This is a genomic window from Frankia sp. Allo2, assembly GCF_000733325.1.
Taxonomy (GTDB): domain Bacteria; phylum Actinomycetota; class Actinomycetes; order Frankiales; family Frankiaceae; genus Frankia; species Frankia casuarinae.
This window is the reverse complement of sequence record NZ_JPHT01000012.1, coordinates 57,672-115,342: the sequence shown is the minus strand read 5'-3', so window position 1 is coordinate 115,342 and position 57,671 is coordinate 57,672. Positions and strand designations below refer to the sequence as shown.

The window sequence follows — 57,671 nt, the reverse complement described above, 5'->3', positions numbered from 1 at the left end:
TGGTCCGTGCTCGCGGCGGCGCTGGCCCGGACCGGCGATGGACCGGGGTGACAGCGCCGCCGGCACCGCCGGCCGGGTGACTGATCAGTAGCTGTGCTCGATCGTCGGGTACCTGCCGTCCCGGACGTCCGCGCGGTAGGCTCGGGCGGCGTCCGCGAGAATCGTGCGCAGATCCGCGTACCGCTTGACGAACCGTGGCGTGCGGCCGCCGCTCAGCCCGGCCATGTCCTGCCAGACCAGCACCTGGGCATNGCATCCCGAGCCGGCTCCGATACCCACGGTGGCGATGCGCAACTCCTTCGTCACCCGGGTGGCCAGATCGGCGGGAACCACCTCGAGCACGACCGCGAACGCGCCGGCCGCCTCGAGCGCCAGCGCGTCGGCCAGCAGGATCTCGCCGGCCTCGTCGCGGCCCTGGACCCGGTAGCCCCCGATGGTGTGGATGCTCTGCGGGGTCAGCCCCAGATGCCCGATAACGGGGATGCCGGCGCCGACCAGGGCGTCCACCGCCCGGACCACCCGGGAACCGCCCTCGAGTTTCACCGCGTGCGCCCCGCCCTCCTTGAGGAAGCGGGTAGCGCTCGCCAGTGCCTCGGCAGGCCCCCCCTGGTACGACCCGAAGGGCAGATCGGCGACGACCATCGCGTGCGGTGCTCCGCGGACCACCGCCCGGACCAGCGGCAGCAGCTCATCGACGGTGATCGGCACGGTCGTGTCGTAGCCGTAGACGACGTTGGCGGCCGAGTCCCCGACCAGCAGGACGGGGATCTCCGCCTCGTCGAAGACGGCGGCGGTGGTGGCGTCGTACGCGGTCAGCATCGACCACTTCTCGCCCCGGTTCTTCGCCGCGGCGACGTCGCGCACTGTGAAACGGGACCGGAGTGGCCGCGGCGGCGTGGTCGGCGCGCCGTAGGGCGTCGCCGCCGGGTCCGCCGGGTGGGGCGCCGGGTGGGTGGGTGTGTCTGAAGCATCCATGAGCGCTCCTGTACGTCCGTCCGGGCGCTGGGCGTCCCGGCGTCCCCCTCATGCTGCCACCAACGGCCGCCACGCGGAGAGCCCGTGGTGGAGCAGATCCACCCAGCCCCGAGGTGGCTGTTCGGGCTGGGGCGTTCGGGCGGTGGTTTCGTGGTGGACCGTGGCCCGATCGGGGTGGAACGCGACGCACGCCACGCCGCTGCCATGGCAAACGGATGCGTCTTGACCGGCTGGGACGTATGCTGATCTTGAAGTGCGGCGAGAACGTGCGGCGCGATCAAGGTGGCGGGTGGCCTTTCCATGCGGATGCATCGGCACGGCGGCGACGGAGCGGGCGGGGGATCAGGCCGGTGTCCCGCCTGATGGCCACCCGGGACGTGCGCGCTGCGCATCCTCGGCGACCGTCCGACCGGGTGCCCTCCGGGGTCCGCGTCTCCCGCGCTCCCGGTCGTCCGAGGGACACCCGCTGCGATGAGGCGATCATCGATGCCGCGCTGCACGAGCTCGCGACGGTCGGCTTCGCGAGCCTGTCGATGGAGGCGGTGGCGACCAGCGCCGGGGTCGGCAAGGCGACGGTCTATCGCCGGTGGCCAACGAAGGACGCCCTGATCGGGGACGCGTTGGACACCCTGGCCGACAGCCTCGACGCGGTCGAGACCGGCTCCCTGCGCGACGACCTGGTGGCCTGGCTGAACGCGCTGCGCCGGCACAACCTCCAGTCGTTGTCCGGGCGGATCATGCCGAAGCTCGTCGCCGAGCGGAGCACGCACCCGGAGTTGTTCGCCACCTACTCGCAGAAGGTGATCGAGCCGTCGCGGGAGAAAGCGGCCGCCATGCTCCGGCGCGGCATCGAATCGGGGGAACTCGCCGCGGACGTCGACGTCGACCTCGTCGTCGACATGCTGGTCGGGCCGGTCGCCTATCGGCAGTACATGAGTGGTGACTGCGAGGTGAGCGGAACGCGGATCGCGAAGATCGTCGACACCATCCTCGGTGGCATCCGCTGCCGGCAGGGTGCGCGGCCGACGGCGGAGGCGCCCGCGTGACGCTGAGCCACGCTCGTCACGCTGAGCCGCACCCGTCACGCTGAGCATCCCGCTCGCCGGGGGCACCATGCGTCCGCGAGTAGCATCGCGAACGGGCCAGGAAGGCCCGCCGCGGGGCCGCCTGCCGGCCGGCGACGCACCGGCGACGCGATCCCCGCATCCGTGTTCCCAGCGCAACAGGAGAGATTCGGTGTCCGACGTCCGCGTTACCGTTCAGCACGCCCAGCGCAGCGATCCGCGGGTGGTGCCGACCGGGACGACGGCCGCCGAGCTGTTCGCCGACGACCGGAACGTGATCGCGGCTCTGGTTGACGGTCAGCAGCGTGATCTCGCTCATGTTCTCGCCGACGGGGTCGTCGTCGAGCCGATCATGATCGACTCGCCGGCCGGGCGGGCGATCGTCCGGCACTCCACCGCGCACGTCGTCGCCCAGGCGGTCCAGGAGCTCTTCCCGAAGGCACGCCTGGGCATCGGGCCGCCCATCGACGACGGTTTCTACTACGACTTCGACGTCGAGTCCCCGTTCACCCCGGACGACCTCAGGGCCATCGAGAAGAGGGCGCAGGCGATCATCAGGGCCGGCCAGCGCTTCTCCCGGCGGGTCGTCACCGAGCCCGAGGCCCGCGCGGAGCTCGCTGACGAACCGTACAAGATCGAGTTGATCGGGCTGAAGTCGAGTGACACGGCGGCCGACGACGCCGAGGCGAGTGTCGAGGTCGGGGCGGGCGAGCTGACCATCTACGACAACCTCGACGCGAAGACCGGCGAGCTGTGCTGGAAGGACCTCTGCCGCGGGCCGCACGTGCCCACCACCCGGGCCATCCCGGCCTTCGCGATCCTGCGTTCCGCCGCGGCCTACTGGCGGGGGNGNGNGAANAANCCGCAGCTGCAGCGCATCTACGGCACCGCGTGGGAGTCGCGCGACGCGCTCAAGGCCTACCAGACCAGGCTGGCCGAGGCCGAGAAGCGCGATCACCGCAAGCTCGGCGCGGAGCTTGACCTGTTCTCGTTCCCGACCGAGATCGGCCCGGGGCTGGCGGTCTTCCACCCCAGGGGCGGCGCGATCCGCACCGCGATGGAGGACTACTCGCGGCGCCGGCACATCGAGGCCGGGTACTCGTTCGTCAACACCCCGCACATCACCAAGTCGGAGCTCTACCAGATCTCCGGGCACCTGGACTGGTTCGCCGAGGGCATGTACCCGCCCATGCAGCTCGACGGCGGCACCGACTACTACCTCAAGCCGATGAACTGCCCGATGCATATCCTGATCTTCCGGTCGCGGGGCCGGTCGTACCGGGAGCTGCCGCTGCGGCTGTTCGAGTTCGGCACGGTCTACCGCTACGAGAAGTCCGGCGTGGTCCATGGCCTGACCCGGGTGCGCGGGCTCACCCAGGACGACGCGCACCTGTTCTGCGCCCGCGAGCAGCTACCCACCGAGCTCGACAGCGTGCTGACGTTCGTGCTCGGGCTGCTGCGCGACTTCGGGCTGACCGACTTCTACCTGGAGCTGTCGACCCGGCCGGCGGGCAAGGCCGTCGGCACCGACGAGGAGTGGGCGCAGGCCACCGAACTGCTGCGGGAGGCCGCGCAGAAGCAGGACCTGGAACTGGTGATGGACCCGGGCGGCGGTGCCTTCTACGGGCCGAAGATCTCCGTGCAGGCCCGTGACGCCATCGGCCGGACCTGGCAGCTGTCCACCATCCAGGTGGACTTCCAGCTGCCGCGGCGCTTCGGCCTGGAGTACCAGGCCGCGGACGGGACCCGGCAGCGGCCGTTCATGATCCATCGGGCGTTGTTCGGCACCATCGAGCGGTTCTTCGCCATCCTGCTGGAGCACTATGCCGGGGCACTGCCGCCGTGGCTCGCGCCGGTGCAGGTGGTCGGCATCCCGATCACCGACGAGCACGTGCCGTACCTGGACGAGGTCGCCCGGCGGCTCGCCGCACACGGCCTTCGGGTGGAGGTCGACTCCTCCGACGACCGGATGCAGAAGAAGATCCGTACGGCGCAGAAGCAGAAGGNGCCGTTCATGCTGCTGGCCGGAGATTCCGATGTCGCCCAGGGTGCGGTGTCGTTCCGTTTTCGAGACGGGACGCAGCGTAATGGCGTGCCGGTGGACGAGGCCGTCGCGGAGATCCTCGACGCGGTGGAGCGCCGCCGCCAGGTCTGAGCCGCGCGGCTGGCCCCGGCCCGCGCGGCTGGTCAGGCCGGCGGGTTCTCGCGCCAGCGGGAGGTGATCGGCAGTCGGCGGTCGCGGCCGAACGCCTTGGAGGTCACCTTCGGCCCGGGCGGGTTCTGGCGGCGCTTGTACTCGGCGAGGTCGACGAGCCGGATCACCTTGTCCACCACGGCCGGATCGTGCCCGGCCGCGATCAGCTCGGCCCGGCCCCGGTCGTGGCTGACGTAGTCGTCCAGGACGGGATCGAGGATGCCGTAGTCGGGCAGCCGGTCGGAGTCGAGCTGACCCGGGGCGAGCTCGGCGGACGGCGCCTTGACGATGATCTCCTCGGGAATGGGTGGCACCTCGCCACGCTTCTCCGCGGCGGCGTTGCGCCAGCGCGCCAGCCCNCAGACGCGGGTCTTCGAGACGTCCTTGATGGGGGCGTAGCCGCCGGCGCTGTCTCCGTAGAGGGTGGAGAACCCCGTTGCCAGCTCGCTTTTGTTGCCGGTGGTGAGGATCAGGTGCCCATGCTGGTTCGACAACGCCATGAGCAGCGTTCCGCGTACCCGGGCCTGCAGGTTCTCGTCCGCGAGGCCGTGCAACCCGCCGAGGGCGGCGGCGGCGGCGCGGAACGCGGCGGCGATCGGCTCGATGGGCACCACGGCGTGCCGCGTGCCCTGGCGGCGGGCGAGTTCGGCGGCGTCGGTCACCGAATGCCCCGACGAGTAGCCCGAGGGCAGGGCGACAGTGTGGACGGCGTCGGCGCCGATCGCGTCGACCGCGATGGTCGCGACGAGCGCGGAGTCGATACCGCCGGACAGCCCGAGCGCCACCGAGGAGAAGCCGTTCTTACGGATGTAGTCGCGGGTGGCGGTGACCAGCGCGGTGTACAGCTCCCCGGCGGGCTCGGGGCGGTCGGCGACGACCGGCGGCAGGGGGGCGAACGGTGCCAGCGGCTCGGCGGCCAGTACCGTGCGCGTCACCGTCATCGTCGTGCCGTCCTCGGCGTCAACGGCCCCGGCGTCAACGGCCCCGGCGTCAACGGCCCCGGACACCGCCCGCGCCGGGCCGGAACCGGCCGCGGGCAGGTCCAGGTCGGTGATCAGCAGCGCCTCGCTGAAGACCGGCGCCCGCGCGACGAGTTCCCCCGCGGCGTCGACGACGAGGGAGTCCCCGTCGAAGACCAGCTCGTCCTGCCCGCCGACAAGGTTGACGTAGGCCAGGGCGGCCGCGGCCTCCCGGGCGCGCCCGGCACACAGGGCGTCGCGCTGGAAGGACTTCCCCTGCTCGTAAGGGGAGCCGTTGATGCACAGGACGAGGCCGACCCCGGACCGGCGGGCCACGGTGATCGGCCCGCCCTGCTGCCACAGGTCCTCGCAGATCGTCAGGCCCACGTCGATCCCGTGCAGCCGCAGCACCGGAAAGGCCATGCCGGGCACGAAGTAGCGGAACTCGTCGAAGACGCCGTAGTTCGGCAGGTGATGCTTGGCGTAACGTGCGACGACCTCGCCGCCCCAGAGCACCGCGGCGGCGTTCTGCGGTTCACCGGCCGGGCGTCCCACATTCGGCGCGGGTTGCGCGGATGCGTCGAGGTAGCCGACGACGACGGCGATCTCGCCACACCCCTCCTCGGCCAGCCGGCGGGCCAGAGCTACCAGCGCCCGCTGGCTCGCGGCGACGAAGGAGCGGCGCAGGACGAGGTCCTCCGGCGGATAGCCGGTCAACGTGAGTTCACCGAAGGCGATCAGATGAGCGCCGTCGGCGACGGCCCGTTTCGTCCAGGTGCTGACCAGGTCGGCGTTACCGGCGAGGTCCCCGACGGTCGTGTCCACCTGGGCGAGGGCGATCCGCAGCTGGGCCATGGTTGCAGCGTAGGTGGTCGCGGCGTGGGCCGTTAGGTCCCGTGTCGGGGGGGTAGGTAACACGCCGTTGGCGGACGGGTTGCTACCAGGCAACATCACGGCGATGAACGGATGTAGTCGCTAGGGTCGGGATAAGCACATCGGGTGGCCCGTATCGTCGAGTCCACATCCTCAGCGCGGAGGCACTATGGACAAACAGCAGGAGTTCGTTCTCCGGACTCTGGAGGAGCGGGACATCCGCTTCGTTCGGCTCTGGTTCACCGACGTACTCGGGTACCTGAAGTCGGTGGAGATCGCCCCCGCGGAGCTGGAGGGGGCGCTGGCGGAGGGTATCGGTTTCGACGGATCCGCCATTGAGGGCTTTGCGCGGGTACACGAGGCCGACATGCTGGCCCGGCCCGACCCCTCCACCTTCCAGGTGCTTCCCTGGCGCGGTGAACATCCGCTTACGGCCCGGATGTTCTGCGACCTCGTGATGCCGGACGGCACGCCCGCCGCCGCCGACTCGCGCTGGGTGCTGCGGAGCGCGCTGGCCAGGGCGGCCGACGCGGGGTTCACGTTCTACACCCATCCGGAGATCGAGTTCTTCCTGCTCAGGGAGCCGCCGAAGCGGGGTGGCCCGGTGCCCCCGCCGGTGGACGAATCAGGCTACTTCGACCTGACCCCCAATGACATCAGCCATGATTTCCGGCAACAGGCCATCAGCATGCTCGAACGGCTGGGCATCTCGGTGGAGTTCAGCCACCACGAGGTGGCCCCCGGCCAGCAGGAGATCGATCTTCGCTACGCCGACGCCCTCACCATCGCCGACAACATCATGACCTTCCGCCAGGTGGTCAGGGAGGTGGCGTTGCGGCAGGGTATTTACGCCACCTTCATGCCCAAGCCGTTCGGTAACCAGGCCGGGTCGGGGATGCACACCCATCTGAGCCTTTTCGAGGGCGACCGTAACGCCTTTCACGACCCGACCGACGACTATCAGCTGTCCAAGGTGGCGAAGGCCTTCATCGCCGGGCTCCTCGCGCACGCCGCCGAAATCACCGCGGTGACCAACCAGTGGGTGAACTCCTACAAGCGGCTCATCGGCGACCAGCGGGTCGGCGAGGTGCTGGAGGCGCCGGCCTATGTGTGCTGGGGCCACAACAACCGTTCGGCGCTCGTGCGGGTTCCGCTCTACAAGCTCCACAAATCCAACGCCACCCGGGTGGAGTTCCGGCTGCCGGACAGCGCGTGCAACCCGTATCTCACCTTCGCCCTGGTGCTGGCAGCCGGCCTGCGGGGTGTCCAGGGCGGTTATGAGCTGCCACCGGCTTCGGCGGACGATGTCTGGACGCTCACCGACACGCAGCGCCGTGAGCGCGGGATCACCGCCCTGCCCGGCTCGCTCGCCGAGGCGGTCAAGGTGATGGAGCATTCCGCGCTTGTGCGGGAGACCCTCGGCGACGAGTTGTTCGACTTCTTCCTGCGGAACAAGCGGGCCGAGTGGCTGGAATACCGTCGGCAGGTGACCCCGTTCGAGATCGACCGGTACCTGCCGGTGCTATGACCGGGCGGACCGGCACCCGGCCCCCCACGGTCGGGCCGGGACCAGTCGGGGCGGGATCGGTCCCGGCCCATCCGCGGGGGNGTTCGGTCGCCGCGCAGCTCGCGCGGCTCGGCTTCACCGACGTCGACCGGGTCGAGACGACGATGCGCCGCCTCGGCCTGCTCACTCCGGCCGTCCAGCCGCCCACCGCCGGCAGGGATGTCCTGCCCGGTCCCGCCACCGTGGGAATCGTGCGCGAGGAACGGCTCGAGGCCAATGTCGTGGCCGGCTCGCTGGCGGCCGCGGCCGATCCGGACCGGGCTCTCGCCGCGCTGGACCGGCTCGTGGACGCCCTCGGCCCGGCCGGGGGCGCGGCCCTCGTCGGCGCGCTGGCCCGCCACGAGGGGCTGCGGGACCGGCTCGCCGCCGTGCTCGGCGCGAGCATCGCGCTTGGCGATCATCTTGCCCGCCATCCGGCGGACTGGCGCATCCTGGAAGCCGACGAGGTGGTCACCACCCCGCCGGATGCGGCGAGCGTGCGGGCGGGTCTGCTGCGCGCGGTCGGCGCGGATCAGGACGATCCGGCGCCCCGGGCGGCGGGCGACGGTCCCCAGATCCTCGACGCCCTGCGGATCGCGTACCGCAGGGCGCTGCTGGTCCTCGCGGCGCGGGACCTGACCGGCGCGGTGCCACTCGACGAGGCCACGGCCGAACTCGCCGATCTGGCAGGATTCGCGCTGGACGCGGCGCTGGCGGTCGCCCGTGCCGGGCTCGACCCGCGGCTGCCCCCGGTCCGGCTCGCCGTGATCGGCATGGGCAAGTGCGGCGGACGGGAACTGAACTACGTCAGCGACGTCGATGTTGTGTTCGTCGCCGAGCCGACGGCACCGCGCGATGCGGCGAACGGTACGGCGAACGGGGGGAAGAGCGGGGCGGAACCGGCCGGGCCGGCGGTACTGACGGCGGCGACGCGGCTGGCGGAGGGGCTGGTCCGGGCCGCCGGCACCGTCACCGCTGCCGGTGCGCTGTTCCAGGTTGATGTGGGGCTTCGCCCGGAGGGCCGGGACGGTGCCCTGGTCCGCACGCTCGCCAGCCACCACGCCTACTACCGTCGCTGGGCCCGGACCTGGGAGTTCCAGGCGTTACTCAAGGCCCGCCCGATCGCGGGAGACCTGGCGTTGGGCGCCGAGTTCTGCGCGATGGTCGCGCCCATGGTGTGGACGGCGGCCTCCCGTCCCGGCTTCGTGGCCGACGTGCGGGCGATGCGGCGCAGGGTGGAGTCGACACTGTCCCGCGCGGAGGCGGAGCGCAATCTCAAGCTGGGCCCGGGCGGCCTGCGCGACGTCGAGTTCGCCGTCCAGCTGCTGCAACTCGTCCACGGCCGGGTGGATGCCAAGCTGCGGGTCGCCTCCACCCTGGGCGCCATCGACGGTCTGGCCCGCGGCGGCTACGTCGGTCGGCGCGACGCGGCCGGGCTCGCCGACGCCTACCGTTTTCTCCGTAACGCCGAGCACCGCCTTCAGCTGCAACGGCTGCGCCGGGTGCACACGCTGCCCCGGGATTCCACCGAGCTGCGCTGGCTGGCCCGGTCGATGGGGTTGCGCACGGCGGAGGCGTTCGAGGAGGCCCACGCTCGGGTGGTCCGATCCGTCCGATCGCTGCACGAGAAGCTCTTCTACCAGCCGTTGCTGGAGGCGGTCGCCCGCCTGTCGACGGAGGAGATCCGCCTCACCCCCCAGGAGGCGGCCGACCGGCTGGCCGCGCTCGGCTTCGCCGCGCCGGACCGGTCGTTGCGCCATATCGAGGCGCTGACCAGCGGGGTGAGCCGGACGGCCGCGATCCAACGCCACCTGTTGCCGACGATGCTGCCCACCTTCGCCGACGCCCCCGATCCCGACGCCGGGCTGCTGGCCTATCGGCGGGNCAGCGAGGNACTCGGGCGNACCCCNNGGNATATGCGGCTGCTGCGGGACTCTGCCGGCGCCGCGTACCGGCTCGCCCGGGTGCTCGCGACCAGCCGGTACGTGGCGGACCTGATGGCCCGTGCGCCGGAGTCGGTGCGGCTGCTGCGCACCGAGGACGATCTCGTCCCGGTGCCGCGGGAGGCACTGGTCCGGACCATGGTGGCGATCGCCCACCGCAACCCCGACTGGGAGGAGGCCGTCGGGCGGGCCCGGGCGGTGCGCCGCGTCGAACTGGTCCGGGTCGCCTGCGCGGACCTGCTCGGCCTGCAGGACGTCGCAGCCGTGGGCCGGGCGCTGGCGGACGCCGCGGCCGCCACCATTGCCGCGTCCCTGCTCGTCGCCGAGCGCAGGGTCGCCGGAGGTGACCCGGAGTCGTTGCCGGCGCGGATCTCGATGATCGCGATGGGCCGGCTCGGCGGCGCGGAGATGTCCTACGGCAGCGACGCCGACGTGCTGTTCGTGCACGAGGCCAGGCCAGGAGCGTCGGCGGACCGGGCGAGCAGGGCCGTCGCCGAGGTGGTCGGTGAGCTGCACCGGCTGCTGGCCGTTCCCGGACCCGATCCGGCGCTGCGCCTGGACACGGCGCTGCGTCCGGAGGGGCGCAGCGGCCCGGCCTCGCGCACGCTGGAGGCGTACGCGGCCTACTACCAACGGTGGTCGCAGGAGTGGGAGTCGCAGGCGCTGCTGCGGGCGGAGCCCCTGGCCGGTGATCCCGGGCTCGCCTACCGGTTCTGCCGGCTGGCGGACATGGTGCGTTACCCGACCACGCTTCCCGCGGGCGCCCTGGACGAGATCATCCGCCTGCGCGGGCGGATGGAGCGGGAACGGATCCCACGGGGAGTCGATCGTACGCTGCACCTGAAGTTCGGCCCCGGGGGGCTGACCGACGTGGAATGGGCGGTGCAGATCCTCCAGTTGCGCCACGGCCGGCAGATTCCCACGCTGCGCACGACGTCGACGCTCGAAGGCCTGGGGGCCGCGGTCGTCGCCGGTCTGCTCGACGCGAGCGAGGCGGAGATCCTGCGCGCGGCCTGGATGTCCGCCTCCCGCATCCGCAACGCGAGCACGCTGGCCGGCTGGCCGCGTCCGGACGTCGTCCCCGACCGCCCGCCCGGTCTGGAGGCGATGGCGAGCGCGGCGGGATNCCCCTCCGACCGGGCCGGCGAGCTCGTCGCCGAGCACCGCCGGTCGGCGGCGCTGGCCCGCGCCGTCGTCGAGGAGGTGTTCGCGCGCGAGCGGACCGCGGATTTCGGCTAGTACGTCCGGTGGTGCCGGAACCGCGCCACCGTAAGACCGGGCGGCAGGCGGTCGTGTCGTCGGGAGCACCGCCACGGCCGCCTGTACTCCGGGATGGTGACCGTTCGTCAGACGGTCGCCTCGGCCGGGGTCGGGGTGGTCTGGGACGGCACGAACAGCGTCGGCTTGTCGCCGGCCAAGGCGCTGCAGCAGGTGTCGATCATGAGCGCGGAGACCAGGTACGGGTCCATGTTCGCGTTCGGGCGGCGGTCTTCCAGCCAGCCCTTCTTGGCCTTCTCGACAGCCCACGGAATGCGGATCGACGCGCCGCGGTCGGAGGCGCCCCAGGAGAACTTGTTCCACGGAGCTGTCTCGTGCTTACCGGTCAGCCGGTCCTGGATGCCGTGACCGTAGTGGGTCACGTGCTCCAGCACCCGGGTGCCGAGCGCCTCGCAGCAGGCGACGATGGCGTCCCAGCCCTCCATCGTCTGCCTGGTGGAGAAGTTGGTGTGCGCGCCGGCGCCGTTCCAGTCGCCCGGGATCGGCTTGGCGGCGAACGACNCCTCGACGCCGTAGTCCTCGGCGATCCGGTGGAGCAGCCAGCGGCCCAACCAGATCTGGTCGCCGATCGCCGGGGCGGGGAGCACGCCGATCTGGAACTCCCACTGGCCCATCATGACCTCGGCGTTGGTGCCCTCGATGGCGAGACCGGCGTCGAGGCAGGCCTGCGCGTGCCTCTCGACGATCTGGCGGCCGGGCATCTTCGAGCCGCCGACGCCACAGTAGTACGGTCCCTGCGGCGCGGGGTAGCCGACCTCCGGCCAGCCGTAGGGACGGCCGTCCTTGAAGAAGGTGTACTCCTGCTCGATGCCGAACATCGGCGTCATGTCGGCGTACTTCTCGGCGACGGTCCGGGCGGCGGCCCGGGTGTTCGTCGGGTGCGGCGTGAAGTCGGTCAGCTCGACCTCGCAGAGCACCAGGAGGTTGTCGCCACCCCGCAGCGGGTCGGGCGTGACGAAGACGGGCCGCAGCACGCAGTCCGAGTTCGATCCGGGCGCCTGGTTGGTGCTCGAGCCGTCGAAGCCCCAGATCTCCGGTTCCTTACCGTCCCTGATGATGCGGGTCTTGCTGCGCATCAGCGGCTCGGGCTCGGTGCCGTCGATCCAGATGTACTCGGCCTGATAACTCACTCATACTCCCCGTGGTTGATCCTGCACGTTACGGAGCGACTTCGTGATCGGCCTGGCCAGCCGACCCAGGCCGCGAATGACGGGAGGGTTCGACCGGAGCCTTGTCGTGCCCAGTTACCTTCCTGTTCCGCGATTGTTAATTTTTGGTCTCTGCTATGTCACGAAAGGCTGGCTCTGGGCGATCGGGGCCGGCTGCCGTCCGGGATTTTCGGGGTCCCCGACTCCGCTTTTGTGTCGTGGTGTCCCGGCGGGCGGCGGAGGGAGATGGCCGGTATTCTGGACCGCGCCGTTCCGCATATACGTGAGGCCCGCCTCCGACGTCGTCGAAGTAGGGCCTCGGGGAATTGGTATACTAATTTTCAATGTGGGTTCGGGGTTTCGCCTGGTATCCCGGGAAAGGGTCCGGGCATCTCCTGTTCGCGATCTTTCCGGCGCTCGCCGGCGCTTGGTGGACAGCGGCGGACCTTCGGCCGGTCTCCGCCCGGAGGTGGCGGCGGGACCTGGTTTCCGCACGCGTCCCCGGCTCGAAGAGGCCTTCTGGCGCCGCGGCGAAGGCCCAGACGAACCGCAGGGGTCAATCAGGGCTCCCCGCCTCAAGAGCGTGACCGACCCCCGCGGTTCACCGGTGCCGCACCTGTCCGGGACCCGGTCGCGGTCACCGCCTCGGTGCCCGCCGGATCGCCCGAGGCCCGGCGATGGGTCAATGGCCGGAACCTTACGGCTGGGCGTCAGATGTCGTAGTAGAGGGTGAACTCGTATGGATGCGGCCGCAGGCGGATGGCGTCGACCTCGTTGACCCGCTTGTAGTCCAGCCAGGTCTCGATCAGATCCGCGGTGAAGACGTCGCCCTCCCGCAGGAACTCGTTGTCCGCCTCCAGCGCATCGAGCACCTTCTCCAGCGAACCCGGGACCTGGGGAACCGCGGCCAACTCGTCCGGCGGGAGGTCGTAGAGATCCTTGTCGATCGGGTCCGGCGGATCAATCTTGTTCCGCACGCCGTCGAGTCCCGCCATCAGAATCGCGGCGAAGGCGAGATACGGGTTGCAGCTCGGATCCGGCACGCGGAACTCGACCCGCTTGGCCTTCGGCGAGTCACCGCTGAGCGGGATGCGGCAGCACGCTGACCGGTTGCGGGCCGAGTAGACCAGGTTGACGGGTGCCTCGTAGCCGGGCACGAGCCGACGGTAGGAGTTCGTGGTGGGGTTGGTGAAGGCCAGCAGCGCCGGGGCGTGGTGCAGCAGCCCCCCGATGTAGTAGCGGGCGGTGTCCGAGAGACCGCCGTACCCGTTCGGGCTGTAGAAGAGTGGCTCCCCGTCCTTCCACAGGCTGGAGTGGACGTGCATACCGGATCCGTTGTCCTCGAACAGCGGCTTCGGCATGAAGGTGACGGTCTTGCCGCGGCCGCGGGCGACGTTGCGGATGACGTACTTGTAGAGCATCAGGTTGTCGGCGGTCTTCAGGAGCGTGTCGTACCTGATGTCGATCTCCGCCTGGCCCGCGGTGCCGACCTCGTGGTGCTGCATCTCGACGGTGATACCCGTCTCGTAGAGCACCCGGGTCATCTCGGAACGCAGGTCGGTGAAGTGGTCCGTGGGCGGCACCGGGAAGTAGCCGCCCTTGAACCTCGGCTTGTACCCGAGGTTTCCGCCCTCTTCCTTCCGGGCGGTGTTCCAGGCGGCCTCGACCGAGTCGACCTGGTGCATCGACCCGTAGGGGTTGTAGTCATAACGGACATCGTCGAAGATGTAGAACTCCGCCTCCGGACCGAAATACGCGGTGTCCGCGACGCCGGTGCCCCGGAGATAGGCCTCCGCCTTCTTGGCGATGTTGCGCGGGTCCCGGGAGTACTGTTCCTTGGTGATCGGGTCATGGATGAAGAACGTCATGGCGAGGGTCTTGTGCTCGCGGAAGGGGTCCACGAAAGCGGTGTGCGGGTCCGGTAGCAGCAGCATGTCGGACTCGTGGATGGCCTGGAAGCCGCGGATCGACGAGCCGTCGAACATCAGGCCTTCGGTGAACACCGACTCCGCGAAGACCTGGGTCGGGATGGTGAAGTGCTGCATGATCCCGGGAAGATCGCAGAACCTGACATCGATGAACTGAACGTCTTCGTCCCGGATATAGCGAAGCACGTCTTCTGCTTTTGTGAACATTCGTCCTCCAGCATCGCGTCACGCTTCTTAGGCCCACAGGTTACGCCATGTTGGCGTGTCTCCGGTCACCAGGTCATCGGTGTACGACATCACGGGATGGTTTCCGTAGCGTTACCGAAACCCACTTCATCACTCAACGTGATGAGTTGGGTGCATGTTGCGGTGCCACATAAGCTTGCGTCGTGGGACGAGCACTTGGAGGCTGGCTTGACGGGCCAGGTCTGCCACGGGACACCCCGCCCGGGGTACGCCTCGGGTTGCCGCGGGACGGCCGAGGATCCGTGGTCGGGTTCGGCCCGCGTCTGCTGGCCTACCTCGTGGACGCGGTCGTCGCGAACCTGATCGTCGGCGTGCTGTACATCGTCGGACTGAGCTACGCCGCAGACGCGCGTGGCCTCGCGATCTACGCGCTCTTCCTGCTCGAGGAGCTGATCCTCGTCGGTACGGCCGGTCAGACGATCGGCATGCGGCTGGCCGGCATCCGCGTGATCCGGCTGCGTGACTGCGGTCGGCAGTCCTGGCCGTGGATCGTCGTGCGTACCGTTCTGCTGGGCCTGTTCATCCCGGTGTTCATCTGGGACCGTGACCTACGCGGCCTTCACGATCGCGCCGCCGGGACCGTGGTGGTGCGCGACCCCGAGAAGCCCGGCCCCGAGAAGTAGCGCGGATCCCCTCCACTTCGGGGCTTCGGGGTGGGCCACCGTGGGCCGCACAGCGGACCACGCCTGGCGGCGGCGCTATCGGATGCGGCCGCCGCGCGGGATGTTGCGGGGGATCGGTCCCTTCGGGATCGGCAGCGCCGCGCCGCCCATCGCCCGCAGGCGACGGTCAAGGGCATCGACCTCGCTGCGGCGCAGGGTGCGCCGCAGCCGCATCAGGGTGCTCTGCAGCTTGGGTAGGGGAGTCTCCCCCTCACTGGTACCGATGATGATGTCGGTCACCGGCGTGTCGCCGACCGCCTTGCGGATCCGGCGCTTCTCGGCGGCGAGCAGTTCCCGCGGGCCACGCCCGTGACCCTCCGCGATGATCACGACCCCGGCCCGGCAGACGACACGGTGCACCACATCCTGATGCCGGTTGACGCCGACGGCGGGGGTGAGGCGCCACTCTCCCCGCATCCGTTCGATCACTCCGGCGGCGGCGCCCGGTTTGCCTTCCATCTCGGCGTAGGCGGTCCGCTGCACCCGCCGGCTGAACAGGTTCAGGGAGACGACCACCCCGAGCAGAAGGGCGATCGGAATCCACAGGTACAGCGGACCGACGAAGATTGCGGGCACAATGCCGACGGCGACCGGAGCGAGGAAGCCCGCCAGGGTGATCCAGAGCGCCCGGGGATCGCGTTGCCGGGTGACCTTGTAGATCATCCGGAGTTGGGCGACCCGAGTGGTGAATCCCTTTCCCGGTCCCGCCTCGCCGCTGCGGCCGTTCCGACCGGCCGCGCCACCCTTGCCGGCCGCACCGGGGGTCTTCCCCGCGGCGCCAGGATTGGTGCCGCGTCTGCCAGCCGCGCCGTTCTTGTCGGCTGCGCCCGCCGACTGGTCCTTCCCCGCCGCCCCAGGGGCCGCCGGCCCCGGGGCGTCCGTCGGCTTCTTCTTCAGTGCCATGACCGCGAGCCTACGGCCTCCTGGCCAGCGGCATGCTCGTCCCGCGCCCGCTGATCGCCGTTGGCCGGCGGGAAGTCCGGCGGATCTGACTGTCGGGCGTGATCAGGGCGTGACGCGGATCAGGGCTGGGCGGCGACCGCGCGCGGACGCGGGGCGGCGGCCCGGGGTGGTGACTCGGGGTGGCGCGGGCGTGACCGACGTGACCGAAAGCGGCACGGTGGTATCCATCCATCGATAGCCGGTCGTCACGTGCAGATCGGTGGCCGCCCGCCAGGCGTTACGACGCGCGGTCTTCTGACCTCCGTGCGGCAGCAGCAGCAGGGTCACTTCTTCGAGAACGCTGAGCAGTGAACGGAGCACGATGGGAACGACCTCCCGGCACGGTCGTGGGCACACACCTCGATGATGGGCGAAGAGGATGACCCCCATGTAACGATGGGGTAACGCTAAGCTAATTCTAGCCGCTTCGAGGAATGGTCACCACGGACTCGGCCGTTGCCCGTGAGAGTTCTCCGACACACTTTCCGGGGGAACGGACATTTCGCTGCGGTCCTGGTCACGTGCCGTCATCGCTTGCTGGTAGAGGCGGCTGGCCCGGTAGGAAGACCGGACGAGCGGACCGGACATCACCCCGGAGAACCCGAGCTCCGCGCCGACACGTCCCCAGTCGAGGAACTCCTCCGGCCGCACCCACCGCTCGACCGGATGGTGCCGCGGCGTCGGGCGCAGGTACTGGGTCACGGTGAGCAGCTCACACCCCGCCGACCGCAGATCCCGCAGGGCCGTGTGGATCTCCTCCGCCGTCTCACCCAGACCCAGGATGAGGTTCGACTTCGTGACCAGCCCGGCCTGGCGGGCCTGGCGCAGCACGTCGAGTGAGCGCTCGTACCGGAACGCCGGCCGGATCCGCCTGAAGATCCGGGGTACGGTTTCGAGGTTGTGGGCGAGTACCTCGGGCGCCGCCTCGAACACCTCGCCCAACTGGTCGGGCCGGCCGCCGAAGTCCGGGATCAGGACCTCCACGCCGGTATCGGCCGAGCGTGCGTGGATCTGGCGGACCGTCTCCGCGTACAGCCACGAGCCGCCGTCCGCGAGGTCGTCCCGAGCGACTCCGGTGACCGTCGCGTACCGCAGGCCCATGGTGGCGACGGACTCCGCCACCCGGCGCGGCTCGTCATGGTCGAGCGGGGCAGGCCGCCCGGAGTCGATCTGGCAGAAGTCGCAGCGGNGGGTGCAGNCCNCCCCGCCGATCAGGAAGGTCGCCTCGCGGTCCTCCCAGCATTCGTAGATGTTGGGACAGCCGGCTTCCTCGCACACCGTGTGCAGCCCGGCCGATTGGACCAGCCCCTTGACGTCCTGGTACTGCGGACCGGTGCGCAGCCGAGTCCTGATCCACGATGGCTTGCGTTCGATCGGCGTCTGCGCATTACGGGCCTCGATGCGCAGCAGCGGGCGACCCTCGGGGGCGACGGCGGTCATACCACCAGCTCCATCTGCTCAGCTTGCTCGGCGACCGGTTCGAAGGAGGGGAGGCTCCGCGGCCAAGCGGATTTTGGCGAGGAAGCGCTGTCTGTCCCATGCTTCGCGGTGGGAGGCCGCGGAAAGCCGAGAACATCCACAATCATAAGCCTGCCGGCTCAGTCGCGGGGCACCGCGGGTAGCAGGCGGGGCACCACCGCGGTCTCCACGGCGGTGCCGTCCGGACCGCGTTCGACCCGCCAGGCGTGCACCCCGGGCCGGTCGGCCACCGCCTCGACGAGATCGGTGCCGTGGAAGTGCAGACCCACTCCGTCGTCGGTCGCCCATCCGGCCGGCAGCGTGCCCTCGGCGACCAGCCGCTGGAACAGCGGCCGCCGGCTGGCCTCCGAGTCGTAGTGCGGGGTGTTGCTGAAGGGCAGCAGGCCGAGGCCGTTCGTCACCGGGCGGAGAGCCGGGCCGAAGGAGTCGGTGGTGCCGCCCACATGCCAGCACAGTGAACCGGCGGAGACTCCACCGAGCACGACCCCCGCCTCCCACGCCTCTCGGAAGATCTCACCGAGCCCGTGCACGGCCCAGACCGCGAGCAGGTTGGCGACGCTGCCCCCGCCGACCCAGACGACGTCCTGCGCCAGCAGATGGGCGCGGATGTCGGCGATGTTCGGCATCGGGAACAGCGTGAGATGGGAGAGCAGCACGTCGGGCCGGTCGCGGTTGAACGCCGCGTACCCGCGGGCGTAGGCGGCCTGGTCGTCGCCCAGGGCGGTCTGCAGCAGGCAGACCCGGGGCCGTGCGCCCGCCGCGGACAGACTGATGGCGTGATGGAGGATGGGACCGACCTTGGCTCCGTAGCGGCCGTCCGGAAGGAAGCCACCGCTGGTGGCGAGGATCTGCACGGGTTCGTCGCTCTCTGAAGGCTGTCGCATGTGACGGTCGTCGATCGCATACCCCGCGGTGGATCGTAAAAAGTTATCCACAACCGGACGAAGAGGTAGGCAGACCGGACCGGTTTGAGCCTAGCGTCGCTTCTTGTGACCTTCACCGACGATTCCGCGGACAGGCCGGCCCGGCGCGTCGGCGGCGTACCCGAGGTCCCGGGGGTGAGCATGCGTTCCCGCCTGCGGGACGCCGGCTCTGGAGAGCTCTGGTCGGGTCAGTTCGACCAGTCCGGAATCGAGTGCGTGGTGCGGCGGGTGCGGTTGGCGCCGGACCCGGTGCTGCGTTCCGCGGCGGTCATCGCGGCCCGGGCCCTCGTGGACCTGGAGCATCCCCATCTGGTGCCGGTCGTGGCGGTGTTGCCGACCGCGGAGGGCCTGGCGTTGATCACCGAGCCGGTCGTCGGCGGTGTCAGCCTCGCGCGGCTGCTCGCCGCCCGCGGGGACCTGGACCCCGGTGAGGTCGTCACGATCGGTCTGCCGATCGCGCAGGCCCTGGCCGCCGCGCACGCCGTCGGCGTCGTGCATGGCCGGCTCGAGCGTGCGGACATCCTGTTGGAGCCGAACGGTCGTCCGGTTCTGATCGGGCTCGGGGTCGCGGCGCTGGCCGACGCCGCCAGACCGGATCCGATTCCACCCGAGGCCGCGTCCGCGGACGTCCATGACCTGGCCACTCTGCTGCTCGGGGCGATGCGTGAGGCCACCGGGCCAGACGCGGCCGCGGTGGCGGTGGCGGTGGCGACCGCCATGATCGACGACCCGCGTCGGCGACCGAGCGCCCTGGAACTCGCCGCGTCGCTGGCCCGCAGCGCGACTCCGCTCCCGGTCCGCCTGGCGGGCGGCGGCGAGGTGGGCGGCGGCGAGGTGGGCGGCGGCGAGCCGGGTGGCGCGGCGCGGCGCGGTCCCTCGCCGACCGACACCCTGCCGGCGATCCCCTGGGTGGACCCGCCCGACGATCCGGCCCCGCCCGACCGGGCCATCACCGGAGCGACGGCCGTCAACGCCGCGGAGCTGCTCGACTCGTTGCCGCCACCGCCCCGACGATCGACCCGTGCGACGACCAACCCTCGGAAGGCCGCCCGCGGTGGCGGTCGGGGCTCCGGGGGCAAGGGGTCGGCCACCCCGGGTGCGGCTGCTCCGGGGCCGCGGTCACCGCGTTCCGGCGGATCCACCGGAAGCGGCCAGGGGACGCAGCGAGGTCCGCGCGGGCACACGACCGCCTCGGGCTCCCCGGGTCCCGCGAGGCCCCCGGGGGGCCTCGGCTCCCCGGGCCGGAGCACCCGGCCGACCTCCGCGCGCCGACCGCGTCGGGTGGGAGCCCGCCGCCAGCGCTTGCTGTTCCCGGTGACCGCCGGGCTGGGCCTGCTGGTGGTCGTGGCGGCCGTCGCGTTGCTGCTGGCCAGCCCGGAGAAGGACGATGCACCCGGCGCGGCCGGGACGTCCGTGCCACCAACCGGTGCAGCCTCCGCGGCCGGGCGGGGACCGACGGCGTCGCCGGTCGCCAATCAGTCGCCCGAGCAGGTCTGGCGTTCGGTACTCGCCGAGTTGAACACCGCGCGCAGCCGTGCGTTCGAGCGGGCTGACGAGAGCCTCCTGACGGAGTCTGATGCCGCGGGTAGTGAGTTGCACGCTTCGGATATCGCGCTGATGAGGCAGGTGGTCGCGAGGGGGGCGCATGCCTCGGCACTGCGCAGCGACATCCTCGATCTCAAGGTCCGGGTCGAGGAACCGGACCGCACCGTGCTGCGGGTCACCCAACGCCTGAACGCCTACGACTTCCTCGACGCCGGGGGGAAGGTGCTGGCGCATCAGGCGGCGAAGTCGCCGGAACGGCGTGACCTCACCCTGATCCGTACCGGCTCCGGTTGGCGGGTCTCGGAGAACGTCCCGGTCACGGCCGGCTGACCGGACGGTCAGCCGGCCGTGACCGGGCTACAGGCCGAGTTCGGCTTCGAAGGCTCCGTTTTCCAGCCGGTGCTTGGTGAAGGCCAGGAAGCGAGCCGCGTCGGCACCGTCGACGATGCGGTGGTCGTAGGTGAGGGACAGGTACACCGTCGAACGAACCGCGATGATCTCGCCCAGCTCCGGATCGTCGACGACGGCCGGCTTCTTCGTCACGATGCCGGTGCCGAGGATGCCCACCTGCGGCTGGTTGATGATCGGCGTGTCGAACAGGGCGCCTCGACTGCCGGTGTTCGTCAGGGTGAAGGTGCCGCCGCCGAGCTCGTCGGGCGAGATTCGGTTGGCCCGGGTGCGGCTCGCCAGGTCGTCGATCTTGCGGGCCAGCCCGATGAGGTTGAGATCGCCGGCGTTGTGGATGACGGGCACGACCAGACCACGCTCGGAGTCCACGGCGATGCCGAGGTTCTCCTCTCCGTGGTAGGTGACCGTGCCCGCCTCGACGTCGATGCTGGAGTTGAGCTGCGGGAACTCACGCAGCGCCGCACAGGTCGCCAAGGCGAAGAACGGCAGGAATGACAGCTTGATGCCCTCCCGAGCCTGGAAGCCGCTCTTCGCCCGGTCCCGCAGCCGCGCGATCCGGGTGACGTCGGCCTCCACCACGGTGGTGAGCTGCGCGCTGATCTGCAGCGACTCGACCATGCGGCGAGCGACCAACGCCCGCAGGCGGGAGAGCTTCTCGGTCTGGCCGCGGACGGGGGCAGCGCCGGTCGGCGCCACGGTCGGCGCCACGGCTGGGGCTGTCGGGGCTGTGGGGGGGGTCGCGGGAGTCTCCTGCGCCGCGGGAGCCGCGTCCCGCGGCCGCGCGGCGTCCTGGATGTCCTGCTTGGTGACGCGTCCACCCGGCCCGGTTCCCGCCACGGTTCCCAGGTCCACGCCGAGCTCGGCGGCCATCTTGCGCACCAGCGGGGTGACGTAGCGACCGATGCCGCCGCCGTTCCCGTTGGCGGCGGCCGGGGTCTGGGCCGGGACCGGGGTGAGCTCCGGCTGACGAGCGAACGCCGGTGCCGGCGCGGGCGTCGGCGCGGGTGCGGGCGTCGGCGCGGGTGCGGGCGTCGGCGCGGGTGCGGGCGTCGGCGCGGGTGCGGGCGTCGGAGTGGGCGGAGGCGGCGGTGCCGCGGCAGCCGGCTTCACGGGTTCCGGCGCCGGTTCGGGTTCCGGCTCCGGCGCGGCGGGCGCCTGCGTGGCCTGCGCCGGTGCGGTGCCGCCACCCGCGGACCCGTCGTCGATCACCGCGAGCTCGACGCCGACCTCGACGGTCTCATCCTCGGCGACCTTGATCGAGCTGACGACACCGGAGGCGGGGGCGGGGATCTCGGTGTCGACCTTGTCGGTGCTGACTTCGAGCAGTGGCTCGTCGGCCTCGACGCGTTCACCCTCCTGCTTCAGCCACCGCGTGACGGTTCCCTCGGAGACACTCTCCCCGAGCCGGGGCATTGTGACAGATACAGACATGCTGGAACGACTCCTTTGTCGCGTCCGGCATCTGCACCGCGCGGGCGGCCGGCCGGAGGCGCTCATGCTTGGCGTGGCCTNAATCCTGGGCGGATCGGGCCGCGGGGGTGGCACGGGCAGGCACGATCCAGGGCGGTGCCCGCTAACCGTGGACGTGAAGGGGCTTGCCGGCCAGCGCCAGATGCGCCTCGCCGAGAGCCTCGGACAGCGTGGGATGCGGGTGGATGAGCTGGGCGACCTCGGCGGGGAACGCCTCCCAGTTGGTGATGAGCTGAGCCTCGGCGATGAGCTCGCCGACCCGGTCGCCGACCATGTGCACGCCCACCACCGGACCATCGGGGACCGCGATCACAGTGACCGCACCGGAGGTCCTGAGGATCTGGGACTTGCCGTTGCCCGCCAGGTTGTAGGTGACCGTCTTGATCTCGCCGTACCGCTCCCTGGCGACCGCGGCGGTCAGGCCGACCGAGGCCACCTCCGGGTGGGAGTAGGTGACCCGCGGAACGTTGTCGTAGTCGACCGGCACCGGGCCCAGCCCGGCAAGCTGCTCGGCGACGAAGATGCCCTCGGCGAAGCCGACGTGGGCGAGCTGGAGCCCGGGCCGCAGGTCGCCCAGCGCGGACACGGTCGGAATGTTCGTGCGTAGCTGACGGTCGACCAGCACATAGCCGCGGTCGGTCGCGATGCCGACCTCCTCGTAGCCGAGACCTTCCGAGACCGGTCCACGACCGACCGCGACGAGCAGCAGTTCGGCCTCGATGGTGGTCCCGTTCTCGAGGGACACCGTCACGCCCTGGTCGGTGGACTTCACCCCGGAGAACCGCGCGCCGAGATGCTGCTTGATGCCGCGCTTGCGGAAGGCACGCTCCAGCAGCTTGGAGCTGGACTCGTCCTCGAGCGGGACGAGGTGCGGCAGCGCCTCGACGATGGTCACCTCGGCCCCGTAGGACCGCCAGACGGAGGCGAACTCGCATCCGATGGCCCCGGCGCCCAGTACCACCGCGGAGGCCGGCACATGGTCGAGGGTCAGGGCGTCATCGCTGGTGATGACCTTGTCGTGGTCGATGTCCAGGCCGGGCAGGGTCTTGGAATAGGAACCGGTCGCGAGCAGGACGTGCCGACCCTCGATGACCCGGTCGCCGACGGCCACGGCGGTCGGGGAGACCAGCCGGCCGAATCCCTCGACGACCTCGATCCCCCGGGACTTGATCAGGCCGGTCAACCCCTTGAAGAGCCCGGCGATGACCGAGTCCTTGTAGGAGTTGACCGCGGCCATGTCGATGCCGTCGAGGGTCGAGCGAACCCCGAAGGCCTCGCTTTCGTTGATGTTGTCAACGATCTCCGCCGAATGCAGCAGCGCCTTGGTCGGGATGCAACCTCGGTGCAGGCAGGTGCCGCCGAGCTTGTCCTTCTCGATCAGAACGACGCTCAGGTCGAGTTCCGCGGCGCGCAGCGCGGCGGCGTATCCGCCGCTGCCGCCACCGAGGATGACCAGGTCGACGGGACCGGCCGCTGAATTCGCCACGCCAGGGGTCCCTTCTCGTTGAATCCTGTGGTCTTGCCGGTGGTGCCGAGAGCGTTACTAGTAGCGTCTGCTACGTCGAGTGACAAAGCCGGTGACGCGGTTGGCCGCCGCCCCCGACGGCGTTCCCACCGCTGAGCGCGGCAGCCGAAGCAGGAGCGTCAGGCCACGGCTCGCCTAGCCACGGCAACCGGATGCCAGTCTTTCACGTCGTGAGCCCACTGCCGCTCGGATGGGCGTGACTGTGCTGCATTGCGCGAGGCGCCAGCAACCATTGTGTACCTACCTTCCCCCGCAGGTCAGCCCTCGGCCGGGGACTCAGCCGGGGAACCGGNGGCCGAACCGGGGGAGGCCGTCGTCGTCGCGCGGTCCTGCGCCAGCTGGACGAGCGTGCGTACGATCATGCCGGTGCCTCCCTTGGGGGTGTGGCCGTAGGGCTCTCCACCGTTCCAGGAGGGACCGGCGATGTCGATGTGCGCCCAGGACACCTTCTCGGGGACGAACGAGGCGAGGAAGTGCGCGGCGACCAGCATGCCGCCGTCTCGGTTGCCTCCCGGTGGCACGTTGGCGATGTCGGCCACCGTCGAGTCCAGTCCCTTGCGCAGATCGGGCGGAAGGGGCATCGGCCAGACGCTCTCGTCGGCGGCGGCCGCCGCCGACGCGACCGCGTCCACCGCGGCCGCACGACCCATCAGTCCGCTCGNCCGGTGGCCGAGGGCGACGATCTGTGCGCCGGTCAGGGTGGCCACGTCCACGATCAGGTCCGGTGACTCCTCGTTGGCGCGGACGAGGGCGTCGGCGAGCACCAGCCGGCCCTCGGCGTCGGTGTTGAGCACCTCCACCCGGGTGCCGCCGCGCAGGGTGAGAACGTCGGAGGGGCGGATCGCGTCGCCCGAGGGCATGTTCTCCGCGCAGGGCATCCAGCCGGTGAGAGTGATCGGGAGCTTGAGCCGGGCCGCGGCGATGACGGTGCCGAGCNCCGCGGCCGCGCCCGCCATGTCGGTCTTCATCCATTCCATGGAGGTCGACGGCTTCAGGGACAACCCCCCGGAATCGAAGGTGATGCCCTTGCCGACCAGCGCCAGCGCCGGCCGCTCGGATCCACCGCCGCGCCATTCCAGCCGCACCAGCCGCGGTGGATTCGCGGATCCCTGGCCGACACCGAGCAGGCCTCCGAAGCCGCCCTCGGCGAGCGTCACCTCGTCGAGGACCTCGACCGTCACGCCGGCGGCGGTGGCCCGCTCGACGGCGATGTCGGCGAGCAGGGCGGGGGACAGATGGCTCGGCGGCGTGTTCACCAGATCGCGGACCAGGGTGACCGCATCCGTGACGACGGTGGCCCGGCGCAGTTCCTCTTCCGCTGTCGGGAGGCTCTGCTCGTCGACGAGCACCGTCAGCTCCTCGACGGGGCGGGGGCGGCCGTTCGCCGACGTGGTGCGCAGCCCGTCGTAGGAGTAGGTGCCGAGCAACGCGCCTTCGGCCACGGCCCGCACCGACTCCGACGTGACCGCGCCCGGCGCGGCCGCCAGAGCGACGGCCACCCGCGCGGTCCCGGCGAGGGAGCGCACCGCGACCCCGGCCGCCCGGCGTAGTGCCTCGGTGCCGATCGGCGTGGACGACATCGGCGTGGAGGACATCGGCGTGGACGACGTGGCGAGGGGGCCCAGCCCGACCGCGAGAACCGTCGCGCAGGGCACGGTACCGAGGGTGGCGAAGCGGACCGTCTCGCCGGCCTTGCCGGTCGCGCCCAGCGAGGCAAGCACCTGCGTCAGCCTGCCGCCGAGCGCGGCGTCCAGGTCCGCCGCGCCACCGGCTACGAGGAGCCCCTCGTCGCCGGTGGCGGTGGCGATCACCACCGCGTCCACATCGAGATCGGCGAGAGCGGCGGTACTGGGCACGATGGTGGTCATGCGGTGAGCGTATTGAACGGGAGGTCTTCCCGACGGGGAGCCGGACCCCACCGGCGGGTGGCCGGAGGCCAGGCCCGCGGTCGTTTCGACCGCTGCCGGCCGGACACTAGGCTGCTGGCCATGGCAGAGCTGCGTCGATCCCCAGAGCTGCGTCGATCCCCGCTGTACGACCGGCACGTCGAACTGGGCGCGAAGATGGCCGGGTTCGGTGGCTGGGAGATGCCGATCGAGTACACCGGCCGCGGGGTGCTCGCCGAGCACCAGGCGGTCCGCGGCGCGGTCGGGATCTTCGACGTCAGCCATCTCGGCAAGGCCAGGATCGCCGGCCCCGGCGCCGCCGCCTTCGTCAACGCCTGCCTGACCAACGACCTGCGCCGGATCGGCCCCGGCCAGGCGCAGTACACCTTGTGCTGCGAGGAGACCGGCGGGGTCGTCGACGATCTGATCGCCTACCTGTACTCCGACGAGGAGGNCTTCCTCGTCCCGAACGCCGCGAACACCGCACAGGTCGTCGCTCGCCTCGCCGCGGCGGCGCCGGCGGGCGTGTCCGTCACCGACCTGCACACCGGGTACGGCGTGGTAGCGGTCCAGGGACCGGCCTGCGCCGACCTGCTCGGCGCCCTCGGCCTGCCCACCGGCGGGACGTATATGAGTTTCGTCGACGCGGNGTGGAAGGGCCACCCGGTGATCGTGTGCCGGTCGGGCTACACCGGAGAGCGAGGCTACGAGCTGTTGCCCCGTTGGGACGACACCCCTGCGCTGTGGGATGCGCTGTTCGCGGCGGGTGGGCCGCTCGGCGTCGTGCCGGTCGGCCTCGGTGCCCGCGACACGCTGCGGACCGAGATGGGGTATCCGCTGCATGGCCAGGACCTCTCTTTGTCGATCACGCCGGTCCAGGCTCGCTCCGGGTGGGCCGTCGGCTGGGACAAGGATCGCTTCTGGGGACGCGACGCCCTGCTCGCGGAGCGGTCCGCCGGCGCCTCCCGCCTGCTGTGGGGGCTGCGGTCCACCGGCCGGGTGATTCCCCGTCCGCACATGACCGTGGCCTCCGCGGCTGGTGCCACGGTCGGTGAGGTCACCAGCGGCACGTTCTCTCCGACGCTGCGCCAGGGGATCGGGCTCGCCCTGCTGGACCGGTCCGTGCAGGGGGGCGACACGGTGAACGTCGACGTCCGGGGCCGTCCGAGTCCCATGACGGTTGTCCGGCCGCCGTTCGTCAGGTCCTCGCCCAAGTAGCCCAGCCGCCGGACGGGCCTGTCCGGCGGGCCCGCCGGGCGGACGCCAGCGGGCGGCGTCCGCCGCGCTGTCAGTGCAGGCCGAGGGTGTGCAGGACGGGCGTCGGGATCGTCATGGCCATGACGAGCAGGGTCGCCGCCGCGGTGATCTCGATGAGTCCGCCGAGGATGTCTCCGGTGATCCCGCCGAAGCGCGTGAGCAGATACCGCCGGAGCAGAAACGAGACGCCTGTCCCGACCCAGACCGCGAGGACCGCTCGCAGCGCCCGGCCGGGGCCGCCGCCGTCGAAGTCCAGCAGTCCGGCCAGCGCCGCGACGGCGCAGACTGCCAGGAAGGACAGCGCCGCGTCCCGGGTCCGCACGGTTCCCGCGACCAGCGCACCGAGGCCATCCGGCCGAGCCGGCGGGACGGCGCCGGTACAGGCCAGGGTGGCCGCGAGCCTGCTGGTCATCGCGGCGACCAGAATCGACAGCGTGCCGCGGTGCGCCGAGATCGTCGTGCTCAGGGCCCCGACCTGGAGCAGCACCACGAACAGGACGATGATCGCTCCGAAGGCCCCGATGGTCGACTCGCGCATGATCTCCAAGGCGCGATCCCTGCCCCGCGCTCGCCAGGCGCCGAGCCCGTCCCCGAGATCGGCCAGCCCGTCGAGATGCAGGCCCCGGGTGACCAGAGCGAGCACCGTGACGCCGACGACGGCCGGCAGCAGGGTCTGGGCGCGCTGACNGGNAACCGCCGTGACGATCCGGGTGGCGAACACCGCACTGCCGGCGAGCAGCCCCAGGGCCAGGCCGACGAAGGGCGCCAGGGCCATCGCCCGGCCCGCGAGCCGCCGGTCGGTGTGCTCCGGGCCCCGCAGCGGCAGGACGGTGAGCAGCGTGAATGCTGTTCTTGCCTCGAGCATCACGGGGCACCGGCCGCGGGGCCCGAGTCCCCTTGGCCGCCGCCGACCTCGGCTTTCCCGCTGACACCGGCCTGGTCGAACGTCGCCATCTCGGCCAGCGTGGCCTGGGCCGCCCGCAGGAACGGAACGGCGAGGAGCGCACCGGTGCCCTCCCCGAGACGCAGGCCGGCGTCGACCAGGGGGGTCAGACCGAGTGCGTCCAGTGCGATTCCCTGGGCGGGCTCGGTGGACCGGGTGCCGGCCACCCACCACTGGCTTGCTCCTGGGGCGATCCGCTCTGCGGCCAGTGCCGCCGCGCAGACGATCACACCGTCGAGGATGACCGGCGTCCGTCGCACGGCGGACTGCGCCAGCAGCCCGGCCAGGGCGAGCAGATCGGCTCCACCGACGATCCGCAGCACCGAATGCGCGTCGCCGGTGAACGGCCGGCCGCGCCGCATCGCGTCCCGGATCGCGGCCGTCTTGAGCATCCAACGTTGGTCGTCGATCCCCGTCCCGCGGCCGACTACCTCGATCGGCTCCCGGTCGCACAGCAGCGCCACGATGGTGGCTGCGGGGGTTGTGTTGCCGATCCCCATCTCGCCGGGAACAAGCAGGTCCGCGCCCGCGTCGATCTCCTCGTCCGCGATGAGTCGGCCGACGGCGAACGCGGCGTCCGCCTCCGCGACCGACAGCGCGTCGGTGCGGTCGATCCGTCCGCTCGACCGTCGCACCCGATAGCGCTCCGGTGCGGCCGATCCATCCACCCCGCCCGGCGTGAGGGGCCGCGCGGTGTCCACGGACACGTCCACCACGCGCACGGCGGCCCCGACCTGGCGGGCCAGCACGTTGACCGCCGCGCCGCCCGCGGCGAAGTTCGAGACCATCTGGGCGGTCACGTCGCTGGGGAAGGCGGACACCCCGGCCTGGGCGACACCGTGGTCGCCGGCGATCACGACCGCCCGGATCCGGGCGAAGGGACGGGGTGGGCAGGTCGCCTGTGCGCCGGCGAGCCAGATGGACAGATCCTCGAGCCGGCCCAGCGCCCCGGGTGGCTTGGTCAGTTCGGTCTGCCGCTGGCGAGCCGCCGCCATCGCGTCGGAGTCCAACGGGGGAACGGCGGGAACGGCGCTGCCTGACGCATCGGGATCCACGGGATCCTTACTACCTGATCCGCTCGGTCGGCAACGCACCACATCCCCGCGAAGGTATCTCCCAGTGGTCCCCGTACCGCATGATTGTGCCNATCGGCGCGGCCGGGACGGTTGGTCCTTGCCGGCCGGCCCGGCCGGCAGGTGGCTGGCCTCGGGCGGCAATGACCGCACCGTGCGGGTCTGGCGGGTGAGCGACGGCGCGGCCCGGTCCTGCCGGTGGCTTCCCGCGACCGAACCGGCCGGTCTCATCGTGGCCTGCTCGGCCGGGCTCTACCGCTACGACTTCGTCACGGGAGGATTCGTCCCGTGAGGACGCTATGACCGCTCGTGCGGGAACGGTCGCAGCCGGAGGGGGATGCCCGCGACCACCTGCCACACCTCGTCGGCCTCGGCCGCGAGATCGGCGTTGAGACGGCCGAGCACGTCGCGGAACCGGCGGCCGGCCTCGGCCGGGGGAACGACCCCGGAACCGACCTCGTCCGTGACCGCGACGACCCGACGGCCGGTGGCCCGCCAGGCGTCAACGAGCTCCTCCGCGCGGATGCGCAACTCGTCCGGACGGTCCAGCCAGGCGCCGACCCACAGCCCCAGACCGTCGATGAGCAGCGGTGGTCCGGGAGAGCGCAACAGGGGAACCAGGTCGACCGTCTCCACGGTCGTCCAGGCGGCCGGGCGCCGCCGCCGGTGTGCGGCGATCCGCTCGGACCACTCGGCGTCGGCCGGATCAGGCGGCGCCGACGTCGCGACGTAGACCACCTCCGGTTCGGCGAGCAGCCGGCGTTCGGCCTCGGCCGACTTCCCCGACCGAGCACCCCCCGTGATCAGGACCCGGTGTGGTGCCGGGAGCACCGGACTCTGCCACCGCCCTGGTGCCCGTGGTGGCTGCGACGGCTGCGACGGCTGTGATGGCTGCCGCCGGGCGGCCGGGACGATGTCATAGACGGTCCCGTCCGCCGGTGCCAGCGCGCCGACGAGGTGGAGCCGGCGGGCCAGTTCGTCGCCGGGCGGGTTGCGGTGACTCAGATGGACGGCCAGTACCAGGGTGCTCGGCACCACGGCGCCGCGGCGGCGCAGCTCGGCCACGAGCTGACCGAAGGTGTCGAGGTCAAGGTGCTCGCCGAACCCCGGCCGGTCGCCGTTGTTCTCCTCCAGCAGCACGACGTCGTAGGCGCGGCCGGTGACCGCCTCGAGCGTCTCCGCCGGCAGCGGCGCCGCGGTGTCGCAGCCGTACAGCAGACGTCCACCGTCCGGCGCCGTCACGTCGTAGAGCACGGCCGGCCCGATGCTCGCGTCACCGTGCTGGGCGGCGACCGGTCGAACGAGATAACCCCGATCGCTCGGGGACTCCTGATCCTCCGGGGATCCCCGGTCCTCCGCGGCCTGCCGATCGTCCGCGCCGAGGCGCAGGGGTCCGGGTGTCGTCGGCGTGCCCCCGGGCACCACGGCGATCAGCCGCAGCGGCGAGCCGTCCCGGTCCGGATCGGAGCGCTCCCAGCGAGCCAGGAACTCCCGGCACGCCGCCAGCGCCGCCGGCGGACCGACCACGTCGAGGGGCCGTCCCGCGGCTGTCGACCACGAGCGCCACATCAGGCTCTCGGGCCCCAGATGATCGGGATGGGCGTGACTGATCAGCAGATGACGCAGCCCCGATAGGCGTACTCCGAGCCGGGCAGCGGTCCGGGGCACGTCGGGACCACAGTCGATCAGCAGGGCGTCGTCGATCAGAACGGCCGTCTGCCCGCGTACTTCGTGTTCCCTGGCCCAGGCACAGGATGCGCAGTCGCACCACGGGTTGGGCCAGCCGTCCGCCGAGCCGGTGCCGAGCAGCGTCACCTTCATCGTGTTCCGTCTCCCGGATCCCGTTGCGCCCCGGATCCCCCCGGATCCCGCCTCTCCGGGTTCTCAAGCCTGCCAGGCTCCGTGGCCCGCGGAACCTCAGACGTGCGGGTGGCGCTTGCGCTCCCACAGGGTCATGAGGGTGAGCACCACCGCCAGCAGGAAGATTGCCGCGAAGGTGACGAGCGCGGCGGCCCACCAGGTCAGGGGAGCGTCCTCGTGTTCCACGGACTCGGCCACGATGGCCGCTGCGTTGTAGACGGTCGTTCCCACGCGGGTTCTTCCTCCTTGTACCGACGTACTGCTCACGCAGACGTGCCTGTCGTGCGGACCTGCCTTCGACGCGGCTGTGCTCACCGTGCGGACATGCCGCCGGCTCGCACGACCGGCGATGACCGGTGACGCCGGCTTCGCGATCGTGGTGGTCGCGATGCTGTCCGGGCATCCACCGGAACTGACGTTACCGACGTTCACGACATCCTGGCGCGGGTATCGCCGACCGCGCCAGTAGCACGGGCCGACCAGACCCGGGCCCGCGGGCCGGTCGACCAGTGCCACGATGGATCATCGGCCCTGGCGTGGGGCCGGGAGTCCCGCGTCGGCGGGGTGCACGCGGTTGGATGGGACGACCGGCCGGCGCACTGGCCGATCACGGCCGGCGGCTCCAGCGCGGGCCGCCCGGGTGGGAAGGACACACTCATGACCTGGACCTGGCGCTACGAAGGCGATGACGGCACGATCACGATGGTCGGCGGGGACTCGACCTCTGAGTCGTTCACCAGCCAGGGAGACGCTGAGACGTGGCTCGGGGAGACCTGGCGTGACCTGCTCGATGCGGGGGTGGCGCAGGTGACGCTCCTCGATGCCGGCCGTCGCGTCTACGGGCCGATGAGCCTGCGCCCGGTGACCTGAGCCGCCTCCGCCCGTGCCGGTCCCGACCGGTGCCGGTCCCGATTCGCGCCGACCGAACCGCCTCTTGACGAGAGGTCGGCTAACGATGTTAGCTGGCAGCGTTGGCTGACGACGTTGGCTGACGACGTTGGCCTGTCCGGTGTGGTCCGGCCGGCCGAACCATCGAGATCGCTCAGGCCGGCGCCGGGCCGTTCCGCTCGACAGAGAGGGTGCAGATCTTGACCGAGCACAACAACCCGTCCACTCCGGCCGAAGCGCATTACCTCGCCCCCGGATGGTTCACCCGTAACGTGGCCAACCGCGCCGTCGCGGCGTTGACCCGGGCGGGGATCAGCCTCCNGGGCAGTCGGATCCTCGAGGTACGCGGCCGGATCAGCGGCGAGCCGCGCCGGACCCCGGTGAACCTGCTCATCTTCGACGGGCAGCAGTACCTGGTCTCGGCGCGAGGGCACGGCCAGTGGGTGCGTAATCTGCGCGCGGCCCAAGGCGAGCTATACCTGCTGCGTGGCCGGTCGCGCACGCGTTACTCCGCGACCGAGCTGGATCCGGCGGCGAGCGTCGCCGTGCTGCGGGCCTACCTGCGGCGGTGGAAGGCCGAGGTCGGCGCCTTCTTCGACGGGGTCGGGCCGGACTCGCCCGATGAGGAGATCCGTCGGATCGCGCCCCGCCACCCCGTCTTCGTGATCACACCGGCGTGAACACGGGGGCGGCGACCTCACCGGTGCGGGCGGAATCCGGGCCGGCGCCGGTGCGGGGAGCACGGTCGGTGGCGCAGGCGCGGCCGGTCGGCGAGCCGCCATTGCCCAGGATCGCGCCCCGCCCGGTCCTAGGCCCCGTCTCGCCGCGGGTCACCGAGATCATCACGGTCGCGCGGGGGGTGCTGGAGACCGAGGGGGCGGGGGCGCTGACGATGCGCCGGATCGGTGATCTCCTCGGTATCCGGGCGCCGTCGCTGTACAAGCATCTCGCGGGTAAGCCGCAGCTCGAGGCCAAGCTGATCGAGNCCATGCTCATGGAGATCGGGGACCTGCTCCACGACGTGGTCGACCGCGGCGGTGCCGCGGAGGTGGTCCCGGCCCTGCTGGCCGCGTACCGGGGCTATGCCCAAGCCCATCCGAACCTCTACCGCCTGGTCACCGCCGGTTCGCTGAACCGTCGGCTACTGAGCGCCGACGTCGAGGACTGGGCGGGGGAGCCATTCTACCGGGCGGCCGGGGAACCCTATCGTGCGCAGGCCCTGTGGGCCGCCGCGCACGGCACGATGATCCTCGAACTGGACGGCCGCTATCTGCCAGGATCCGATCTCGACCGGACCTGGCAGGCGCTGGCCTCCGCTTTCCGCCGAACCGACCCGGCTGGCGACCAGCCTGGCTGATCTGATCTGATCTGATCTGATTCGGTTCGGGGTAGCCGGCGGGCCCGGGGCCAGGCCTGGAGGCAGGCCCGGGTCAGGCCCGGGTGACGACCTCGGCGAGCACGTCGTCGATCCGATCAAGCAGCGCCGTGTCGAGCGTCACGCCGGCAGCCTTGACGTTCTCCCGTACCTGCTCCGGCCGGGACGCGCCGATGATCGCTGAGGCGACGTTGTCGTTCTGCAGCACCCAGGCGACGGCGAGCTGCGCCATCGACAGCCCGGCGTCCGCGGCGATCGGCCGCAGCTCCTGCACCGCGGTCAGCACGTCGTCGCGCAGCAGCCGGGAGATGAAGGTGGAACCGGTTTCACCGGTGGCCCGGCTGCCGGCCGGCGGTGGCTGACCGGGCGGGTACTTGCCGGTGAGCACGCCTTGGGCGATCGGCGACCAGACGATCTGGGAGATCCCGGCCTTCCGGCTGACGGGCACGATGTCGGCCTCGATGGTCCGCCACAGCATCGAGTACTGCGGCTGGTTGGAGATGATGCGGTCCAGCCCCAGCTCGCTGGCCAGCCGGACGGCGTCGCTGATCTGCGCGGCGCTCCACTCGGACACGCCGACGTAGAGCACTTTGCCGGCGCGGACGAGGTCGTCGAAGGCCCGCAGGGTCTCTTCGATCGGCACCGTCGGGTCGTACCGGTGTGCCTGGTAGAGGTCGAGATGGTCGGTGCGCAGACGGCGCAGCGAGGCGTGCGCGGACTCGATGATGTGCTTGCGACCGAGGCCCTTGTCGTTCTCCCCCGGGCCGGTGGGCCAGTAGACCTTGGTGAACAGCTCGTAGGACTCCCGGCGCACGCCCTGCAGCGCTTCGCCCAGGACGCTCTCGGCGCGGGTACCGGCGTAGACGTCCGCGGTGTCGAATGTGGTGATGCCCTCGTCGAGGGCGGCACGCACACAGGCGGTCGCCGCGTCCGCCTCGATCTGGTCACCATGGGTGATCCAGTTGCCGTAGGAGATCTCACTGACCGACAGGCCGCTGCGCCCAAGACGTCGATGCTTCACGTGACGACCTTAGCCGTCGGCCCTGACCGTCGATCAGGGGCGCGGGTCGGAGCGGGAGACCCGCGGGCGGGGGAGTCGCCAGCGCCGCGGCAGTAGCGCGCGCTGCGCGGCGTAGGCCCGCACCCGCACCCGGGAGTCCGGGTACTTCTCCGCGACGCGCCGGCTCACCTGCCAGGAGAGCAGGATCGAGTCGATGACGACCGCGACGATCCCGAGCAGCATCAGCAGGGTCGCGGCCAGCCTGATCGATGCGTTCGGGACCAGTCCGCCGACGAAGTAGACGACGGCGATCGGCAAGAAGAACGATCCGACGTTGATCCGCGTGTCCACGAAGTCGCGGGTCAGTACGCGCTCGGGCGCGCGTTCACGCGCTGGCAGCCGGCTGACGTCGCCGGACATCATCGCCGCGCGGTACTCCTGGCTCTGCCTGCGTCGCGCGGCCCGCGCCTCCTGCTTGTTCGCCGAGACGCCGAGCGCACCACCGGGCTTCGTACGGGCGGCCCGCGCCTCCGCCCGGCGGGGCGTGGGCCGGCCCTTGGCCGCCGTGCGCCGCGGATCGGCGACCTTCTCCTGTTCGACCCTCTCCACCTGCTCGGCGATCGGGTCCCCGGGGCCGGGGCCGGCATCGGGGCCGGCGGAGTTGCGTCGTTTCAGCAGAGCCATCAGGGCAGCGCCAACATCTGGTCGAGAGCCTTCCGGGCATAGGTGGCCACGTCCGGGTCGACGGTGATGCGGTTCACCGTCTCACCCCGTACGAGGGACTCCAGCGCCCACACGAGGTGGGGCATGTCGATCCGGTTCATGGTGGAGCAGAAACACACCGTACGGTCCAGGAAGACGATGGTCTTGTCAGGGTGCCTCGTCGCCAGCCGCTGCACCAGGTTCAGCTCGGTACCGATCGCGAACGCCGATCCGGCGGGAGCGGCAGCGACGACCGAGATGATGTACTCGGTCGAGCCGACGAGGTCGGCCGCGGTGACGACCTCCCGCCGGCACTCGGGGTGGGCGAGCACCGTCACCCCGGGGATCCGGCGGCGGACCTCGTCGACGCTGTCGCGGGTGAACCGGCCGTGCACCGAGCAGTGACCCCGCCAGAGGATCATCTTCGCCGCGCGCAGTTGCCGGCGGGTCAGTCCTCCCGAGGGCTTGCGGGGGNCGTAAACGACGCAGTCCTGCTCGCTTGTCCCCAGTTCACCGATGGCGGTGTTGCGGCCGAGGTGCTGGTCCGGCAGGAAAAGCACCCGGGCACCCCCGCGCTCGCCGAAGGCCCACTCCAGCGCGCGCCTGGCGTTCGACGAGGTGCAGATCGTCCCGTCGTGGCGCCCGGTGAACGCCTTGATCGCGGCCGAGGAGTTCATGTAGCTCACCGGAACGGTATCGGCGGCGACTCCCGCATCGAGCAGATCGTCCCAGGCCTGCTCGACCTGCTCGGCGGTGGCCATGTCCGCCATCGAGCAGCCGGCGGCGAGGTCCGGCAGGATCACCTGCTGGTGCGCGCCGGTGAGGATGTCGGCGCTTTCCGCCATGAAGTGCACGCCGCAGAAGACGATCGCCTCGGCCTGCGGCCGCGCGGCGGCCTGCTGGGCCAGCTTGAACGAGTCGCCGGTCACGTCGGCGAAGGCGATGACCTCGTCGCGCTGGTAGTGGTGCCCGAGGATGAACGCCCGATCACCCAGCGCCCGCTTCGCCGCCGCGGCGCGGGCTGTGAGGGCCGGATCGGCCGCCGGGGGGAGTTCACCCGGACAGTCCACGCCACGCTCGCTGGCCGGGTCGGCCTGGCGGCCGAGTAGCAGCAGGGCCAGCGGTGATGGAGTCACACCGACCCGGCCGAGGGCCGGGTCGCGAGCAGGGATGGGGCCGCGCCGCAGGGTCGGGTTGGTGGTCATGGCGCTCCTCCGGTCGACCGGCCCTCGGCCTGGCCGCCTCGTCGTCCGCGGCGGCCGACCGAACGATCCCGCCGGACCCGTCCACGAATGGTCGATGAGACTCTAACTCCCGGCGCCATCGTATGCCGAGCTCTTCGTGGTCAGCTGGCGGCCAGACGAAGGTCACTAACGTGAACGGGAGTGACCACCGTCTCCAGGCATGGTCGGGATCTCGACGTGGTTGGCCCGCGCCGACGTCGCTACCATAGGAAGCGGATCCCGGCCGACGGTGTTGGGCATGGATGTCGGCACAGTGGCAGTGCCGTGCCCGGGGGGTGTGCGCCGGATGGTCGGCGGCGCCCTGCGTACAAGTCAACCGGAACTAGTGGCCTGGCTTGCCAGGCACGTCCACCAAGGGCAGGAGTAGTCCCTATGACCGTTCAGGACACCACGGCACCCGCGACGCAGTCCTCGAGCGTCGTCCTCACCGACACCGCCGCAGGCAAGGTGAAGACCCTGCTCGAGCAGGAGGGTCGGGATGACCTCAAGCTGCGTATCGCGGTGCAGCCCGGAGGCTGCTCGGGCATGCGCTACCAGCTGTTCTTTGACGAGCGGTCCCTCGACGGCGACACCGTCATCGATTTCTCCGGTGTCAAGGTGGCGGTGGACCGGATGAGTGCCCCGTACCTCGGCGGGGCGACGATCGACTTCGTCGACACGATCGAGAAGCAGGGTTTCACTATCGATAACCCGAATGCCCAGGGTTCCTGCGCCTGCGGCGACTCGTTCCACTGATGCGCTGAGCACCGGGCCGTCCCTCCTGCTCGCGTCTCGACGCGAGTCCCGGGTGCGGTTCGGTGACCGGTTGATCAGACTGGTACGTCCGGGAGAGCCTGGTCCGGCCCTTGTTCGTCGGACCGGGCTCTCCCGCATGTGCTGCGTCGGTATCCGCTTGTGCCGGTATTCATCGTTTCCCTTGCCGGCGGGCCGCCGGAATCACGGGACACCGCGATCTGACGCCTCGTAATTCTGACGCCTCCGTGATGACGCGTGTGAACCAGCGCGAGCCGGTGGTTCCGGGCTTCGGGGCAGGCCGGTAAGCTCCTTGATCGTGCGTATCGCCGTGACTGGTTCCATCGCCTCTGACCACCTCATGCGCTTTCCTGGAAGGTTCGCCGAGCAGTTGCTCGCCGACCAGCTTGAGCGGGTCTCGCTGTCCTTTCTCGTCGACGAGCTCGTGATCCGGCGGGGCGGAGTGGCGGCCAACATCGCCTTCGGCCTGGGCCGGCTGGGCCTGCGCCCGATCCTCGTCGGCGCGGTCGGCGAGGACTTCGCCGACTACCGCTCCTGGCTCGACCGGCACGGCGTGGACACCGCCTCCGTGCGGGTCAGTGAGATCGCGCACACCGCGCGGTTCGTCTGCACCACCGACGAGGACCTCAACCAGATCGCGTCCTTCTACCCGGGTGCGATGAGTGAGGCCGCCGACATCGAGTTGAGGCCGATCGCCGAGCGGTTCGGCGGCCTGGACATGGTGATCGTCAGCCCCAACGACCCCGGGGCGATGCTGCGCCACAGCGAGGAGTGCCGGCAGCGGGGATATCCGTTCGCGGCGGACATCTCCCAGCAGCTCGCGATCATGGAGGGCCCGCAGATCCGCGAGCTCGTCGTCGGTGCGGCCTACCTGTTCTGTAACGAGTACGAGAAGGCGCTGCTCGCCAGCAAGACCGGCTGGTCGGACGAGGAGATCCTGGCCAGGGTCGGTGTCCGGGTGACCACGCACGGCAAGGACGGTGCGGTCATCGAGGCCCCGGAGAGCGACCCCATCCGGGTCCCGGTCGTTCCCGCCCGCGCCACCCCGGATCCCACCGGAGTCGGGGACGCCTTCCGGGCCGGGTTCTTCGCCGGCCGGTCCTGGGACCTCTCGCTCGAACGCTCCGCCCAGGTCGGCTCCCTGCTCGCCACCCTGGTCCTGGAGACGATCGGCACCCAGGAGTACACGGTGGAGCCCTCGGAGGTGCTTAAGCGTCTCACCGAGGCCTACGGTTCCGACGCCGCCGCCGAGATCGCCGAGCATCTGCCGGCAATCTGAGCCGGCGGGTTATACAAGCCGCCGGATGACGAACGCCTCCCCGCCTTCCGGAAGCGGGGAGACGTCCACCAGCTCCTGACCCCGCAGCCGGCACCAGGCCACGACGTCCGCGCCGGCGGCGGGGTCGTCGGCCCAGAGCGTGATGGTGCCGGTCACCGGAATCCCGCCGAAGGCGCGGGCCAGATCGATGATCGGCAACGGGCAGCGTCGTCCCCGCGAGTCGACCGTGTGCGGCTGTTCCGTCATCGGATTGTCGGCATCAAAGCCCGGCGGCGCCCAGCCGGTCCCGCACGGCGCGTACGGCTGCGGGCAGCGCCGTCAGCAGGGCGTCGAGATCGGCCTGGGTCGACTCGCGGCCAAAGGATATCCGCAGGTTGCCGTGCGTCAACGCGCCCATGGCGACCAGGACATGGCTCGGGATCAGGGTGTCGGATGTGCAGCTCGACCCGGAGCTCACGGCGATTCCGGTCCGGTCGAGCTCGGTCAGCAGCGCCTCGCCCTCGACGTAGAGGCAGGAGAACGCGCTGATGTGCGGAACCGTCGCCGCCCGGTCCGGATCGCCGAGTAGTTCCACGCCGTTGACGAGTTCGGGCAGCCGGCGGCGCAGTTCGGCCACGTAGCCGGCGAGCCGGGGCGCCTCCGCGGCGAGTTCACCCGCCCGGGCGCTCAGCGCCATGGCTGCGGCGACGACGGCGGGGACGTTCGGATAGCCCGCAACCCGACCGCCCTCCCGCTCGTCAACGGGACCGGGACTGCGCCAGCGGGTCCCGGTGCGCACCGCGAGAACGCCCACCCCGGGTGGTCCGCCGAACTTGTGGGCACTCGCGGTGAGCAGATCCACCCCGAGGTCGGCCAGGTCGACGGGGATGTGGCCGACTGTCACGGCGGCGTCGGTGTGCAGCGGCACCCCGGCGGCGCGCATCCGTTCGGCGACCTCGGCGACCGGCTGGATGGTCCCGACCTCGTGGTTGGCGTGCTGGAGGCTGGCGACGGCGGTACCGGCGACGGGGGTGAAGTCGGCGGGGTCGACCCGGCCGAGATGATCCACACCAATCCTGACGACCCGTCCACCGGCCTGTTCGTGCCGCTGCGCGGCGTGCAGGACGCTGGAGTGCTCGACCGCGCTGACCATGACGACGTCACCCGCACGCCGCCGGGCCGCCGCCGTGCCCAACAGGGCCAGATGCGCCGCCGCCGACCCGCTCGCGGGAAAACTGATCTCGTCCGGCCGGGCCCCGAGCACGCCCGCGACGGTCTCGCGGGCCGCGTCGAGCAGCATGCGCGCCCGGCGGCCCTCCCGATACAACCGTGCCGGGTCGGCCCAACCATCCTGAAGAGCCATTAGCAGAGCCTCGCGCGCGGCAGGGTGCAGCGGCGTGGTCGACGCGTGGTCGAGATAGGCCGGCACCTGTGAAACGGTACGCCGTGAACGGCCGGGAGGGGCGTGCGTCACAGGCGCTGACGGGGGCCTTAGGCGAGAAGGTTCGCGGCTGCTGAGATACGCTGCTGCCGCACCATCTACAGCGTGTCGAAGACAGCATGTCGTCCGGTTGGATCGGCGGGGCGACATGGCGTTTCCAGGGGGTCTCGCGCGCGGGGACGAACGCTGTCCGCCCCGCGGCCGCGGCCCGCTCGTCGTGGGAGGCAGGACCTGGTGAGGAGATCCTTCGGTCGGACCCGGCCGTCGCTCGCGGATGTCGAGGACACGCCGACGACACCGGCTGACTCCGACACACGCGCAGCTGCGGTGTCCGCGGTCGGCGTGCACGGGACGCGGCACATCCGGCCGCTTCGGCGTGTCCTGCGTCTCGGTGCCGTGCTCGCTGTCGTGGGGATCATGGCGACCGCCTGCGACAGGCCTACATTCGGCTATCCCAGGGGCGTGACGAACCAGACGCCGCGCCTTCTCAACATCTGGCAGGGTTCGGCGATCGCCGCGCTCGCCGTCGGTGTGCTCGTCTGGGGAATGATCTTTTACGCGATCATCGCCTTCCGGAAACGCAGCGACGTGCTTCCCCGCCAGGTGCGCTACAACCTGCCAGTCGAGGTTCTCTACACCGTCGTGCCGGTGGTGATCGTGGCCGGGCTGTTCTTCTACACGGCCCGGGACGAGAGCGAGGTCACCAAGCTCTCGCCGAAGCCAGACGTCACCGTTGACGTGATCGCCTTCCGATGGAACTGGCAGTTCAAGTACCTCGACACCGGATCCGGCCGGCAGGGTGCCAACCCGATCGAGGTCACCGGTCGCCCCGGTGAACCGGCGGTGCTCGTGCTGCCGCAGAACCGCTCGATCCGTTTCGTGGAGAGCTCGCCGGACGTCATCCACTCGTTCTGGGTGCCGGAGTTCCTGTTCAAACGGGACGTCATCCCCGGCCGGGTGAACCAGTTTGAACTGACCATCACGAAGACCGGCACCTTCATCGGTCGATGCGCCGAACTGTGCGGGACGGACCACGACCGGATGAACTTCTACGTGAAGGTCGTGCCGCAGGCCGAGTACGACACGTTCATCGCGGACCGGGAGAACGTGGCGATCTCGGCGGCGCCGGCCGTGTCAACGACCGGGACCGCCGCCACCACCGCAACCACCGGGAGTGGACAGTGACCCTCGTACAAGAAGCGGGTGTCGGCCACGCCGACTCCCCGGACTCCCACATCCCCCGGCGGACGAACCTGCTCGGCTATCTGCGGACGACGTCCCACAAGGACATCGCCNTCNTGTACNNCGTCACGTCGTTCGGGTTCTTCCTCTTCGCCGGTGTCCTGGCCATCATGATGCGGGCGGAACTCGCCCGCCCGGGGCTGCAGTACTTCTCCAACGAGCAGTACAACCAGTTTTTCACGATGCACGGCACGCTGATGCTGCTCATGTTCGCGACCCCGNTNGCGTTCGCGTTCGCGAACTTCCTCGTGCCGCTGCAGATCGGCGCGCCGGACGTGGCGTTCCCGCGGCTGAACGCGCTGTCCTACTGGTTCTTCCTGTTCGGCAGCCTGACGGTGATCNTNGGGTTCCTGACCCCGAACGGCGCCGCGTCCTTCGGCTGGTTCGCCTACTCGCCGCTGAANANCNAGGTGTACTCGCCGGGGGCCGGGTCGGACCTGTGGATCGTGGGNCTNNCGGTNTCCGGTNTNGGTACCATCCTCGGCGCCGTCAACATGATCACGACGATCCTGACGATGCGGGCCCCGGGCATGACGATGTTCCGGCTGCCGATCTTCTGCTGGANCTTCCTGGNGACCTCGATCCTCGTGCTGNTNGCCTTCCCCGTGCTCGCCGCGGCGCTGCTCGCCCTGGAGGCCGACCGGCGCTTCGGCGCGCACGTGTTCGACGCCGCCAACGGCGGCGCGCTGCTCTGGCAGCACCTGTTCTGGTNCTTCGGCCACCCCGAGGTCTACATCCTCGCCCTGCCGTTCTTCGGCNTCNTCAGCGAGATCCTGCCGGTCTTCTCCCGCAAGCCGCTGTTCGGCTACAAGGGTCTGGTCTTCGCCACCATCGGCATCGNAGCCCTGTCCGTCGNGGTGTGGGCGCACCACATGTTCGTCACCGGCGCGGTGCTNCTGCCCTTCTTCGCNNTNNTGTCGTTCCTCATCGCGGTNCCGACCGGGATNAAGTTCTTCAACTGGATCGGCACGATGTGGCGCGGGCAGCTCACCTTCGAGACGCCGATGCTGTTCNNNNTCGGTTTCCTGGTGACCTTCCTGTTCGGTGGTCTGACCGGGGTACTGCTGGCCAGCCCGCCGATCGACTTCCACGTCAGCGACAGCTACTTCGTCGTCGCCCACTTCCACTACGTCNTCTTCGGGACCGTGGTGTTCGCCGCCTACGNNGGCACCTACTTCTGGTTCCCGAAGGTCACGGGCCGGCTGATGAACGACCGGCTCGGGAAGATCCACTTCTGGACGGTCTTCCTCGGCTTCCACACGACNTTTCTGGTGCAGCACTGGCTCGGCGTGCAGGGTATGCCCCGCCGGTACGCCGACTACGGACCGAACGACGGGTTCACCACGCTGAACACGATCTCGTCCGCGGGTTCGTTCCTGCTCGCCCTCTCGACGCTGCCGTTCATCTACAACCTCTGGCACTCCTACCGCAAGGGCCCACTCGCCGTCGTCGACGACCCCTGGGGCTACGGGAACTCGCTGGAATGGGCGACCTCCTGCCCCCCGCCGCGGCACAACTTCCGGACGCTGCCGCGCATCCGCTCCGAACGCCCGGCGTTCGACCTGCACTATCCGGCCACGATCGGCCGGATCGACTACCACGCGACTCCCGAGATCAGTTAAGGCGGCCATGGCATGAAGGTGGAAGGCATCATCTTCAACTTCTTCGGAGTTTTCGCCGGGGCCGCCGCGCTGGTGTACTGGTTCTGGTCGAAGGACCCGACCGGCACGGCCGCGCTGACCCTCACCACGGGGCTCGGCCTGCTCGTCGGCGGATACTTGATCTTCACCGGCCGGCGGATCGGGATGCGCCCGCAGGACCTGCCGGATGCGGAGGTCGCCGACGGGGCTGGGGAGCTCGGGCACTTCACCCCGGGCAGCTACTATCCGTTCTTCATCGGGGCCAGCTCGGTGACGGCGGCGATGGGCCTCGTCTTCGGCGTCTGGATGATCATTCTCGGTGCGCTTCTGGTCGTGGTGTTCGTGACTTGCCTGGTCTTCGAGAACTTCTGGCACCCGCCGGTGCCCGAGGACTGATCCCGCCCGGGTCGGGGTCGCCCTTCCCTCGGGGGCCCCGACCCGGGCGGGATCAGAGAGCCGTGGCCGCCGCCGCGTCAACCGCTGCGGCGCTCTGGCTCGCGGTCACCCAGCGCTCCAGGACGGCCCGGGCGGCACCGGAGTCCACCGCCTCGGCCGCCCGGGGCAGGGCGGCGGCGATCTGCTCGGTGACGGGGGCATCGGAGGGGCCGGCCGCGGCGACCAGGGCGGTGGCGGCGGCGAGCAGGACCGCGTCGCGGACGGGTCCGGGCTCACCGGCGAGCACCGACCGGGTGACGGCGGCGTTGTAACGGGCGTCCGCGCCGCGCAGCGCGGCGTGGTCCGCGACGTGGATGCCGACGTCGCGGGGGTCGAACCGCTCGCGGCGCGGCTGTCCGGCGCCGGCCGCGACGACCCACACGGCGGACGTCGTCACCGGGGTGAGCTCGTCGAGCCCGTCGTCGCCGCGGAACACCAGCGCCCGGGTGCCCCGGTCCGCCAGCACCCCGGCGACGACGGGAGCGAGCCGCGCGTCGGCGACGCCGATTGCCTGCGCGCCGGGGCGGGCCGGGTTGCTCAGCGGCCCGAGGATGTTGAACGCGGTGGGCACGCCGATCTCGCGCCGGACCCCGCCGACGTGCCGCATCGCCGGGTGGAAGACCTGGGCGAAGCAGAAGGCGATGCCGGCCGTAGCCAGGCACGCCTCGACGCCGGACGGCGACAGGTCGACCACGACACCGAGCTCCGCGAGCAGGTCCGCCGAGCCGCAGGATGACGACGCGGCCCGGTTTCCGTGCTTGACCACCGGCACACCCGCGCCGGCAACGACCAGCGCGGCCATCGTCGACAGGTTCACGGTGTGGGAACGGTCGCCACCGGTCCCGCAGGTGTCCACGGCGCGGGCCCGTACCCGCTCGGACAGGCTCAGGGGCGTGGCACTGGCCAGCATGGCCTCTACCAGGCCGGCGATCTCCTCCGGCGTCTCCCCTTTGGACCGCAGCGCCACCGCGAACCCGGCCACCTGCGCGGGCGAGGCGACCCCCGCCATGATCTGCTGCATCGCCCAGGCGGTGCGCGCGGAGTCCAGGGACTCGCCCGCTAGCAATGCTCCTATCAGCTCCGGCCAGCTCGTCCCGGCGGTCGGGAGAGCCCCGGCGGGGGACGCCCCGGCGGGGGAGCGGCCGGNGTGGGAGTGGGATGCGCCAACGGTGGTCATACCTCGGAAGCCCTGGATCTCAGTGGGCGAGCTGGGCGCCGGTGAGCGGCCGACGGGCCACGGCGCCGCCGGCACGCGCCCGCAGCAGTGTCACGACCGCCTCGGTGAGTAGACCCGGATCGATCGGATGGGTGACCACCGCATCCGCCTGGGACCAGGTGGCGAGCCAGCGGTCGTCCGGGCGGGCGACCAGCAGGATGGTCGGCGGACAGTTGGTGACCTCGTTCTTCAGCTGCCGGCAGAGCCCCATGCCCCCGCTGGGGGTGGCCTCCGCGTCGAAGACGCACAGATCCGCCTCGTGATGATCGACTACGCCGATCGCCTCGGGGGCGTCGGTGGCCTCGACGAACTCGATCGGACCGAGGTCGGCGGCGGGGAGACGGCCGATCGCGTTCCGGACGTGTTCGCGCACATCCGCTCGGTCGGCGTAGACGAGGACGGTGCTCATGTCGTCCGCGGGCCTTTCGCGAGAGGTGACCACCGCCGACCGGCGGCGAGCCGACCAGCGGTGAACTGCGGACCGCCCTCCAGGCACCTCGGAACTCCAGGCACCCGGAGCTCCGGGCGCCTCGGAAGTGGACGCTGCCATGTGAGAGTTGTCCTGTGCAGGCTACCTCCCGCGGACCGTTGGACGTGACCCGTGTCGCATCGCCCGACTGGCCCTCGCCGGGCCGGGTGAGGTCGGGATCACAGCTCCCTGGTTGCCTTCGGATCGTCCCGGGAGTGATACTGAGAATCGTTCTCAACCGGTGGATCCTGATGCCGGCCGGACCATGTGACGCCTCGAGCGTGATCGCCGGCGGCCTGGGGCGTTCCACCGCCGTACGACGGGCGTGATCCTATGAACGACCAGACCGATCTTCGTCTCACTCCGCAGCGGATGGCCGTGCTGGCGGTGCTGGCTGCCGCCCGCGACCATCCGACCGCGGCCGAGGNCCACGAGCGGGNGCGGACCGTATCCCCGGGGATCGGCAGTGCGACCGTGTACCGCACACTGGCGTTGCTGGTATCCGCCGGCCGAGCGCTCGAGCTGAACCTGGGCGACGGCACGGCGGCCCGGTACGACGCCAACACGAGTCGTCACGACCACGTGGTCTGCGACGGATGCCGTCGGGCGGTCGATATTGATCATCCCGTCCTCGACGGGATGATGGCCCAGATCGCGTGTCGCTCGGGATTCGCCATCACCGGGTACGACCTGCGGTTCCGGGGGCTGTGCCCGGACTGTCAGGCGAACGGCTCCGGCCCGGCCCGCGGCGCGGCCGGGACCGGCCAACAGTGAACACCCATCCACAAGGAGCGCTTCATGCCGAAGCTTGACGGCACCAAGACCCACGAGAACCTCAAGGAGGCATTTGCCGGCGAGAGCCAGGCGAACCGGCGTTACCTCTACTTTGCCCGCCGGGCCGACATCGAGGGGCTGACCGACGCCTCGTCGCTGTTCCGCGACACCGCGGAGGGCGAGACCGGTCACGCCTTCGGGCACCTGGACTTCCTCGCGGAGGTCGGCGACCCGGCGACGGGCGAGCCCCTCGGTACGACCACGAAGAACCTGGCCAGCGCCGTCGCCGGCGAGACCTACGAGTTCACCGCAATGTACCCGGGCTTCGCCAAGACCGCCCGCGAGGAGGGCTTCGAGGAGATCGCGGACTGGTTCTCGACCCTCGCCCGGGCGGAGAAGACCCACGCCGGTCGGTTCAAGAAGGCCCTCGACGCGCTGTCGGCCGAGGAGACGGCCGACGCCTGATCGTCGGGGTTTCTCGATCTACCGGGCCGGGGTGGCGGGGGCGATGCCAGTAGTCCCTCGTCGCCACCCCGGCTCGCATCGTCGCTCCCGCGCCGTGGGCCCTCGGCCGATTCGTGGGCCCTCGGCCGTTCCTGGACCGCCCGCCCGTTTACGGATCCCAGCATTTCCGGACAGGAGATCGCACGGTGGCGCTGACCATCGCCGACATCACCACCGACCACCAGGCGTACGCGGAGCGCCGGCTGCGGCTGCGCAGCCAGATGATCCTGGTGCGCGCCGAACGCCGGGTACGGGTCGGGGACATCGTCGTCCTCGAGTTCGAAAACGAGCAGACGCTGCGCTACCAGGTGCAGGAGATGGTCTACACCGAGCGGTTGACCGCCTCCGCCGACGTCGCCCACGAGATCGATGCCTACTCCCGCCTGCTACCCTCCAGCCACGTCCTCACGGCGACGGTGTTCATCGAGCTCTCGGTTCTGGAGACCGTCCGCGAGGAGTTGGGGCGGCTTGCCGGGCTGCAGCACAGTCTCGCCCTGGAGATCGGCGGAATCCGGGTGGCGGGCGAGGAGATCCCCGGCCTTGACGAGGATCCCGACATGCCCACCGAGACCGTCTCCGTGCACATGGTGCGCTTCGCGCTGACCGATTCGCTCCGGGACGCCTTCCGCGACCCCGGCGTGCCGGTCGAGCTTGTCGTGGAACACCCGGAGTACAGCGAGGCGACGCCGTTGACCGGAGCTACCCGGCGTGTCCTCATCGCGGATCTCGCGTTGCGGTCCTGACCGGCTCACCCGGCCGCTGCCTGCCGGTCACGGTCACGGCTGGTCACGGCTGGCCACGGCCGGTCACGGCCGCGGGTCCCCGTCGCGGGNGAGGNCGGACGCATCCGCGGGTAGTCGGTTCGCGCGCCGCGGGATGGGTAGGCGGAACATCTAGGGCACGCGTCCGTGTCGGCACGTCCGTCCGCCCGTCAACGTCAGCACGTTCATCCACGTCAGGGAGCCACCCGTGACCGATGACCAGCTACGTCCCGACCGCATCCGCCCCGGCGCCGCCGTCCCGCCCGGCGTCCCCTCCGCGCAGGGCACGGCCGCGCGGGCCGCGCTGCACCGCCTCGCCGAGGGCAAGGACGAGTGGGCCGCGCTCGGTGACCTCGCCGCCGCCGAGGTCCTGTTGCCCGACCTCGGTAACGACATCACCGATCTGTCGGAGGAGGACGACAGCCTCCTGCAGCTGCCGGTGGCCGAACGGCAGGACGGCACCCAGTTCGTCCCGACGTTCACCTCTGAGCAACGCCTGGCCGAGGCGCTGCCGGAGGTGGCGCGTTACCGCACGGTCCAGGTGGCGGCCCTGGGCCGGATCTGGCCGTCCGACGATCTTCTGCTCGCGGTCGATCCCGGCTCGGAGGGCGGCATCGCCCTGCCGGCGGACGGCCTGCGGGCGCTCGCCGCGATGTCCGGCTGAGGCCCGCCCCGGCCCGGCGTCACGTCACGTCACGGTCGGGGGTCACGGCGCGGTCGGGGGTGTCCGTGTTGGCTCGACTGTGCCCGCCGGAGGGCGCTGGCGGGCCGGTGTGTCGCGGGTGAGGCACGCAACATCGGCCGGGTCAGCCTTGTCGCTCCGCGTCGTTCGTAGGCCAACTGACATCGCTGTGACCTGCGTTTTTCCAGCTACGGCAGGGCTTTGCCGGGCAGGCGAGGCAGCCGCCACGATGATTCGGGGCGGTCATCGACGGGTCGTAGTCCTACCGAACGTCGAACCTACAGTGGCGCGTGGGCCGTCCCGTGCCAGAATGACCGACGTGGCCTCAGCCCCCGTCCTCGAGAAGGCTCCTCCACCACACCCGACGGCCAACCGTCCCTCGATGGTCTCGGTTGGCACGGTCGTGTGGCTGTCGTNGGAGCTGATGTTCTTCGCGTCCCTGTTCGCGATGTACTTCACGATCCGTTCGGTCAACAGCGGCAACTGGCCGCCGGTCACCGGCGACCCCGCCGGATCCGAACACGGACCCGTGGAGCTGCACGTCGGGTACGCGTTGTTCTTCACCGTGATCCTGGTCCTGTCNAGCGTCACCTGCCAGCTCGGCGTGTTCGCCGCCGAGCGTGGTGACGTGTACGGGCTACGGCGCTGGTACCTGATCTCGCTGATCATGGGTCTGGTGTTCGTCGGCGGCCAGGCGAACGAGTACTTCAGCGAGAACAAGTTCACGATGGCATCGCACGCCTACGGATCGGTGTACTACCTGACCACCGGTTTCCACGGGCTCCATGTGATCGGCGGTCTCGTCGCCTTCTTGATGGTGCTGGGCCGATCGACGTACGGGCGCTTCACACCGGAGAAGGCGACCTCGGCGATCGTCGTGTCGTACTACTGGCACTTCGTCGACGTTGTCTGGATCGCCCTCTTCGCGACCATCTACCTCCTCCAGTGAGCGACATGACTGCATCCTCGGGCACCTCGTCATCCTCGGACACGCCGTCGGGCATCCCACCGTCGGGCACCCCGGCGTCGGGCACTGCGGCGTCGCGATCCTCGGTGTCGGTCGCCGCCACGAAGCGGTTCTCGCGCGGACGCCGTTCGTCCGCGCGCCGCCGCCGGAGGTCCTCCGCGCTGGTCATGGTCCTCGGCCTGCTGGCCACGGGGGTGCTGTGGACGGTGCTGGCGCCGGGCGGCAACGCCGCGCAGACCCCGGACGCCAACGAGGCGGTCCGGCAGGGCCGGGCGCTGTACCTGCAGGGCTGCTCGACCTGCCACGGGCTGGGAGCGCAGGGCACGAACACCGGGCCCAGCCTCATCGGCGTCGGCGCCGCCGCGGTGGACTTCCAGGTGTCGACCGGCCGGATGCCGCTGGCCGCCCCCGCCGCGCAGGCCGACCGCAAGCCCCCGATCTACTCGGCGACCCAGATCGACCAGCTCGCCGCGTACATCCAGAGCCTTGGCGGCGGCGAGGAGGTGCCGAAGGTCACGGACGCGGCGCTCAACGACGCCGACCTGTCGCACGGCGGCGAGTTGTATCGGGCCAACTGCGCGCAGTGCCATCAGGCCGTCGGGCAGGGCGCGCCGCTGACCTACGGCAAGTTCGCCCCCTCGCTGAGCGAGGCCACCCCGGTGCAGGTCGTCGAGGCCATGCGGACCGGGCCGGAGTCGATGCCGGTGTTCGGCCCGCGCCAGCTCAACGAGGAGGACGCGACCGCGATCGCGGCCTACATCAAGCACATGAAGGAAGCGCCGAGCGCCGGTGGGTACAGCCTCGGTAACTACGGTCCGGTGCCCGAGGGACTGCTGGCCTGGCTGGTGGGCGTCGGTGCCCTGCTGGGTGTGTGCCTGTGGATCGGAGCGAGGCAGAAGGTATGAGTGACCAGACGGGCCGGGGCACGCCGGGGCCGGCGGATTCCGGTGCGGACCAGCCGTCCGTTCCGACGGACCGGCGCATGCACTACCCGGGCTACCAGGGCGAACCGGCCGACGAATCTGACCAGGACTCGATGAGCAGCATCTTCAGAAGGGCGAAACACCCGGTGGACACCTCCGGCCAGCCCGCCGGGGGATCCGGGGTGTCCGCCGGCGGCCCGGACGTCCCGGCCGGGACGTCGGACGGCCCGGAGGCCTTGGGCACGCCGCCCCACCAGACCGATTCGACCCGTGAGCCCGCGACCACGGCCGTTCGCCCGCAGGCGGGGGTCATCCAGCCGACCTACGGGGAGCGGGCCGCCGGTGGGGTGACCGTCCGTCCGCCGCGCGCGCAGGACGTGGACCGCCGGGCCGAGCGGCGGGCGGAGCGGCTGATTGCCGGCTGGTTCCTGATCTCGGTGATCGGCACCGTCGGGTTCGTTGTCACCAACTTCGTCGGTGACAAGTACAAGGCGTACTACACCCCCTCCCTCGGGGCCGCGCTGGGCCTCGCCGTCGGTGGGCTCGGCATCGGCCTGATCCTGTGGGCCAAGCGGCTGATGCCGCACGAGCAGGCCGTGCAGGAGCGCCACGCGTTCGCCTCCTCCAAGGAGGAGATCGCCGTCACCGAGGAGGAGATCGCGGCCGGGTTCGCCGACACCGGCCTCGCGCGCTACCCGTTGCTGCGCCGCACCCTGCTCGGGGCGGGCACCGTGCTCGGCGGGCTGATCGTGGTGCCGCTGCTGAACCTGACGAACACCAAGCCGGGCAAGAAGCTCGACCACACGAGCTGGGTGAAGGGTGCCCGCCTCGTCACGGAGGACGGCCGTTACGTCAAGCTCGGCGACGTCGCCATCGGCGGCATCGAGACGGTGTTCCCGGCCGTTCCGGTGACCGAGTCCGACGGCACCGTTGCGTACCAGCCGAAGACCGATGTCCAGACCAAGGCCGACAGCACGACGCTGCTCATCCGGCTGCCACCGGGGGTCGACCGCCCCCGCAAGGGCCGGGAGGACTGGGGCGTCGACGGCCACGTCGCCTACTCCAAGATCTGCACGCACGCCGGCTGCCCGGTCAGCCTGTACGAACAGCAGACCCATCATCTGCTCTGCCCCTGCCACCAGTCCGTCTTCGACGTGCGGGACGGCTGTCGGGCGATTTTCGGGCCGGCCAGCCGGTCCCTGCCACAGCTTGCCATCGCCGCGGACAAGGACGGGTTCCTCTACGCCCGTGACGGTGACTACCACGAGCCCGTCGGTGCCGCCTTCTGGGAGCGCTCATGACCACCGCATCCGCCCCCGAGTTCGTCAAGCGGCCGGGCCCGATCCGGAAGGCCAACCGTGAGCTCGACGAACGGTTCGGCAACCAGGCCTTTCTGCGGCGCAACCTGAACAAGGTCTTCCCCGACCACTGGTCGTTCATGATCGGGGAGATCGCCCTCTACAGCTTCGTCGTGCTGCTGCTGACGGGCATCTACCTGACTCTGTTCTTCGACCCGTCGAACACCGAGGTCATCTACAACGGTTCCTACGTCCCGCTCAAGGGCGTGGAGATGAGCCGGGCCTACGCCTCGACGCTGGACATCAGCTTCGACACCCGGGCCGGTCTGGTGTTCCGCCAGATCCACCACTGGGCCGCGCTGGTCTTTGTCGCGTCGATGATCGTGCACATGTTCCGGGTGTTCTTCACCGGCGCGTTCCGCAAGCCCCGTGAGACCAACTGGCTGATCGGCATCGGTCTGGTCGCCCTGTCAATGCTCGAGGGCTTCGCCGGCTACTCGCTCCCGGACGACCTGCTCTCCGGCACCGGTCTGCGGATCGCGGCCTCGATCGCCCAGTCCATCCCGATCATCGGGACGTGGGCGTCGTTCCTCGTGTTCAACGGGGAGTTCCCGGGCGTCAACTTCCTGCCCAGGCTCTACGTGACGCACATCCTGCTGGTGCCGGGTGTCCTGCTCGCCCTGATCGGCGCGCATATGGGCATCCTGTGGCACCAGAAGCACACGGACTTCCCCGGGCCGGGCAAGACCGAGGACAACGTCGTCGGCCACCGGGTCTTCCCCGTGTTCGCGGTGAAGTCCGGCGGGTTCTTCATGCTGGTCTTCGCGATGCTCGCGCTGCTCGGCGGTCTCGCCCAGATCAACCCGATCTGGATGTTCGGCCCGTACGACCCGTCGAAGGTCAGCTCGGCCTCCCAGCCGGACTGGTACATCGGCTTCCTCGACGGCTCGACCCGGCTCATGCCGCCCTGGGAGTTCCGCGGGCTCGGGCACACCATCCCCGCGGTGTTCTGGCCGACTGCCGTCCTGCCGGGCATCCTGTTCACGCTGGCGGCGCTCTATCCCGCGCTGGAAGCCAGGTTCACCGGGGACACGAAGCCGCACAACCTGCTGCAGCGGCCACGGGAGGCGCCGACCAGGACCGCGATCGGCGCGATGGCGATCAGCTTCTACCTGGTGCTGATGATCTCCGGTGGTAACGACATCATCGCCAAGACCTTCAGCATCTCGCTGAACGCGATGACCTGGGCCGGCCGCATCGGGCTCATCGTCGTGCCACCGATCGCCTATGCGGTGACGAAGAAGATCTGCATCGCGCTCAACCAGAAGGACGCCGAGATCGAGCATCACGGCATCGAGACCGGGATCATCCGCCAGCTTCCCAGCGGGGAGTTCGTGGAGGACCACCGCCCGAAGCCGACTCCCGTCCCCGACCATCCGCTCGTCCCGACGGACCGGTTCGAGCTGCCGGCGGCCAACGGGCATGGCGACGGTCACGGCAAGGGGCTTGCGCGCCGCGCAGGCAAGGCCGTGACCGGGTTCTTCGTCGAGGAGAAGCAGCCACCCGGCGGCGGCCGGCAGTAGCCGCCCGGCCTGACGGAGCACGTCACGTCAGGCCGACGGGAACCATCCGTCACCGTCATACGCACGTACCGACCGGCCGGGGGCCGCACCGAATCCGGCTGCGGCGCGGATGGCGCCCGCGGCCGGCCAGCTCCACTCGCCCTCCAGCCGCACGAGCCGCACCCCAGGCCCACCGAGCCAACGGGCGATGCGTTCGGTCTCCTCGACGGAGGCGCACGGGGCCGGACCGGGCCGCGGCCGCACCGTCTCGGCGCTGGCGACCGCGGCGTCGACCCAGGGCCGCGGATCGACACCGGGCGGCACGCTCGCCGCCGACACCAGCCGACCGTGACGCACTACGGCCAGATCCCAGCCGGCCTCGGCGGTCGGGGCCGCGGCGACGAGCTCGGCGACCCCGGTGAGGGCCGACAGCCGCTGGGCACGTGCGGCTGCGCGGACGAACGCGATCATCCGGTCCCGCTGGACGGCGGCCTCCTCGTAGCGCCGCTCGGCGGCCAGCCGGTCGATCCGCCGCGTCGAGGCGGCGATGACCCGGCCCGGATCGCCGGTGATGGCGGCCCGGGCGGCGGCGACGTGCCGGCCGTAGCTCGCCACGTCCTCCCNGCCGTCGCACGGCGCTCCGCATCTGCCGAGGTCGGCGAGGGTACAGGCGGACCGGCGCACGCGCGGGGACAGGCGCCCGGAGCACTGGCGCAGCGGCACCGCGGCCAGCAGCGCCTCGGCGGCGGCGTCGGCGGCGCGGACGCTGCCGAACGGCCCGAGATAGGTCGCGTCGTCACGGGCGGCGCGCACCCGTGAAAGCCGTGGGAATGGCTCGTCGGTGAGCTTGAGATACACGGAGCGCTCCGGGAAGCGGGATCGGCGGTTGTACGGCGGCTTGTACTCGGCGATCAGCCGCAGTTCCCGGACCTCGGCCTCCAGGGCGTGCGCGCATCCGATCGCGTCAACCCGCTCGGCCAGCGCCACCATCGCCGCCATCCGCGTCCGGGGCTCGCTGGCGGTGAAGTAGGTACGGACCCGGGAGCGCACCGAACGCGAGGTGCCGACATACAGGGCTCGTTCGTCGGCGTCCCGGAAGATGTAGACACCCGGGCCCGTCGGCAGGCCGTCGGCCAGATGCCGTTTGCGTCGCTGGGCCGGCGACACCCGGGAGCTGTAGTCGTGCAGGTCCTCCAGGGTGGTCACGCCCGCGTTGCCGAGCCGTTCGAACAGCCCGTGCAGCACGTCGACGGTGGCCCGGGCGTCCGCCAGCGCCCGGTGGCGGGGCTCGACCGGGCTGCGGAACAGCGAGGCCAGCGACGTGAGCCGGCAGTCGGGGCTCTCGTCTCTCGTGACCACCCGCCGGGCGATACGCAACGTGTCCAGATACTCCCAGACGGGTACCGGATAGCCGCAGAGCTCGACGGCGGCGCGCAGGAAGCCGAGGTCGAACGGGGCATTGTGGGCGACGAGAACGGCGCCGCGGGCGAACTCCAGGAAGGTAGGCAGCACCTGCGTGACCGGCGGCGCCGTCGCCACCATCACGTCGGTGATGCCGGTGAGCACCGAGACCATCGGAGGGATGCCGACGCCCGGCCGGACCAGGGTGGCCATCTCGGCGAGGATCCGGCCGCCGCGGACCCGGACCGCGCCGATCTCGGTGATCTCGTCGCGTCCCGGGGAGGTGCCCGTCGTCTCCAGGTCGAACACGACGAAGGTCACGTCCGCCAACGGACGACCGAGATCATCCAGCCTGCCCTGTCGGGGCGGCCGGGGACGGTCCGGGGCGGGATCTGGGCGCACGGCGTCACGGTAGGTCCCACCCCCGACAGTTTTGCGCCCGGGATCGTCCGCGGACCCGGATGCGAAAGCAGGTCCGCCTCGCCGCACGTCGTCATGGAGGTTCCGGGTCATGGAGGTTCCGGGTCGCGGGCCGGTGGAAAACGACTAACGCTACCTGCTCCGTAGGGTGCCGGGTGTGCCACGGGCCGGTATTGGCCACGAAATTCTCCGCGGTTGTCCCGTTCATGGTCCCGTCGGGGCAGTCTGGTGCTTCTGTCGGGGCGTGCGCTCAAGCGTGCGGCCCACTCGGCAGGCCTGCGTGCGTCGAATGCGGAATCATGCCCAGGTGGCATGGTTCGAGACGAACGGCATTCGAGTGGCGCGGGTCGCGGTCGACTGTTTGAACGTTGACGTGATGGTGCGCTTCTGGTCCGCCGCATTGGGATACGAGGTGAGCCGGCGTGACGACGGGGCGATCCTGCGTCACCCGGCCGGCGCGGGACCCAAGCTCCTTCTCAGGCCCGGGGCGAAGCGCAATGCCGGCCGTAACCGGCTTCATCTGGATCTCTACGCCGTCGACGCGGAGCGTGTGATCGGCTGGTTGTCGACCCTCGGTGCCCGCCGGGTATCCCGGTACGACGACGACGGGGAGAGCGGATACGTTCTCAAGGATCCGGAGGGTAATGAGTTCCGGGTGATGACGGTTGGGCCAGCGGGATTTGCGCGCCCCTTCGTCTGACACCCCGGCGGGCCGGACTCCCGCGGGGCCGGACTCCCGGCGCGCCCAGCGGAAAACGTGACAGCTCGACGGCCGGGTGAACGGCCATCGGCCATCGGGTGCTGTCGTCACGTGCCGGACGACCCGGTCGATAGGGTCGCACCCATGCCGAGCGTCTTCACCCGGATCATCAACGGCGAGCTTCCCGGTCGCATCGTCTACTCCGACGAGCATGTGGTGGCGTTCCTGACGATCGCGCCGATCCGGCCGGGACACACCCTGGTTGTTCCCCGCACCGAGATCGACCACTGGATCGATCTACCCGATGACCTCCAGACCGCGCTGTGGAGCGCCGCGGCGACGGTGGGCCGCGCCATCGACGCGGCCTTCCGACCTCGGCGGGNGGCCGCGCTCGTCGCCGGGCTGGAGGTCCCGCACGTCCACGTGCATCTCCTGCCGATCGAGGACGAGACGCAGATCGACTTCAGGCTCGCCGACCACAACCCCGACTCGGCCGAGCTCGATGCCGTGGCCGAGCGGATCCGCGCCGCCCTCGGCTGAGCCGGGTACCGGTCTGGCGCGGTTCTGGCGGTTTCAGGGGTTCTGGCGGNTTNAGCGGNTCGTAGGGGNGCGCGGCGGTCAGAGCTGGAACTTCGGCGGATCGACGGCGAACAGCGGNTCCCAGTTCAGGATGGCGTGCCCGGGCGGCGCATCGATGACGATGTTGCCCCGGACCCGTTGCCCGGCCTTGAGAGTCGACACCGACAGCCGTGGCGCGACGTTTTCGTAGCTGCCGTCGTACCGGGTGCCGTCGGAGGTCTGGATGTAGAAGTCGGACGGCGAGGCGGACGTCGACCCGCGGCTCACCTCGACCGTCACGTTAATGACGTAGTAGGCCCCCTGGGTGGGCGCGTCGCCGTACTGGGTCACCTTGCCGGTGGTGGAGCAGACGCTGTTGAGGGTGACCCTGGCTTCGAAGTCGCTGACCGAGGAGGTGGCCCGGCCGACGGCGGTGCCGGACCCGCCGATCGTCGCGGTGCCGGCCGCCGGCGCGTGCTGTGGCGTCACCGGAACGCAGTTCGGCACTCCGTTCGGGGCGGTCGCGTTCGGGGCGGTCGCGGTCGGGGCGGTCGCGGTCGCGGTCGCAGTGGTGTTCGGGAGGTCGGGCACGGTCACCGTCGGGGCCGGCGGGGAGGCGATCTCGGTGCCGTCACCGCCGCGCACCGCGAGGGCGATCACGACACCGAGCACGATGGCGGCGACCACGGCGAGGGGCACGATGATGAACAGCGGATTGGCCCGCTGCCGGGGCGGAGGCAGCGGGCTGCCCTGCTGCCAGCCGCCGGGCGGCGGGTAGCCCCCCGGGAGGTTGTGGTAAGCCCCCGGGGGGCTCTGGTAGGCGTCGGGAGCGCCCTGGTAGCCGACCGTCCCCGGGTATGGGGCACTCCCACCCTGGTAGGGCCCGGCAGCCGCGGCCGGGGGATGGTCCGGCTGTTGCCAGCCGCCCGGTTGTCCCCAGCCCTGCCGTTCGCCGGGCTGTCCCCACCCTGGCGCGGCGCCGGGGTGCTGTGGGGCGCCGGGGTGCTGTGGGGCGCCGGGGTGCTGTGGGGCGCCGGGGTGCTGTGGGGCGCCGGGGTGCTGCGGGCCGCCGGGCTGCCCGCCCCACTGCTGCCCACCCGGTTGTGGGGCGGTGCCTGGCCAGGCGAGGCGTGTCTCCTCCGAGTCGGGCTGGTTCGGCTGGCCGGGCTGGGGCGCTCCCCACGATGGGACCGGGGCCGCCGGGGGAGTAGAGGACGAACCGGAGGTGGGGGTGCTGCCGGCGTCCGCGGGCTGGTGCCAGGGATCACTCGGCTGCCTCCACGCCTCCTGGCTCCCGTCACCGCTGGGGGGCTGGTGAGGCGGGTTCTGGTCGGTCACGATGATCCTCTCAGGCGCAGCCAGGGCCGCGTTCGGAAGAAATCGAGCATAAGGGGCGCGCCTCGCGAGGCTACATAAGCCGACTTTCACCTAAGACAATGACCGCCCAGCCGTAGGCCGCGACGTACCGATCCGGCCGGTAGCGGCTGTGAGTGCCCTGAGCTCTCCCGATAAGCTGTACTGTCATCGTTCTCCCCATCGGCTCCGGAGTCCCGCGTGCCTTGCTGTCTGGCCGGTTGGACGAGCCGTTGGAGATACGGCCCGCCCAGTTTTTCCGTCGTGCGCGTGATGACGGACATTTCGTCGCCACCCTCGGGTTCGCCGCATGCGTGAGCCGCTTCCGGCGCCGGTGCGTGCGCATGTCGTCGAGTTCGCCGAGCGGACGCTGGCGGATCTTCCCGAGTCGCAGGTCCCGCCGTCGCTGGTCGCGGTGCGCCGCTTCAAGCCCTCCCGCCGTGTCCGCCAGGGGGCCGTCCCGCTGGCCGCGGCGGTGGACGGTGACGTGTTCCGCGGCCGGGTCGCCGAGTGGATCCACCGTCATCATCCCGAGCTTGTCGAAGCCGTCAGCTCGCCGGACGGACCGCCGCCCGCGGCGCCCCCCGAGAAGATCGCCGCGGTCGCGTACCTGCTGCGGGTCTCCGGCTGGCAGGAGCTGGTCCAGGTCGCCGCGGCGTCCACGTCGGAGGCGGCGGCCCGCAGCCAGGTTGACGAGGCCGGGCGGACGATACTGCGGCTCACCGAACAACTCGAGACGAGCAAGCGCATCGCCGCGGCCGAGCAGGAGGAACTGCGCGAGCAGCTGCAGGCGGCCCGGGCGGAGGCGGACGAGGCTCGCCGGCGGCTGCGCTCGTCCGCTGCCGGGATCCGGCAGGCCGAGCAGGCCACGCGGGAGGCCCTGACCGCGGCCGAGGCGGCCCGGAACGCCGCCCTGGCCGCCAGTCGGGATGCCGAGGCGGAGACCCGGCGGCTGCGCGGCCGGGTGGCGGAGCTGGAGAGCGCGCTCGCCTCCACCCGCCGGGACAGCCGCGAGTCCCGCAGCGTCGATGACGCCCGGTTGCGCGTTCTACTTGACACCCTGATCGCCTCGGCGCACGGCCTGCGACGCGAACTCGACCTCCCGACGATGGTCGCGAGGCCCGCGGATCTCATCGCTCGCGGCGGAGCCGGTCCGAGTAACGGCCCGCAGGCGTTCGTCGGGGCCCGCGGGCGGCCGGACGACGACCCCTCCCTGATCGACGAGGTGTTGGCCGTCCCCGGGGTCCATCTGATCATCGACGGGTACAACGTGACCAAGCGGGGCTACGGCCGCCTCACCCTGCAGGCCCAGCGTGAGCGGCTGCTGTCCGGACTCGGTGCGCTCGCGGGCCGCAATCCCGACAGCGAGGTCACGGTCGTCTTCGACGCCACCGCCGTCGNGGCCCGGCCGGTGGGTGTCGCCATGCCTCGGGGGGTGCGCGTGCTGTTCAGCCGGCCCGGGCAGCTCGCTGACGAGGAGATCGTCCGGCTGGCGCGGATGGAACCGGAAGGCCGCCCGGTCTTCGTCATCACCTCCGACCGGGAGGTCGCGGAGAACTGCGTCGCAGCCGGAGCCCGGGCGGTGCCCTCGGCCGCTCTGCTGGCCCGCCTCGACCGGTAGGGGATCCGCCGGGCGGGACTTTCGCCGGGCGGGACTTGTCCGCCGAGAATTGTCGGACCCTGGACTTACCGTCGGTGAAGTCGGGAGATCGGTGCTCGGATTGTTTGTCGTCGCCGACCTCCACCGGTTCGGATCCGGAAGGTGCGCACGATGCTGATCGACTGTGACTCCTGCACCGCCCGTGGTGTCAGGTGCGCCGGCTGCATGATGACCGTCCTGCTCCCGGCGTCGGGCCCGCCCGTCGGCTGGGACGCCGAGGAGCTCGAGGCATTGCGGTTGCTCGCCGACGCCGGTCTGCTGCCCCCGCTCGCCGACGTGCGGACGGCCCTGCTGGACCAGGCGCCGCGGCCGGACCAG

At 70.9% G+C, this 57,671-nt stretch carries 52 protein-coding genes and 1 pseudogene (2 of these 53 cut by a window edge); 29 read left to right on the top strand and 24 right to left on the bottom strand.

From position 1 onward, the window contains the following. Window positions 1-51 carry the final stretch of a helical backbone metal receptor gene (locus tag ALLO2_RS11055; RefSeq protein WP_157493345.1) on the top strand. The gene continues 822 nt to the left of window position 1, outside the view, so 51 of the gene's 873 nt are visible here — the last part of the coding sequence; its start codon lies beyond the left edge, outside the window; it ends in the stop codon at window positions 49-51. A 33-nt stretch (window positions 52-84) separates the two neighbouring features. On the opposite strand, the gene panB is transcribed toward ALLO2_RS11055, so the two are convergent. Beyond that, window positions 85-975 carry a 3-methyl-2-oxobutanoate hydroxymethyltransferase gene (gene panB, locus ALLO2_RS11050; RefSeq protein WP_035731736.1) on the bottom strand — a complete coding sequence of 297 codons (891 nt, stop codon included), beginning with the start codon at window positions 973-975 and terminating at the stop codon, window positions 85-87. Window positions 976-1,325: 350 nt separating this feature from the next. Here panB and ALLO2_RS11045 point away from each other — a divergent pair, with 350 nt between their 5' ends. Beyond that, on the top strand, window positions 1,326-2,021 hold the full coding sequence (locus ALLO2_RS11045) for a TetR/AcrR family transcriptional regulator (RefSeq protein ID WP_023841801.1): 696 nt from the start codon (window positions 1,326-1,328) through the stop codon (window positions 2,019-2,021). A 190-nt stretch (window positions 2,022-2,211) separates the two neighbouring features. Beyond that, window positions 2,212-4,194 (top strand): annotated as a pseudogene (gene thrS / locus ALLO2_RS11040) (threonine--tRNA ligase). Between the two features lie 32 nt (window positions 4,195-4,226). Here the strand turns inward: thrS and ALLO2_RS11035 are convergent. Then, window positions 4,227-6,047: an NAD+ synthase gene (locus tag ALLO2_RS11035; RefSeq protein WP_035731731.1), complete on the bottom strand. Its 1,821-nt coding sequence runs from the start codon at window positions 6,045-6,047 to the stop codon at window positions 4,227-4,229. A 187-nt stretch (window positions 6,048-6,234) separates the two neighbouring features. Here ALLO2_RS11035 and ALLO2_RS11030 point away from each other — a divergent pair, with 187 nt between their 5' ends. Beyond that, a complete protein-coding gene (locus ALLO2_RS11030; protein WP_011437530.1) occupies window positions 6,235-7,593 on the top strand; it encodes a glutamine synthetase family protein in 1,359 nt (452 codons plus the stop codon). After that, complete coding sequence (locus ALLO2_RS11025) at window positions 7,590-10,793, top strand: bifunctional [glutamine synthetase] adenylyltransferase/[glutamine synthetase]-adenylyl-L-tyrosine phosphorylase (RefSeq protein ID WP_035731722.1); 3,204 nt, start codon at window positions 7,590-7,592, stop codon at window positions 10,791-10,793. Before ALLO2_RS11030 ends, ALLO2_RS11025 begins: the two co-directional genes overlap by 4 nt. Window positions 10,794-10,900: 107 nt before the next feature. On the opposite strand, the gene glnII is transcribed toward ALLO2_RS11025, so the two are convergent. Both glnII and glnA read right to left on the bottom strand, forming a co-directional pair. After that, window positions 10,901-11,962 carry a glutamine synthetase GlnII gene (gene glnII, locus ALLO2_RS11020; RefSeq protein WP_035731716.1) on the bottom strand — a complete coding sequence of 354 codons (1,062 nt, stop codon included), beginning with the start codon at window positions 11,960-11,962 and terminating at the stop codon, window positions 10,901-10,903. A gap of 728 nt (window positions 11,963-12,690) precedes the next feature. Continuing rightward, a complete protein-coding gene (gene glnA / locus ALLO2_RS11015) occupies window positions 12,691-14,115 on the bottom strand; it encodes a type I glutamate--ammonia ligase (protein ID WP_011437527.1) in 1,425 nt (474 codons plus the stop codon). A 182-nt stretch (window positions 14,116-14,297) separates the two neighbouring features. Between glnA and ALLO2_RS11010 the strand changes: the two genes are divergently transcribed. Continuing rightward, entirely contained in the window at window positions 14,298-14,777 is a 480-nt protein-coding gene (locus ALLO2_RS11010) for an RDD family protein (RefSeq protein ID WP_082456814.1), read from the top strand. A gap of 75 nt (window positions 14,778-14,852) precedes the next feature. Here the strand turns inward: ALLO2_RS11010 and ALLO2_RS11005 are convergent, their stop codons facing one another. From ALLO2_RS11005 to ALLO2_RS10990, 4 genes are all read right to left on the bottom strand, one after another. After that, window positions 14,853-15,719: a DUF4191 domain-containing protein gene (locus ALLO2_RS11005; RefSeq protein ID WP_011437525.1), complete on the bottom strand. Its 867-nt coding sequence runs from the start codon at window positions 15,717-15,719 to the stop codon at window positions 14,853-14,855. 102 nt (window positions 15,720-15,821) lie between these two features. Further along, complete coding sequence (locus tag ALLO2_RS23290) at window positions 15,822-16,115, bottom strand: hypothetical protein (RefSeq protein ID WP_085949877.1); 294 nt, start codon at window positions 16,113-16,115, stop codon at window positions 15,822-15,824. An 81-nt stretch (window positions 16,116-16,196) separates the two neighbouring features. Then, window positions 16,197-17,198, bottom strand: a complete 1,002-nt coding sequence (gene lipA / locus ALLO2_RS10995) for a lipoyl synthase (RefSeq protein ID WP_035731713.1) — start codon at window positions 17,196-17,198, stop codon at window positions 16,197-16,199. Between the two features lie 158 nt (window positions 17,199-17,356). Next, window positions 17,357-18,091: a peptidase E gene (locus ALLO2_RS10990; protein ID WP_023841807.1), complete on the bottom strand. Its 735-nt coding sequence runs from the start codon at window positions 18,089-18,091 to the stop codon at window positions 17,357-17,359. A gap of 135 nt (window positions 18,092-18,226) precedes the next feature. On the opposite strand from ALLO2_RS10990, the gene ALLO2_RS10985 reads away from it, so the two are divergent. Next, window positions 18,227-20,035, top strand: a complete 1,809-nt coding sequence (locus ALLO2_RS10985) for a protein kinase (RefSeq protein ID WP_232235027.1) — start codon at window positions 18,227-18,229, stop codon at window positions 20,033-20,035. 27 nt (window positions 20,036-20,062) lie between these two features. Here ALLO2_RS10985 and sucB read toward each other — a convergent pair whose 3' ends face one another. The 3 genes from sucB to ALLO2_RS10970 all read right to left on the bottom strand — a co-directional run bounded on the left by sucB (window position 20,063) and on the right by ALLO2_RS10970 (window position 24,976). Then, window positions 20,063-21,544, bottom strand: a complete 1,482-nt coding sequence (gene sucB, locus ALLO2_RS10980; protein WP_035731710.1) for a 2-oxoglutarate dehydrogenase, E2 component, dihydrolipoamide succinyltransferase — start codon at window positions 21,542-21,544, stop codon at window positions 20,063-20,065. A gap of 142 nt (window positions 21,545-21,686) precedes the next feature. Further along, window positions 21,687-23,069, bottom strand: a complete 1,383-nt coding sequence (gene lpdA, locus ALLO2_RS10975; protein ID WP_011437519.1) for a dihydrolipoyl dehydrogenase — start codon at window positions 23,067-23,069, stop codon at window positions 21,687-21,689. A gap of 296 nt (window positions 23,070-23,365) precedes the next feature. Further along, window positions 23,366-24,976, bottom strand: a complete 1,611-nt coding sequence (locus ALLO2_RS10970; RefSeq protein ID WP_035731707.1) for a leucyl aminopeptidase — start codon at window positions 24,974-24,976, stop codon at window positions 23,366-23,368. 120 nt (window positions 24,977-25,096) lie between these two features. Between ALLO2_RS10970 and gcvT the strand changes: the two genes are divergently transcribed. Further along, on the top strand, window positions 25,097-26,212 hold the full coding sequence (gene gcvT, locus ALLO2_RS10965; RefSeq protein ID WP_035731792.1) for a glycine cleavage system aminomethyltransferase GcvT: 1,116 nt from the start codon (window positions 25,097-25,099) through the stop codon (window positions 26,210-26,212). Between the two features lie 70 nt (window positions 26,213-26,282). Here gcvT and ALLO2_RS10960 read toward each other — a convergent pair whose 3' ends face one another. Next, a complete protein-coding gene (locus ALLO2_RS10960; RefSeq protein WP_035731789.1) occupies window positions 26,283-27,116 on the bottom strand; it encodes an adenosylcobinamide-GDP ribazoletransferase in 834 nt (277 codons plus the stop codon). Further along, on the bottom strand, window positions 27,116-28,249 hold the full coding sequence (cobT, locus tag ALLO2_RS10955) for a nicotinate-nucleotide--dimethylbenzimidazole phosphoribosyltransferase (RefSeq protein WP_023842026.1): 1,134 nt from the start codon (window positions 28,247-28,249) through the stop codon (window positions 27,116-27,118). Before cobT ends, ALLO2_RS10960 begins: the two co-directional genes overlap by 1 nt. Window positions 28,250-28,367: 118 nt before the next feature. Here cobT and ALLO2_RS10950 point away from each other — a divergent pair, with 118 nt between their 5' ends. After that, complete coding sequence (locus ALLO2_RS10950) at window positions 28,368-28,559, top strand: hypothetical protein (protein WP_035731705.1); 192 nt, start codon at window positions 28,368-28,370, stop codon at window positions 28,557-28,559. 5 nt (window positions 28,560-28,564) lie between these two features. Here the strand turns inward: ALLO2_RS10950 and ALLO2_RS10945 are convergent, their stop codons facing one another. Further along, a complete protein-coding gene (locus ALLO2_RS10945; protein ID WP_011437514.1) occupies window positions 28,565-30,088 on the bottom strand; it encodes a bifunctional adenosylcobinamide kinase/adenosylcobinamide-phosphate guanylyltransferase in 1,524 nt (507 codons plus the stop codon). Window positions 30,089-30,184: 96 nt separating this feature from the next. Continuing rightward, complete coding sequence (locus tag ALLO2_RS26375) at window positions 30,185-30,358, bottom strand: hypothetical protein (protein WP_011437513.1); 174 nt, start codon at window positions 30,356-30,358, stop codon at window positions 30,185-30,187. Between the two features lie 426 nt (window positions 30,359-30,784). On the opposite strand from ALLO2_RS26375, the gene ALLO2_RS10935 reads away from it, so the two are divergent. The 3 genes from ALLO2_RS10935 (at window position 30,785) to ALLO2_RS10925 (ending at window position 32,372) form a co-directional block, all read left to right on the top strand. Then, window positions 30,785-30,997: a hypothetical protein gene (locus ALLO2_RS10935; protein ID WP_011437512.1), complete on the top strand. Its 213-nt coding sequence runs from the start codon at window positions 30,785-30,787 to the stop codon at window positions 30,995-30,997. A gap of 218 nt (window positions 30,998-31,215) precedes the next feature. Then, window positions 31,216-31,695: a nitroreductase family deazaflavin-dependent oxidoreductase gene (locus ALLO2_RS10930; RefSeq protein WP_035731786.1), complete on the top strand. Its 480-nt coding sequence runs from the start codon at window positions 31,216-31,218 to the stop codon at window positions 31,693-31,695. A 68-nt stretch (window positions 31,696-31,763) separates the two neighbouring features. Next, window positions 31,764-32,372 (top strand): TetR/AcrR family transcriptional regulator, encoded by a 609-nt coding sequence (locus ALLO2_RS10925; RefSeq protein ID WP_035731784.1) that lies wholly within the window; start codon window positions 31,764-31,766, stop codon window positions 32,370-32,372. A 73-nt stretch (window positions 32,373-32,445) separates the two neighbouring features. On the opposite strand, the gene ALLO2_RS10920 is transcribed toward ALLO2_RS10925, so the two are convergent. Genes ALLO2_RS10920 through nadA form a run of 3 tightly spaced genes read right to left on the bottom strand, consistent with a single transcriptional unit; the run spans window position 32,446 to window position 35,297 of the window. Continuing rightward, the gene (locus ALLO2_RS10920; protein WP_011437509.1) at window positions 32,446-33,411 is read right to left on the bottom strand and encodes an aldo/keto reductase family protein; all 966 of its coding nucleotides are present in this window, start codon (window positions 33,409-33,411) and stop codon (window positions 32,446-32,448) included. 33 nt (window positions 33,412-33,444) lie between these two features. Then, on the bottom strand, window positions 33,445-34,074 hold the full coding sequence (locus ALLO2_RS10915) for a DUF3043 domain-containing protein (protein ID WP_011437508.1): 630 nt from the start codon (window positions 34,072-34,074) through the stop codon (window positions 33,445-33,447). Further along, entirely contained in the window at window positions 34,074-35,297 is a 1,224-nt protein-coding gene (nadA, locus tag ALLO2_RS10910; RefSeq protein WP_035731699.1) for a quinolinate synthase NadA, read from the bottom strand. Before nadA ends, ALLO2_RS10915 begins: the two co-directional genes overlap by 1 nt. 411 nt (window positions 35,298-35,708) lie before the next feature. Between nadA and erpA the strand changes: the two genes are divergently transcribed. Then, entirely contained in the window at window positions 35,709-36,071 is a 363-nt protein-coding gene (erpA, locus tag ALLO2_RS10905; RefSeq protein WP_011437506.1) for an iron-sulfur cluster insertion protein ErpA, read from the top strand. A gap of 316 nt (window positions 36,072-36,387) precedes the next feature. Continuing rightward, the gene (locus ALLO2_RS10900; RefSeq protein ID WP_011437505.1) at window positions 36,388-37,368 is read left to right on the top strand and encodes a carbohydrate kinase family protein; all 981 of its coding nucleotides are present in this window, start codon (window positions 36,388-36,390) and stop codon (window positions 37,366-37,368) included. A gap of 9 nt (window positions 37,369-37,377) precedes the next feature. Here the strand turns inward: ALLO2_RS10900 and ALLO2_RS10895 are convergent, their stop codons facing one another. Next, entirely contained in the window at window positions 37,378-37,614 is a 237-nt protein-coding gene (locus ALLO2_RS10895; protein ID WP_035731696.1) for a sulfurtransferase TusA family protein, read from the bottom strand. Between the two features lie 13 nt (window positions 37,615-37,627). After that, complete coding sequence (locus tag ALLO2_RS10890; protein ID WP_035731691.1) at window positions 37,628-38,776, bottom strand: cysteine desulfurase family protein; 1,149 nt, start codon at window positions 38,774-38,776, stop codon at window positions 37,628-37,630. A gap of 246 nt (window positions 38,777-39,022) precedes the next feature. Here ALLO2_RS10890 and coxB point away from each other — a divergent pair, with 246 nt between their 5' ends. The 3 genes from coxB (at window position 39,023) to ALLO2_RS10875 (ending at window position 42,066) form a co-directional block, all read left to right on the top strand. Next, a complete protein-coding gene (coxB, locus tag ALLO2_RS10885; protein ID WP_011437502.1) occupies window positions 39,023-39,973 on the top strand; it encodes a cytochrome c oxidase subunit II in 951 nt (316 codons plus the stop codon). Continuing rightward, entirely contained in the window at window positions 39,970-41,652 is a 1,683-nt protein-coding gene (ctaD, locus tag ALLO2_RS10880) for a cytochrome c oxidase subunit I (RefSeq protein WP_035731689.1), read from the top strand. The genes coxB and ctaD overlap by 4 nt, the downstream gene beginning before the upstream one ends. 12 nt (window positions 41,653-41,664) lie before the next feature. Beyond that, a complete protein-coding gene (locus ALLO2_RS10875) occupies window positions 41,665-42,066 on the top strand; it encodes a cytochrome c oxidase subunit 4 (RefSeq protein ID WP_011437500.1) in 402 nt (133 codons plus the stop codon). A gap of 52 nt (window positions 42,067-42,118) precedes the next feature. On the opposite strand, the gene trpD is transcribed toward ALLO2_RS10875, so the two are convergent. Continuing rightward, window positions 42,119-43,282 (bottom strand): anthranilate phosphoribosyltransferase, encoded by a 1,164-nt coding sequence (trpD, locus tag ALLO2_RS10870; RefSeq protein WP_051875072.1) that lies wholly within the window; start codon window positions 43,280-43,282, stop codon window positions 42,119-42,121. A 19-nt stretch (window positions 43,283-43,301) separates the two neighbouring features. Further along, the gene (locus ALLO2_RS10865; protein ID WP_011437498.1) at window positions 43,302-43,730 is read right to left on the bottom strand and encodes a response regulator; all 429 of its coding nucleotides are present in this window, start codon (window positions 43,728-43,730) and stop codon (window positions 43,302-43,304) included. A 393-nt stretch (window positions 43,731-44,123) separates the two neighbouring features. Between ALLO2_RS10865 and ALLO2_RS10860 the strand changes: the two genes are divergently transcribed. The 8 genes from ALLO2_RS10860 (at window position 44,124) to ALLO2_RS10825 (ending at window position 51,282) form a co-directional block, all read left to right on the top strand. Further along, on the top strand, window positions 44,124-44,564 hold the full coding sequence (locus ALLO2_RS10860; RefSeq protein WP_035731686.1) for a Fur family transcriptional regulator: 441 nt from the start codon (window positions 44,124-44,126) through the stop codon (window positions 44,562-44,564). Between the two features lie 24 nt (window positions 44,565-44,588). Further along, complete coding sequence (locus tag ALLO2_RS10855) at window positions 44,589-45,029, top strand: rubrerythrin family protein (protein ID WP_011437496.1); 441 nt, start codon at window positions 44,589-44,591, stop codon at window positions 45,027-45,029. Window positions 45,030-45,214: 185 nt separating this feature from the next. After that, on the top strand, window positions 45,215-45,811 hold the full coding sequence (locus tag ALLO2_RS10850; protein WP_011437495.1) for a DUF3501 family protein: 597 nt from the start codon (window positions 45,215-45,217) through the stop codon (window positions 45,809-45,811). Window positions 45,812-46,037: 226 nt separating this feature from the next. Beyond that, entirely contained in the window at window positions 46,038-46,493 is a 456-nt protein-coding gene (locus ALLO2_RS10845; RefSeq protein WP_011437494.1) for an SseB family protein, read from the top strand. Between the two features lie 328 nt (window positions 46,494-46,821). Beyond that, window positions 46,822-47,460 carry a heme-copper oxidase subunit III gene (locus ALLO2_RS10840; RefSeq protein ID WP_035731684.1) on the top strand — a complete coding sequence of 213 codons (639 nt, stop codon included), beginning with the start codon at window positions 46,822-46,824 and terminating at the stop codon, window positions 47,458-47,460. 5 nt (window positions 47,461-47,465) lie between these two features. Further along, the gene (locus ALLO2_RS10835) at window positions 47,466-48,383 is read left to right on the top strand and encodes a c-type cytochrome (RefSeq protein ID WP_011437492.1); all 918 of its coding nucleotides are present in this window, start codon (window positions 47,466-47,468) and stop codon (window positions 48,381-48,383) included. Continuing rightward, a complete protein-coding gene (locus ALLO2_RS10830; RefSeq protein ID WP_011437491.1) occupies window positions 48,380-49,702 on the top strand; it encodes a Rieske 2Fe-2S domain-containing protein in 1,323 nt (440 codons plus the stop codon). Before ALLO2_RS10835 ends, ALLO2_RS10830 begins: the two co-directional genes overlap by 4 nt. Next, on the top strand, window positions 49,699-51,282 hold the full coding sequence (locus ALLO2_RS10825) for a ubiquinol-cytochrome c reductase cytochrome b subunit (protein ID WP_011437490.1): 1,584 nt from the start codon (window positions 49,699-49,701) through the stop codon (window positions 51,280-51,282). Before ALLO2_RS10830 ends, ALLO2_RS10825 begins: the two co-directional genes overlap by 4 nt. Before the next feature lie 27 nt (window positions 51,283-51,309). Here ALLO2_RS10825 and ALLO2_RS10820 read toward each other — a convergent pair whose 3' ends face one another. Continuing rightward, a complete protein-coding gene (locus ALLO2_RS10820; protein ID WP_035731780.1) occupies window positions 51,310-53,064 on the bottom strand; it encodes a DEDD exonuclease domain-containing protein in 1,755 nt (584 codons plus the stop codon). Between the two features lie 307 nt (window positions 53,065-53,371). On the opposite strand from ALLO2_RS10820, the gene ALLO2_RS10815 reads away from it, so the two are divergent. Next, a complete protein-coding gene (locus ALLO2_RS10815) occupies window positions 53,372-53,782 on the top strand; it encodes a VOC family protein (protein ID WP_011437488.1) in 411 nt (136 codons plus the stop codon). Between the two features lie 144 nt (window positions 53,783-53,926). Continuing rightward, window positions 53,927-54,322: an HIT family protein gene (locus ALLO2_RS10810; protein WP_035731779.1), complete on the top strand. Its 396-nt coding sequence runs from the start codon at window positions 53,927-53,929 to the stop codon at window positions 54,320-54,322. A gap of 78 nt (window positions 54,323-54,400) precedes the next feature. Here ALLO2_RS10810 and ALLO2_RS10805 read toward each other — a convergent pair whose 3' ends face one another. Continuing rightward, window positions 54,401-55,678: a DUF4352 domain-containing protein gene (locus tag ALLO2_RS10805; protein ID WP_035731681.1), complete on the bottom strand. Its 1,278-nt coding sequence runs from the start codon at window positions 55,676-55,678 to the stop codon at window positions 54,401-54,403. 325 nt (window positions 55,679-56,003) lie between these two features. Between ALLO2_RS10805 and ALLO2_RS10800 the strand changes: the two genes are divergently transcribed. Further along, window positions 56,004-57,314 (top strand): NYN domain-containing protein, encoded by a 1,311-nt coding sequence (locus ALLO2_RS10800; protein WP_035731679.1) that lies wholly within the window; start codon window positions 56,004-56,006, stop codon window positions 57,312-57,314. Window positions 57,315-57,464: 150 nt separating this feature from the next. Further along, on the top strand, window positions 57,465-57,671 hold the 5' portion of the coding sequence (locus ALLO2_RS10795; protein ID WP_011437484.1) for a hypothetical protein. Its footprint extends 27 nt past the window's final position; the window shows 207 of its 234 coding nt (coding positions 1-207); it begins with the start codon at window positions 57,465-57,467; its stop codon lies off the right edge, out of view.

Coding starts and splice junctions, on each gene's coding strand:
- ALLO2_RS11030 (WP_011437530.1), top strand. CDS start 6,235: ATGGACAAACAGCAGGAGTTCGTTCTCCGGACTCTGGAGGAGCGGGAC.
- glnA (WP_011437527.1), bottom strand. CDS start 14,115: ATGTTCACAAAAGCAGAAGACGTGCTTCGCTATATCCGGGACGAAGAC.
- ALLO2_RS11005 (WP_011437525.1), bottom strand. CDS start 15,719: ATGGCACTGAAGAAGAAGCCGACGGACGCCCCGGGGCCGGCGGCCCCT.
- sucB (WP_035731710.1), bottom strand. CDS start 21,544: ATGTCTGTATCTGTCACAATGCCCCGGCTCGGGGAGAGTGTCTCCGAG.
- ALLO2_RS10945 (WP_011437514.1), bottom strand. CDS start 30,088: ATGAAGGTGACGCTGCTCGGCACCGGCTCGGCGGACGGCTGGCCCAAC.
- ALLO2_RS10935 (WP_011437512.1), top strand. CDS start 30,785: ATGACCTGGACCTGGCGCTACGAAGGCGATGACGGCACGATCACGATG.
- ALLO2_RS10915 (WP_011437508.1), bottom strand. CDS start 34,074: ATGGCTCTGCTGAAACGACGCAACTCCGCCGGCCCCGATGCCGGCCCC.
- erpA (WP_011437506.1), top strand. CDS start 35,709: ATGACCGTTCAGGACACCACGGCACCCGCGACGCAGTCCTCGAGCGTC.
- ALLO2_RS10895 (WP_035731696.1), bottom strand. CDS start 37,614: ATGACGGAACAGCCGCACACGGTCGACTCGCGGGGACGACGCTGCCCG.
- ALLO2_RS10875 (WP_011437500.1), top strand. CDS start 41,665: ATGAAGGTGGAAGGCATCATCTTCAACTTCTTCGGAGTTTTCGCCGGG.
- ALLO2_RS10865 (WP_011437498.1), bottom strand. CDS start 43,730: ATGAGCACCGTCCTCGTCTACGCCGACCGAGCGGATGTGCGCGAACAC.
- ALLO2_RS10855 (WP_011437496.1), top strand. CDS start 44,589: ATGCCGAAGCTTGACGGCACCAAGACCCACGAGAACCTCAAGGAGGCA.
- ALLO2_RS10835 (WP_011437492.1), top strand. CDS start 47,466: ATGACTGCATCCTCGGGCACCTCGTCATCCTCGGACACGCCGTCGGGC.
- ALLO2_RS10830 (WP_011437491.1), top strand. CDS start 48,380: ATGAGTGACCAGACGGGCCGGGGCACGCCGGGGCCGGCGGATTCCGGT.
- ALLO2_RS10825 (WP_011437490.1), top strand. CDS start 49,699: ATGACCACCGCATCCGCCCCCGAGTTCGTCAAGCGGCCGGGCCCGATC.
- ALLO2_RS10815 (WP_011437488.1), top strand. CDS start 53,372: ATGCGGAATCATGCCCAGGTGGCATGGTTCGAGACGAACGGCATTCGA.